This window comes from Ahrensia marina, assembly GCF_042140245.1.
Classification (GTDB): domain Bacteria; phylum Pseudomonadota; class Alphaproteobacteria; order Rhizobiales; family MH13; genus MH13.
Genome location: NZ_CP159483.1, coordinates 3,691,127 through 3,748,797, shown reverse-complemented (window position 1 = coordinate 3,748,797; position 57,671 = coordinate 3,691,127). Strand labels below are relative to the sequence as shown.

At 58.4% G+C, this 57,671-nt stretch carries 51 protein-coding genes and 1 riboswitch (2 of these 52 running past the window's edge); of the genes, 20 read left to right on the top strand and 31 right to left on the bottom strand.

Annotated elements, in window-relative coordinates:
* From ABWH92_RS18120 to ABWH92_RS18105, 4 genes are all read left to right on the top strand, one after another.
* Positions 1-561, top strand: partial view of a TRAP transporter permease gene (locus tag ABWH92_RS18120; protein WP_375570803.1) — the end only. 1,359 nt of this gene lie to the left of the window's left edge; the window shows 561 of its 1,920 coding nt (coding positions 1,360-1,920); its start codon lies off the left edge, out of view; its stop codon occupies positions 559-561.
* A 47-nt stretch (positions 562-608) separates the two neighbouring features.
* A complete protein-coding gene (gene hisD, locus ABWH92_RS18115; RefSeq protein WP_375570801.1) occupies positions 609-1,937 on the top strand; it encodes a histidinol dehydrogenase in 1,329 nt (442 codons plus the stop codon).
* Between the two features lie 93 nt (positions 1,938-2,030).
* The gene (locus tag ABWH92_RS18110; protein WP_375570799.1) at positions 2,031-2,795 is read left to right on the top strand and encodes an SDR family NAD(P)-dependent oxidoreductase; all 765 of its coding nucleotides are present in this window, start codon (positions 2,031-2,033) and stop codon (positions 2,793-2,795) included.
* A 222-nt stretch (positions 2,796-3,017) separates the two neighbouring features.
* On the top strand, positions 3,018-4,073 hold the full coding sequence (locus ABWH92_RS18105; RefSeq protein WP_375570797.1) for a LacI family DNA-binding transcriptional regulator: 1,056 nt from the start codon (positions 3,018-3,020) through the stop codon (positions 4,071-4,073).
* Between the two features lie 15 nt (positions 4,074-4,088).
* Here the strand turns inward: ABWH92_RS18105 and ABWH92_RS18100 are convergent, their stop codons facing one another.
* Positions 4,089-4,526 carry a transcriptional repressor gene (locus ABWH92_RS18100; protein WP_375570795.1) on the bottom strand — a complete coding sequence of 146 codons (438 nt, stop codon included), beginning with the start codon at positions 4,524-4,526 and terminating at the stop codon, positions 4,089-4,091.
* A gap of 145 nt (positions 4,527-4,671) precedes the next feature.
* On the opposite strand from ABWH92_RS18100, the gene aztA reads away from it, so the two are divergent.
* From aztA to ABWH92_RS18085, 3 genes are read left to right on the top strand one after another with little or no spacing between them, the layout of a single operon-like run.
* Positions 4,672-5,394, top strand: coding sequence for a zinc ABC transporter ATP-binding protein AztA (gene aztA, locus ABWH92_RS18095; RefSeq protein ID WP_375570793.1), 723 nt, complete (start codon positions 4,672-4,674; stop codon positions 5,392-5,394).
* Complete coding sequence (gene aztB, locus ABWH92_RS18090; protein WP_375574286.1) at positions 5,394-6,266, top strand: zinc ABC transporter permease AztB; 873 nt, start codon at positions 5,394-5,396, stop codon at positions 6,264-6,266. The genes aztA and aztB overlap by 1 nt, the downstream gene beginning before the upstream one ends.
* On the top strand, positions 6,266-7,402 hold the full coding sequence (locus tag ABWH92_RS18085) for a metal ABC transporter solute-binding protein, Zn/Mn family (RefSeq protein WP_375570791.1): 1,137 nt from the start codon (positions 6,266-6,268) through the stop codon (positions 7,400-7,402). Before aztB ends, ABWH92_RS18085 begins: the two co-directional genes overlap by 1 nt.
* Here ABWH92_RS18085 and ABWH92_RS18080 read toward each other — a convergent pair.
* Genes ABWH92_RS18080 through ABWH92_RS18070 form a run of 3 tightly spaced genes read right to left on the bottom strand, consistent with a single transcriptional unit; the run spans position 7,399 to position 11,045 of the window.
* A complete protein-coding gene (locus ABWH92_RS18080) occupies positions 7,399-8,184 on the bottom strand; it encodes an ABC transporter ATP-binding protein (protein WP_375570789.1) in 786 nt (261 codons plus the stop codon). The genes ABWH92_RS18085 and ABWH92_RS18080 overlap by 4 nt on opposite strands.
* Positions 8,181-9,176, bottom strand: a complete 996-nt coding sequence (locus tag ABWH92_RS18075; protein WP_375570787.1) for a FecCD family ABC transporter permease — start codon at positions 9,174-9,176, stop codon at positions 8,181-8,183. Before ABWH92_RS18075 ends, ABWH92_RS18080 begins: the two co-directional genes overlap by 4 nt.
* Positions 9,177-9,188: 12 nt before the next feature.
* Entirely contained in the window at positions 9,189-11,045 is a 1,857-nt protein-coding gene (locus ABWH92_RS18070) for a TonB-dependent receptor plug domain-containing protein (RefSeq protein WP_375570785.1), read from the bottom strand.
* A gap of 121 nt (positions 11,046-11,166) precedes the next feature.
* On the opposite strand from ABWH92_RS18070, the gene ABWH92_RS18065 reads away from it, so the two are divergent.
* Complete coding sequence (locus tag ABWH92_RS18065; RefSeq protein WP_375570783.1) at positions 11,167-12,021, top strand: ABC transporter substrate-binding protein; 855 nt, start codon at positions 11,167-11,169, stop codon at positions 12,019-12,021.
* Entirely contained in the window at positions 12,014-13,024 is a 1,011-nt protein-coding gene (gene cbiB, locus ABWH92_RS18060; RefSeq protein ID WP_375570782.1) for an adenosylcobinamide-phosphate synthase CbiB, read from the top strand. Before ABWH92_RS18065 ends, cbiB begins: the two co-directional genes overlap by 8 nt.
* On the opposite strand, the gene ABWH92_RS18055 is transcribed toward cbiB, so the two are convergent.
* Genes ABWH92_RS18055 through cobU form a run of 5 tightly spaced genes read right to left on the bottom strand, consistent with a single transcriptional unit; the run spans position 13,005 to position 20,382 of the window.
* Positions 13,005-14,459 (bottom strand): cobyric acid synthase, encoded by a 1,455-nt coding sequence (locus tag ABWH92_RS18055; RefSeq protein ID WP_375570780.1) that lies wholly within the window; start codon positions 14,457-14,459, stop codon positions 13,005-13,007. The two genes, cbiB and ABWH92_RS18055, sit on opposite strands and share 20 nt — an antisense overlap.
* Positions 14,460-15,101, bottom strand: coding sequence for a cob(I)yrinic acid a,c-diamide adenosyltransferase (cobO, locus tag ABWH92_RS18050; RefSeq protein ID WP_375570779.1), 642 nt, complete (start codon positions 15,099-15,101; stop codon positions 14,460-14,462).
* Positions 15,098-18,769, bottom strand: a complete 3,672-nt coding sequence (gene cobN / locus ABWH92_RS18045) for a cobaltochelatase subunit CobN (protein ID WP_375570777.1) — start codon at positions 18,767-18,769, stop codon at positions 15,098-15,100. The genes cobO and cobN overlap by 4 nt, the downstream gene beginning before the upstream one ends.
* Positions 18,770-19,849 carry a cobalamin biosynthesis protein CobW gene (cobW, locus tag ABWH92_RS18040; protein WP_375570775.1) on the bottom strand — a complete coding sequence of 360 codons (1,080 nt, stop codon included), beginning with the start codon at positions 19,847-19,849 and terminating at the stop codon, positions 18,770-18,772. It abuts the gene before it with no gap.
* Positions 19,846-20,382 carry a bifunctional adenosylcobinamide kinase/adenosylcobinamide-phosphate guanylyltransferase gene (cobU, locus tag ABWH92_RS18035; RefSeq protein WP_375570773.1) on the bottom strand — a complete coding sequence of 179 codons (537 nt, stop codon included), beginning with the start codon at positions 20,380-20,382 and terminating at the stop codon, positions 19,846-19,848. The genes cobW and cobU overlap by 4 nt, the downstream gene beginning before the upstream one ends.
* A 93-nt stretch (positions 20,383-20,475) precedes the next feature.
* Positions 20,476-20,683: riboswitch (cobalamin riboswitch) on the bottom strand.
* Between the two features lie 106 nt (positions 20,684-20,789).
* Here cobU and ABWH92_RS18030 point away from each other — a divergent pair.
* Positions 20,790-21,962 (top strand): aminotransferase, encoded by a 1,173-nt coding sequence (locus ABWH92_RS18030; protein ID WP_375570771.1) that lies wholly within the window; start codon positions 20,790-20,792, stop codon positions 21,960-21,962.
* Positions 21,963-21,968: 6 nt separating this feature from the next.
* Here the strand turns inward: ABWH92_RS18030 and ABWH92_RS18025 are convergent, their stop codons facing one another.
* The 4 genes from ABWH92_RS18025 to ABWH92_RS18010 form a co-directional block, all read right to left on the bottom strand.
* Positions 21,969-23,345, bottom strand: coding sequence for a TIGR03808 family TAT-translocated repetitive protein (locus tag ABWH92_RS18025; protein ID WP_375570769.1), 1,377 nt, complete (start codon positions 23,343-23,345; stop codon positions 21,969-21,971).
* A gap of 53 nt (positions 23,346-23,398) precedes the next feature.
* Positions 23,399-24,388 (bottom strand): methylmalonyl Co-A mutase-associated GTPase MeaB, encoded by a 990-nt coding sequence (gene meaB / locus ABWH92_RS18020; RefSeq protein ID WP_375570767.1) that lies wholly within the window; start codon positions 24,386-24,388, stop codon positions 23,399-23,401.
* Positions 24,385-24,969, bottom strand: coding sequence for a DUF1131 family protein (locus tag ABWH92_RS18015; protein WP_375570765.1), 585 nt, complete (start codon positions 24,967-24,969; stop codon positions 24,385-24,387). The genes meaB and ABWH92_RS18015 overlap by 4 nt, the downstream gene beginning before the upstream one ends.
* An 88-nt stretch (positions 24,970-25,057) precedes the next feature.
* Positions 25,058-25,384 (bottom strand): heavy metal-binding domain-containing protein, encoded by a 327-nt coding sequence (locus ABWH92_RS18010; protein ID WP_375570763.1) that lies wholly within the window; start codon positions 25,382-25,384, stop codon positions 25,058-25,060.
* Positions 25,385-25,533: 149 nt separating this feature from the next.
* Between ABWH92_RS18010 and ABWH92_RS18005 the strand changes: the two genes are divergently transcribed.
* The gene (locus ABWH92_RS18005) at positions 25,534-26,724 is read left to right on the top strand and encodes an Acg family FMN-binding oxidoreductase (protein WP_375570762.1); all 1,191 of its coding nucleotides are present in this window, start codon (positions 25,534-25,536) and stop codon (positions 26,722-26,724) included.
* On the top strand, positions 26,724-27,176 hold the full coding sequence (locus tag ABWH92_RS18000) for a MarR family winged helix-turn-helix transcriptional regulator (protein ID WP_375570760.1): 453 nt from the start codon (positions 26,724-26,726) through the stop codon (positions 27,174-27,176). Before ABWH92_RS18005 ends, ABWH92_RS18000 begins: the two co-directional genes overlap by 1 nt.
* A gap of 159 nt (positions 27,177-27,335) precedes the next feature.
* Here ABWH92_RS18000 and scpA read toward each other — a convergent pair whose 3' ends face one another.
* Positions 27,336-29,501 (bottom strand): methylmalonyl-CoA mutase, encoded by a 2,166-nt coding sequence (scpA, locus tag ABWH92_RS17995; protein WP_375570758.1) that lies wholly within the window; start codon positions 29,499-29,501, stop codon positions 27,336-27,338.
* Positions 29,498-30,907 (bottom strand): methylmalonyl-CoA mutase family protein, encoded by a 1,410-nt coding sequence (locus ABWH92_RS17990; protein ID WP_375570756.1) that lies wholly within the window; start codon positions 30,905-30,907, stop codon positions 29,498-29,500. The genes scpA and ABWH92_RS17990 overlap by 4 nt, the downstream gene beginning before the upstream one ends.
* Positions 30,908-31,038: 131 nt before the next feature.
* Here ABWH92_RS17990 and ABWH92_RS17985 point away from each other — a divergent pair, with 131 nt between their 5' ends.
* Together ABWH92_RS17985 and ABWH92_RS17980 are read left to right on the top strand one after the other, a co-directional pair.
* The gene (locus tag ABWH92_RS17985; RefSeq protein ID WP_375570754.1) at positions 31,039-31,803 is read left to right on the top strand and encodes an alpha/beta fold hydrolase; all 765 of its coding nucleotides are present in this window, start codon (positions 31,039-31,041) and stop codon (positions 31,801-31,803) included.
* 66 nt (positions 31,804-31,869) lie between these two features.
* Positions 31,870-33,861 (top strand): cation:proton antiporter, encoded by a 1,992-nt coding sequence (locus ABWH92_RS17980; RefSeq protein WP_375570752.1) that lies wholly within the window; start codon positions 31,870-31,872, stop codon positions 33,859-33,861.
* Here ABWH92_RS17980 and ABWH92_RS17975 read toward each other — a convergent pair.
* Genes ABWH92_RS17975 through ABWH92_RS17945 form a run of 7 tightly spaced genes read right to left on the bottom strand, consistent with a single transcriptional unit; the run spans position 33,858 to position 42,234 of the window.
* A complete protein-coding gene (locus tag ABWH92_RS17975; RefSeq protein WP_375570750.1) occupies positions 33,858-35,072 on the bottom strand; it encodes an acyl-CoA dehydrogenase in 1,215 nt (404 codons plus the stop codon). The genes ABWH92_RS17980 and ABWH92_RS17975 overlap by 4 nt on opposite strands.
* Positions 35,065-36,450 carry an FAD-dependent oxidoreductase gene (locus tag ABWH92_RS17970; protein WP_375570748.1) on the bottom strand — a complete coding sequence of 462 codons (1,386 nt, stop codon included), beginning with the start codon at positions 36,448-36,450 and terminating at the stop codon, positions 35,065-35,067. The genes ABWH92_RS17975 and ABWH92_RS17970 overlap by 8 nt, the downstream gene beginning before the upstream one ends.
* Entirely contained in the window at positions 36,447-37,313 is an 867-nt protein-coding gene (locus ABWH92_RS17965) for an oxaloacetate decarboxylase (RefSeq protein ID WP_375570746.1), read from the bottom strand. The genes ABWH92_RS17970 and ABWH92_RS17965 overlap by 4 nt, the downstream gene beginning before the upstream one ends.
* A complete protein-coding gene (locus ABWH92_RS17960; protein ID WP_375570744.1) occupies positions 37,310-37,933 on the bottom strand; it encodes a cysteine hydrolase family protein in 624 nt (207 codons plus the stop codon). The genes ABWH92_RS17965 and ABWH92_RS17960 overlap by 4 nt, the downstream gene beginning before the upstream one ends.
* A complete protein-coding gene (locus ABWH92_RS17955; protein ID WP_375570742.1) occupies positions 37,930-39,987 on the bottom strand; it encodes a hydantoinase/oxoprolinase family protein in 2,058 nt (685 codons plus the stop codon). Before ABWH92_RS17955 ends, ABWH92_RS17960 begins: the two co-directional genes overlap by 4 nt.
* Positions 39,984-41,681, bottom strand: a complete 1,698-nt coding sequence (locus ABWH92_RS17950) for a hydantoinase B/oxoprolinase family protein (protein ID WP_375570740.1) — start codon at positions 41,679-41,681, stop codon at positions 39,984-39,986. Before ABWH92_RS17950 ends, ABWH92_RS17955 begins: the two co-directional genes overlap by 4 nt.
* Entirely contained in the window at positions 41,674-42,234 is a 561-nt protein-coding gene (locus ABWH92_RS17945; RefSeq protein WP_375570738.1) for a tautomerase family protein, read from the bottom strand. Before ABWH92_RS17945 ends, ABWH92_RS17950 begins: the two co-directional genes overlap by 8 nt.
* A 146-nt stretch (positions 42,235-42,380) precedes the next feature.
* On the opposite strand from ABWH92_RS17945, the gene ABWH92_RS17940 reads away from it, so the two are divergent.
* From ABWH92_RS17940 to ABWH92_RS17915, 6 genes are all read left to right on the top strand, one after another.
* The gene (locus tag ABWH92_RS17940; RefSeq protein WP_375570736.1) at positions 42,381-43,214 is read left to right on the top strand and encodes a GntR family transcriptional regulator; all 834 of its coding nucleotides are present in this window, start codon (positions 42,381-42,383) and stop codon (positions 43,212-43,214) included.
* On the top strand, positions 43,211-44,602 hold the full coding sequence (gene leuC, locus ABWH92_RS17935; RefSeq protein ID WP_375570734.1) for a 3-isopropylmalate dehydratase large subunit: 1,392 nt from the start codon (positions 43,211-43,213) through the stop codon (positions 44,600-44,602). Before ABWH92_RS17940 ends, leuC begins: the two co-directional genes overlap by 4 nt.
* A 2-nt stretch (positions 44,603-44,604) precedes the next feature.
* The gene (gene leuD, locus ABWH92_RS17930) at positions 44,605-45,228 is read left to right on the top strand and encodes a 3-isopropylmalate dehydratase small subunit (RefSeq protein ID WP_375570732.1); all 624 of its coding nucleotides are present in this window, start codon (positions 44,605-44,607) and stop codon (positions 45,226-45,228) included.
* Positions 45,229-45,303: 75 nt separating this feature from the next.
* Positions 45,304-46,314 carry a TRAP transporter substrate-binding protein DctP gene (dctP, locus tag ABWH92_RS17925; protein ID WP_375570731.1) on the top strand — a complete coding sequence of 337 codons (1,011 nt, stop codon included), beginning with the start codon at positions 45,304-45,306 and terminating at the stop codon, positions 46,312-46,314.
* A gap of 70 nt (positions 46,315-46,384) precedes the next feature.
* Positions 46,385-46,891 (top strand): TRAP transporter small permease, encoded by a 507-nt coding sequence (locus ABWH92_RS17920; RefSeq protein ID WP_375570729.1) that lies wholly within the window; start codon positions 46,385-46,387, stop codon positions 46,889-46,891.
* Positions 46,892-46,917: 26 nt separating this feature from the next.
* Entirely contained in the window at positions 46,918-48,228 is a 1,311-nt protein-coding gene (locus ABWH92_RS17915; protein WP_375570727.1) for a TRAP transporter large permease subunit, read from the top strand.
* A gap of 6 nt (positions 48,229-48,234) precedes the next feature.
* On the opposite strand, the gene ABWH92_RS17910 is transcribed toward ABWH92_RS17915, so the two are convergent.
* The 9 genes from ABWH92_RS17910 to ABWH92_RS17870 all read right to left on the bottom strand — a co-directional run.
* Entirely contained in the window at positions 48,235-49,683 is a 1,449-nt protein-coding gene (locus tag ABWH92_RS17910) for an NAD-dependent succinate-semialdehyde dehydrogenase (RefSeq protein ID WP_375570725.1), read from the bottom strand.
* On the bottom strand, positions 49,680-51,062 hold the full coding sequence (locus ABWH92_RS17905; RefSeq protein ID WP_375570723.1) for an aminotransferase: 1,383 nt from the start codon (positions 51,060-51,062) through the stop codon (positions 49,680-49,682). The genes ABWH92_RS17910 and ABWH92_RS17905 overlap by 4 nt, the downstream gene beginning before the upstream one ends.
* The gene (locus ABWH92_RS17900) at positions 51,059-51,751 is read right to left on the bottom strand and encodes an SDR family NAD(P)-dependent oxidoreductase (RefSeq protein WP_375570721.1); all 693 of its coding nucleotides are present in this window, start codon (positions 51,749-51,751) and stop codon (positions 51,059-51,061) included. The genes ABWH92_RS17905 and ABWH92_RS17900 overlap by 4 nt, the downstream gene beginning before the upstream one ends.
* Positions 51,751-52,536 (bottom strand): SDR family oxidoreductase, encoded by a 786-nt coding sequence (locus tag ABWH92_RS17895; RefSeq protein ID WP_375570719.1) that lies wholly within the window; start codon positions 52,534-52,536, stop codon positions 51,751-51,753. The genes ABWH92_RS17900 and ABWH92_RS17895 overlap by 1 nt, the downstream gene beginning before the upstream one ends.
* 33 nt (positions 52,537-52,569) lie before the next feature.
* A complete protein-coding gene (locus ABWH92_RS17890; protein ID WP_375570718.1) occupies positions 52,570-53,487 on the bottom strand; it encodes a dihydrodipicolinate synthase family protein in 918 nt (305 codons plus the stop codon).
* The gene (locus tag ABWH92_RS17885) at positions 53,484-54,614 is read right to left on the bottom strand and encodes an ABC transporter ATP-binding protein (RefSeq protein WP_375570716.1); all 1,131 of its coding nucleotides are present in this window, start codon (positions 54,612-54,614) and stop codon (positions 53,484-53,486) included. Before ABWH92_RS17885 ends, ABWH92_RS17890 begins: the two co-directional genes overlap by 4 nt.
* Positions 54,615-54,617: 3 nt before the next feature.
* Positions 54,618-55,445, bottom strand: a complete 828-nt coding sequence (locus ABWH92_RS17880; protein ID WP_375570714.1) for a carbohydrate ABC transporter permease — start codon at positions 55,443-55,445, stop codon at positions 54,618-54,620.
* Positions 55,445-56,344, bottom strand: coding sequence for a carbohydrate ABC transporter permease (locus tag ABWH92_RS17875; RefSeq protein ID WP_375570712.1), 900 nt, complete (start codon positions 56,342-56,344; stop codon positions 55,445-55,447). Before ABWH92_RS17875 ends, ABWH92_RS17880 begins: the two co-directional genes overlap by 1 nt.
* Positions 56,345-56,427: 83 nt before the next feature.
* Positions 56,428-57,671, bottom strand: the 3' portion of a protein-coding gene (locus tag ABWH92_RS17870; protein ID WP_375570710.1) for an ABC transporter substrate-binding protein. It continues 94 nt past the right edge of the window; 1,244 of the gene's 1,338 nt are visible here — the last part of the coding sequence; the start codon falls outside the window, past its right edge; its stop codon occupies positions 56,428-56,430.

Genomic DNA, 57,671 nt, shown 5'->3' with positions numbered 1-57,671 from the left:
CTGATCGCGGTGGTAATGGCCATCGTCTGCCTGATTGCAGGCATGGGACTGCCCACCTCCGCTGCCTATGTTCTCGTGGCAGCGGTGTTCGCCCCTGCGCTCATCCAAGCTGGATTGCCGCCACTGACGGTGCATTTCTTCGTGCTCTACTACGCGACCCTGTCGGTGATCACGCCACCGGTGTGCGTGGGCGTGTTCGTCGCCTCGACCATCGCGGAGGAAAAGTGGCCGAAGGTCGCTTTTGAGGCGGTTCGCTTGGGTGCCATTGCCTACCTGCTACCGATCCTTTTCCTTGTTTACCCAGGCCTTTTGATGCAGGGCTCATGGCTTGATGTGGGTCAGGCATTGGTAACAGGGGTTACGTTCACCATGTCGCTTGCCTTCCTGCTTGGTGTTCAGCAATTGGCGGGACGCAGCAAAGCCGAAGCCTTGGTGTGGGCGGTGCCGCTTGCTCTCTCGGTCTGGCCGAGTTGGCCGGCAACCATGGCGGGGGTTGCAGTTCTGCTCTCTCTTATGCTTGTGCGATCACGGTTGGCACCGGTCGCTGAAACATCCTCATAGGCCCTTGAAGGCCTGACCAAGACACACGCACTGACGAGGAACACGTCATGATCACGTATTTGAAACGCGGCAAGCCTGAGGCGGAGCGCTCTGATGATGATGCCAAGGTGCGCGCCATTGTTGAAGGCACGTTGAAAGACATCGAAGCCCGTGGCGATGCCGCGGTGCGTGATCTGTCAGAAAAGTTCGATGGCTACACGCCAGAGCGTTTCCGCCTGACCGATGACGACGTCACGGCGCTGATGAACAAGGTTTCCTCGCGCGACATGGAGGATATCGAGTTTGCGCAGGATCAGGTGCGCACTTTCGCCCAGCATCAGCGCAACTCCATGGTCGATATCGAAGTGGAGACCATGCCCGGCGTGATCCTGGGCCATAAGAACATCCCTGTGCAGTCGGTGGGTTGCTATGTGCCAGGCGGCAAGTTTCCGATGGTGGCGTCAGCGCACATGTCGGTGGCGACCGCTGATGTTGCAGGTGTCCCACGTATCATCGCTTGTACGCCGCCATTCAAGGGCGAGCCGAACCCCGCTGTGATTGCCGCCATGAAGCTTGGCGGTGCCCATGAGATTTACGTGCTTGGCGGTATCCAGGCGGTGGGGGCCATGGCGATTGGCACAGAGACCATTGATCCGGTGCATATGTTGGTCGGTCCAGGCAATGCCTTTGTGGCCGAAGCCAAGCGCCAACTGTTTGGTCGTGTGGGTATTGATCTGTTTGCAGGCCCAACAGAGACAATGGTCATCGCCGATGAGCAAGGCGCCGACGCTGAGCTTTGTGCCACCGACCTTCTGGGTCAGGCTGAGCATGGCTACAACTCGCCAGCGGTGCTTTTGACCAACTCTGAAAAACTGGCGCGCGATACGCTTGAGGAAATCGACCGTCTGCTCGGCATGCTGCCCACCGCCGAAACCGCCCGTAAGAGCTGGGAAGACTATGGCGAAGTGATCGTCTGCGACACCTATGATGAAATGCTGGCCGTTGCCGATGACGTGGCCTCAGAGCATGTTCAGGTGATGACCGACCGCGATGATTGGTTCCTGGAGAACATGACCTGCTATGGCGCGCTGTTCTTGGGCGCCCGCACCAATGTGGCCAATGGCGACAAGGTGATCGGAACCAACCACACGCTGCCCACCAAGAAGGCTGGCCGCTACACCGGTGGACTTTGGGTCGGCAAGTATCTGAAGACCCACAGCTATCAGAAGGTGCTCACTGACGAAGCTGCGGCGCTGATGGGCGAATATTGTTCACGCCTTTGCATGCTGGAAGGCTTTGTTGGTCATGCCGAACAAGCCAATGTACGCGTGCGCCGCTATGGTGGCCGCAACGTGCCCTACGGAGAGGCCGCCGAGCCGAAGATGGCTGCCGAATAAGCGGTTGCTCCAAAGGAACAGAGCGTTTCGGCCAAAGTAGGTGCGAAAAGACAGCCTGTCCGCCGACGTGTCAGTGCCCAGGAAAAAGCAGCGATGAAACTCCCCAAAACCCCGTCTCTAAGCCTTAGCGGTAAGCGCGCTTTTGTGGCTGGCGCCTCGCGCGGTATTGGTCTGGGCTGTGCTGTGGCTCTTGCTGAGCAAGGCGCCCATGTCGTGTGTGCCGCGCGTGGAATGGATCAGTTGACCGAGGCTGTGCAGGCCATGGCCGTTGAGGGCCACAGTGCCGAAGCGGTTCAATTGGATGTTGCCGACCCACAAGCTGTGAAGTCACTGCTGGCAGATCATGGACCGTTCCACGTGGTCGTGAACTCCGCGGGCATTGCGCGCCACGCAACGGCGCTTGATACATCCATCGACGACTATCAGGCCGTCATGGATATCAATGTGCGAGGAGCTTTCGTGCTCTCGGCTGAAGCGGCACGCGGTATGATCAAGGCCGGTGTTGCGGGCTCGATCATCCATATCTCCTCGCAGATGGGGCATGTCGGTGGGCAGGAGCGGGCTGTCTATTGCGCATCCAAGCACGCGCTGGAGGGCATGGTGAAAGCGATGGCGATTGAGTGGGGTCCGCATAAAGTGCGCATCAACACGATCTGTCCAACTTTCATTCGCACACCGCTGGCCGCCGTCACGTTGGACGATCCGGAGCGGCGTGCCTGGGTGGAATCGAAGATCAAGCTGGGGCGTGTCGGCGAGATCGAAGACGTCATGGGCGCCGTCGCCTACCTTGCCAGCGACGCGTCCGTGATGGTCACCGGCACCTCTTTGTTGATTGATGGCGGTTGGACGGCGGGCTAACCGCTGGCCAGAGCAACAAGGGTGTCGGCTGGACGGCAGGCTAGCCCCGCCGGCCAATACAACAAGAGGGCCGATGGCGCCCGCCAAAATGCCAGGCTTCCATCCAGGTGTTTCTGGTGTGCGGTCGAGATGGCTGGACGAGGCGCGCAGCGCGCCTTAAACCTGTTGCTGTGAAGCATTTTGTATACTCTTGGCGAACGGCAGAGCGTGGGGCTGCGCTTGATGGCCCGGCGTAAGGTTACGTCCATTGATGTTGCGCGCGAGGCCGGCGTTTCGCAGTCGGCCGTGTCCCGCGCGTTCACGCCTGGTGCCAGCGTGGCTGCCGAAACCAAAGAACGCGTGCACAAAGCAGCGATCAGCCTTGGTTATCGCCCCAACGCCATTGCTCGCTCGCTGATCACTCGCCGCTCGCACATGATCGGCATGGCGGTTTCGTATCTCGACAACCATTTTTACCCGGAGCTGGTTCAGGGCATCTCTGACCAATGCCAGAAACGTGGCTATCATGTGCTGCTCTTCACCGCCGGTGAGGGCGATGCTGCCAACACCGAGCTGCAACGGGCCCTCGACTATCAGATTGATGGGCTGGTGCTGGCATCTGTGTCGCTATCATCTGAAATCGCCAATCGCTGCCATGCTGCAGGCATTCCGGTGGTCATGGTCAACCGCGTGTCCGATGCCCCCACGGCCTCTAAGATCACCGGCTCCAATGAGTTGGGCGGTCGCACGATCGCGCACTTTTTGGTGGAAGGCGGACACAAACGCATCGCTTATCTGGCGGGCATCGAAGAAACCTCCACCAACCGTGATCGCGAGCGTGGGTTTATGGCTGGGCTTGCAGAGAAGAACGTCACTCTGCACGCTCGCGCTGTCGGCAATTATGATGCGGACCAGGCGGCCAAAGGTGCCGTTGCTATGATGCAGACGCCAGCACCGCCTGATGCAATTTTCTGCGCCAATGACCATATGGCCATCGCGGTCATGGACGCGTTGCGCCACGATCTAGGCATGCGCGTGCCCGATGACGTGTCGATCGTTGGGTTTGACAATGTCGGCCCTGCACAGTGGCCAACCTATTCCATCACCAGCTTTTCTCAGCCGGTTGACGCCATGATCGAAGCGACCAGCGAAACCCTGTTTGAGGCCATAGAAGCTGCTGTTGAAGGCGAAGCTTTTGAAGCGGAGTCCATCGAGCTGCCCGGCGCCTTGATCGTCCGTGGCTCATCGAAAAATCCGCCTGGCTGCGGCGACACATGGGCACTATCTGAAGAGGCCTAGGGTTATGACCCTGATTTAGCTGGCCTGGCAGGCCGCGCATTGGCCATGCACTTCAATGCTTGCGGCGTGCGCCGCAAAACCAAGTGTTTGGCCGAGAGCATCCACGCCTTGGGCAAGAGCATCGCCATTCACTTCTTCGACGCCACCACAGACATCGCAGAGAAAGAAAACCGTGTGCGAACTGGCGCAGCGCGCGCCGCCACAGCAAGACGCGTGGACACAGGCAATGTACGCATTGGCACTTTCCAGCCTATGTACCAACCCGCGCTCTCCTAGCCATTTCAGTGCGCGATAGATCTGAGGCGGGGCACGCAACCCTTCCTCACGCAACGCATCCAAAAGCTCATATGCCGATTGTGGCTTGTCGGACTGGGTGAGTTGATCGAGCACAAGCTGGTTATTGCGCGAAAGCGGAATGGGGGGTGGCGCATCTGTGGAAACGGAAGCGGTCATGATGGGGACGCCAGTGTGCGGTTGACTTGTTATACTATAACATATTAGAGCCTATCCTCCCACTCCGCAACAGCAGAAGTCTTGGACCGCTCTTTTGGCGCATACCCACAGCTCCCCCACTTGTCTTCGCTTTGAAGATCTGACCTTGGGCTACGGACCGCACCCAGCCGTGCATGGGCTTTCAGGGGCGGTGGATCACGGCGACCTTTTGGCGATTGTCGGACCCAACGGATCAGGCAAGTCGACGTTGCTGAAAGGCATCGTTGGCAGTCTCACGCCCATGGCGGGCGCCTGTGAACATGTCGATGGTTGCCGTTTAGCCTACCTGCCGCAACAAGCTGATATCGATACAACATTCCCAGCAACGGTTTTTGATTTGGTCAAGCTTGGTCTTTGGCCAACGCGGGGATTGCTTGGGCGTATAACGCGGACTGATCGTCAAGCCATCGGGCGAGCACTTGAAGCCGTTGGCTTGGGCGGTTTTGAAAAACGCACCATCGACACGCTGTCCGGAGGACAACTGCAACGCGCCTTGTTCGCGCGTGTTCTGCTCCAAGATGCCGACCTCATTCTCCTCGATGAACCTTTCAATGCCATCGACACAAAAACGGTCGATGACCTTATTGGCGTGATCCAGCGCTGGCACTCCGAAAAACGCAGCGTAATCGCTGTGATGCATGATTTGGACTTGGTGCGTGATCATTTCCCAAACGCATTGCTGTTGTCGCGCGAACCCATCGCTTGGGGGCCAACCGCAGAGGTTCTTCAGGCGGAAAATCTGCTCAAAGCCCGCCGTTTTAACGCTGCTTGGGATGAAGACGCACCCTGGTGCGCAGATCATAAGCACAGCCACGGACAGGCTGCGTGATGGACCTCTACGCGCTCTTGATTGCTCCTTTTGCCGACTACGCGTTTATGCAACGCGCGCTTCTCGGTGGATTGTTAATCGCTGTCTCAGCAGGACCGATAGGCGTCTTCTTGATGCTGCGCCGTATGAGCCTAACCGGCGATGCCATGGCTCATGCCATCCTGCCGGGCGCCGCGCTTGGGTTCCTGCTCTTTGGGTTGGATCTCATCCCCATGACGCTTGGCGGCTTGATTGCTGGCGCACTGGTTGCTGCGGGTGCGGGCCTCGTTGCCCGTATGACCGTGCAGAAAGAGGACGCAGCCATGGCCGCGTTCTATCTGATCTCGCTGGCCGTTGGCGTAATGATCGTTTCGCTGCGTGGATCCTCGGTGGATTTGATGCACGTCTTGTTCGGCTCGGTGCTCGCTCTCAACACCGAAAGCCTGATGATGATTGCGACGATCACCACCATTTCGTTGGCGACTCTCGCCGTGATCTGGCGTGCTCTGGTGGCTGAATGTTTGGACCCAGGCTTCCTACGGTCTGTGTCTGGCTGGGGCCCGATTGTTCACTTTGGCTTTCTGGCATTGGTCGTTCTGAACCTGGTGGCGGGCTTTCAAGCCCTGGGCACATTGCTGTCTGTAGGTCTCATGATTTTGCCAGCCGCCGCGGCACGTTTCTGGGTCCGGCGCGTTGTTTCGCTGTGCCTGTTGGCAATCGCGATTGGCATGACATCTGTTTTTGTCGGCCTCCTGATCTCCTTCCACCTTGCCGTGGCCTCCGGCCCTGCTGTCATTCTGGCAGCCGGTACGGTCTATCTCATCTCCCTTTTGGCGGCGCCACGCGGTGTCGTCCGGCCATCCCTCCCAACTCAACGACATAAGGTAGCTTGATGCGTTCCTCGATTGTTGCACTCACTCTGTTGTCCACGACATCTCTGGCATCAGCCGATTCACTGGATGTTGTGGCATCCTTTTCAATCCTCGCGGATATGACACGTGTTGTAGGCGGTGATCATGTGTCCGTGACCAGCCTGGTTGGTCCGGGTGAGGATGCGCATGTCTACCAGCCAATCCCCACGGATGTTGTTGCTGTGACCGGCGCGGACCTTGTGATCACCAACGGTCTAGGCTTTGAAGGTTTTCTTGAGCGTTTGATCGAAGCCAGCGACTCGCAGGCCACCATCGTTACGGCGAGTACCGGCATCGATGTCATCGAAGTTGGTGAAGATGATCACCATGATCATGACGATCATGATGACCACGCGCACGCCCATGATGACGACCACAATCATGATCACGCACACGATGATCATGACGATCACGGCCATGACGATCATGCTCATGATGACCATGGCCACGATGACCACGATCATGACCATGCGCACGATGATGATCACGACCACGACCACGGTCACGACGACGAACACGCCCATGATGACCATGGCCATGAAGATCACGATCACCATGATCATGCACATCATGATCATGACCACGGCCCCAATGACCCACACGCTTGGCAATCACTTGATGCGGCCCAAATCTATGTCGCCAACATTGCAGATGGCCTCTGTGAGGCTTTGCCAGGGCACTGCGATGAGTTCACGGCCAATGCTCAAGCCTATGCGTCTGAGCTAGAGGCTTTGGAAGCCAATTGGGAAGCCGCCTTGGCAGATGTTGCTGTGGATGGACGCACGATCATCACAAGCCATGACGCCTTTGGGTATTTGGCGCGTGACTTCGATCTTACCATTCTCGCGGCGCAAGGTATGTCGACAGAAAGCGAAGCATCTGCTGCCGACGTGGCTGCGATCATCGATCAGATTCTAGAGACTGGTGCCCGCGCATTGTTTGTCGAGAACATTTCTGACCCTCGACTGATCGAACAGATAGCCGACGAAACAGGTCTGACGGTTACTGGTACTTTGTACTCCGACGCGCTTTCGGTTGAAGGAGAAGCGTCAACCTATCTCGGCATGATGGCAAGCAATCTGCGCGCTATCTCTGAGGCGCTGCAGGCCACTAACTAGGCTTTAGATTCCAGTTCAGACGGCAGCGCGACGTTGATCGGGCCATCTTCACGATGGATGTCGGTCTGCCGCGTCTGCACGTTGAAGACGGATTGAACATTCTCGCCTGACAACATCGTTACAGGTGGTCCGTCGGCGAGAATGGCCCCGTCTTTCATCAAGATGATCCGGTCAGCATAGCGGGCGGCAAGGGCCAGATCGTGCATCACCACGACAACGCCATCGCCGCCGCGCGCTTGGCCTGCCAACACGCTCATGATCTCGAACTGATAGCGCGGGTCGAGGGAAGCAAGAGGCTCATCGGCCAGAAGAAACGTCGCTTCCACAGCAAGCGCCCGTGCCAATGAGACGCGCATCTGCTCGCCGCCGGAAAGGGTGAGCACAGATTGGCCGCGCAAGTCTTTAAGGCCCATCGTGTTGAGCACGCGCTCAACTACATTGCCGTCTTGGCCGCTGTGAGTGTGCCCACCGTGAGGATGCCGGCCAAGAGTGACAACTGCCTCAACGCTAAGCGGCCAGGCGTGGCTTTGTCCCTGTGGTAGATAAGCAATCTGTTTGGCGCGCTCTCGCGGGGAGAGTGAGGATAGGGCTTTGCCATCCAGCTTGGTCTCACCGCCATGGTCAATGAGACCAAGCAAGGCTTTGAGCAGCGTGCTCTTGCCTGCGCCGTTGGGGCCAAGAATGGCAGTCAAAGTGCCAGTCTCCAGCGAAAGATCAGCCGGTTGAAGCAAGCGTGCCTTGCCAATTGAAACATTGAGATTTCTTGCTTGAAGCAAACTCATAGCGTGGCTCGTCCGGCGAGCGCCCGCCGTTCACGCAGTACTAGGCCTAAAAAGAAGGGTGCGCCGACCAACGCAGTCACAACGCCAACCTTCAGTGGCTCACCACTGGTCGGCACGATACGCACCAGAAGGTCCGCCGCCAGCAGCAAGCATGAGCCTGCAAGCGTGGCGGGCAGCAGAACCCGAGCTGGATCGTAGCCCACTAACGGGCGCACCAGATGCGGTGCGACGAGGCCGATAAAGCCGACTGTGCCAGCCACCGAGACACCAGCACCCACCGCCATGGCAACACCACCAATCAGCACCAGTCGCAAACGCCGGACGTTGACGCCAAGACTGGTGGCGGTGTCTTCGCCAAGACTCATCACCTTAAGCGCGCGCGCCTGCGTGGCGATGAACACCGAGCCGACAACGATGAACGGGCCGGCCATCCAGATGTGTTGGAACGAGCGATCTTCCAGCGATCCAAGCAACCAAAAGGCCACTTCAAGCGCTGCAAAAGGGTTGGGCGAGAGGTTGAGCGCCAGGGATGTGCCTGCCGCCGCAAAACTGGAGAGCACCAAGCCGGCCAGAAGCAACACGATGATAGGTGCGTTACGGCCTGCCAGCAGCATCAGTGCGCCCACCGATGCCAAAGCCCCCACCATGCCCGCCACAGGCAGCGCGAATGAGAGTGCTCCTGCTATCCCCGAACTGATCACAATGACCGCACCCAACGCTGCCGCAGATGGCGCGCCGAACAAAGACGGGGAGGCGAGTGGGTTGCGCACCAATCCTTGGAGGGCCGCGCCACCTAAGCCTAGTGATCCGCCGATAAGGATCGCAAGCAACGTGCGCGGCAACCGAATCTCGTAGACGATCAGCGCCAACCGTTCATCGTTGCCGGTGAGGGCGGCCAACAGCTGATCGACTGTGAAGTCGGTCGTTCCAACCGCTAAGGAGAGTGCGGCAAGCACCAGAAGCAAAGCAGCAAGGCTGGCGCTGAGCCGCATTGTTCCAAGACCTTAAAACGTCGCCCGAATGCCAGCATAGGCTGATCGCCCGGGCGTGTTGTAACCACTGATCTCTTCATACTCGACATCAAACAGGTTCTCGACGCGCCCATAAATCTCCAAGTGCTCATGCGCTTGATAGGATGCGGTGACATCAACCCGCGTGTAGGGGTCCAATGGATCGCGTTCGCGAGACCGAGAAAAGCGTTCGCCGCCCACCCAGTTGACCACACCCGACACGCGCAACCGATCTATGCCGATGTAGCTTAGTGTCACTTGCGCTTCGTGTTCAGGCCTACGCTGAAGCCGATCACCAGTCGTGGCATCTTCGGCATCGAGATAGGTGTAGTGCGCCGATGCATCCAGATGGCCTGGGATCACCCGCGCATCTGCGGTAACCTCGATACCCATCAATCTGGCTTCATCAATGTTCTCCCAAGCCTCAAGCGCAAAGGACCCGAACCCACCGGTGTAGACGTGCAAGTCTTCAATTTCTTGGTAGAAACCGGTGACGTCAACGGTCAGGCGTCCATCAAAAAGGGTTTGAGTGATACCAAGATCAGCGCCCCAACTTTCTTCTGGACGAAGGTTGGGCGTCGCAGCACGTTGGCGCAGACTTGGCGCTTTCGCACCAGTACCAACGCTTCCATGAAAACGAGTCTCGGTTTCATAAAGCTCGTAAACTGCGGTGCCACGACCCGTAACGAATGTCCCCGCATCCGCAAAATCGTCAAACCGCACGGCCGCTGAGAGATGCAACGCGGGCCCGATCGAGAATTGCTGCATTGCAAAAGCGCCCCAATACAATTCGTCCTCATCGAACTGTACGGTTCCATCTTCAACATAGTCAGCAGATTGTTGCTCACCGGTCAGTCCATAGAGGGTGGTGCCCAACGCGTCCCAACGAACCTCGCCGGTGTACTCAATGCCGATCCGGTTTCCGTTGTAGTCATCGACAGTTGTGTTTTCCACAAAGCTTCGTTCGGTCGAGGAGCCAAAAGCGGTGACTGTTTGACGCCAGCGCCCATCAAAGCTTTCGTGGGTCGCGCGGGCATGCCCTGTTATTGAAAGCCGGTCGGCTTCACCTTCAGGATCGGCGTCGCGCCGATCGTAGTTGGTTTCAAGGTCTGTGACCTGAAATGCTGCGTCCAACGATAGGTTTTCTGACAGATTGGCTTGGCCGCGCAGACCGCCGGTCCATTGTCGCGAGCCATCTGCTTCATCATTGCCAGCTCGGCGCGAGTATCCTTGGGTGGAAAAATGCTCTGCATATCCAGTGATGGAGAATTGATCGCCACCATACCCAGCTCGCAAGGCTTGACGATGCGTTCCGAAGCTGCCTCCTTCAACGCTTGCAGAGCCAGACAAGCCGCGTGTTGGTTGACGTGTTGTGATTGCGATGACCCCGCCGATGGCATCTGAGCCATAGAGCGCTGATTGCGGCCCGCGAAGAACCTCAATGCGTTCAATAGAACCAACTGGCAGCATGGTGAAGTCAAAGGCGTTGCGTGTTGACGTGGTGTCGCTCACCGGCACACCATCGATCAGCACCATTGTGTGCTGATCTGCGGCGCCACGAATGCGCACATCAGTCGAGGAACCAAAACCCCCTGAGGAGTTGAAGCTGACCCCGGGAGATGCCCGCAGAATCTCAGCCACAGACGTTTGCCCCGCCTGTTCAATCTCCTCGCGTGTGATCACGCTCACGGCGCTACCAGCCCTTGCGATGGGTGTGGCGATGCCGCGATAGGGCGCAAAAACGGTGATTTCCGATTGAGCAAATGCGGGAAGGGCGGTGGAAAGGGGCGCGGCAACAGCCGCAACAAAAAAACCGGCCAAAAAGCCGGGCGTCGATACGCGTACCATCATCAGACCTTTACTGTTTCGATCTGGTTGTTCACAACCACCCGTCACGGCGTGTGTCCCGGGCGTGTAACGTTTTGTTAAGGCCTTGAAATTGGTTCGGCAATCAATCCAAAGGGGTAGAAAGGTGCGGCTCTTTAGCCTGTTCGCGATGTTGCTTACGCTCGCTGTTTCGGTGCAGGCGCGGGCGAGCGATGAGCGCACGATGCGTCCAGAACGCGTGGTGTCGCTGAACATGTGCACTGATCAACTGCTTTTGGCGCTGGCCGATCCCAATCAGATCGTCGGTCTCAGCCGGTTTGCAGGCAACGGTCGCTTATCCTACGCAGCCGAACAAGCCGCCGCTTATCCACAGCTTCCTGCTGCGGCCGAAGCGGTGATCGCGCTGGAACCCGACATGGTTCTGACTGGTCTTTTCACCAACCGTGCCGCCAAAGATATGCTCGCGCGCTTTGACTATCGCGTTGAAGAGGTTCCGTTTTCTCGCTCACTGGAAGAGGCGTATGCAGCCATTCGCTTGGTGGCAGAGATGGTTGGCCATCCGCAGCGTGGGCAGGTTTTGATCGACCAAATCGATGCGGCACTGTCAGCAGCGCGTTCTGATGAGCAACTTACCGCTCTCATCATCCGACGTCGCGGCTATGCGACCGGCATCGAGTCGTTGATCGGTGATCTCCTTGCTCAACTTGGTATGCCATTGGCCAGTGAAAGACTGGTTGGTGCGCGCGGCGGCTTTGCCGATCTTGAAACGATCATTCGCGCCGAACCGGATGTGCTCATCACACCCACGCTCACTCGACAGGGAGAGGACCAAGGCTCGGCGCTTCTTGCTCATCGTGCCCTCAACGAACGCTATCCGCCGTCGCGCCGGATTGCTATGCCGGAGCGATTGACACTCTGCGCGGGCCCCTCCTTGATCGAAGCCATCGAGACCATCGCCAACGAGCGCGATCAAGCGCTTCAAAGGCTTGCCGGTGGCTGAGTGGTTTGCCTTCAACGCGCTTGCGTTGGCCCTCGCCATCATCGCGGACGCCGTCTTCGTTGAACCCAACTGGCTTTGGAAACGCGTGCCGCACCCTGTTGTTCTGATGGGTCATCTCATTGGATGGCTGGATCGGCGGATGAACCATCAGCAGCACACACCGTTTCGGCAGAAGCGAGCGGGCATCAACGCGTTGATCCGCGTGATCTTCGTTGTCGCCGCTCTGTCCATCGGCCTGTTGGCTTTGGCCGGCTGGGTTCACCCTGGGCTGGCCTTTCTGGTCACAGTCCTTGTCGGCGCGGTGCTTCTGGCTCAGCGCTCGCTGCATGATCATGTCGATGCCGTGCGGTCACCTCTGGAAAAGGGTGATCTGCCTGCCGCGCAGCAAGCTCTTGCCATGATTGTCGGTCGGACCACCGAAAACCTTGATGAGTCCGGGGTCGCGCGGGCTGCGCTGGAGAGCTTGGCGGAGAACCATTCCGATGGTGTTATTGCCCCTGCTTTCTGGATGCTGATCGGCGGTCTGCCGGGCATCGCGCTCTACAAGGCGATCAACACCGCCGACTCGATGGTCGGCTACAAAACGGAACGCCACCGACACTTTGGCTGGGCATCGGCGAAGCTGGACGATCTGGTGAACTTCTTGCCTGCGCGTTTATCAGTTGGACTGATTGCGCTCAGCGTCGCGATCACCAGTCTTGCCAGTCAGAAGGGCGCGTTCACCTGGCCTGATTGGGCGGTCATCCGCCGCGACGCGCCAACCCATGCCTCGCCCAATGCTGGCTGGCCAGAGGCAAGCTACGCGTCTGTGTTGGGTATCGCGCTTGGCGGCCCACGCACCTATCCAAGCGGCACCGTTGAGGCGCCCCAAATCAACGATGTTGGCCGAAAGCACTTGGACGCTGGCGATATCGGCAAGGGTCTCGCGCTGTTCCGCGCGACATGTGCGGCCACGCTTCTAGTGGTGGTTTTGGTCGCCGCCGCTATCGGCTTCTTGCAATAGCCAGCAGGCCATCCACGTCCAGATGATCAGCCAGATGATCGGCCAAACCATCCAGGGCTGCTTCAACGCGGGTTTGATAAGCAACGGATGCCCGCACACCCAGTCGCTCCAAGAAGACTTTGCGAAACGCATCACTGGCAAACAGCCCATGCAGATAAGTGCCCATCACCTGACCATCCGACGACACCGCTCCATCGGTCCTGCCATCGAGGGCAAGCAGAGGGCGCTGACGGTCAGGTCCCTGTGTATCGCCGAGGTGGATTTCGTACCCCTCGACGGCTGTTCCAGTTTCTTCGTGAACACCCTTGGTGAAGGTGGTGGTTTTGTCGTCTGAAAGAGTTGTTTCCACATCCAGCAGGCCAAGTCCGGGCTCACTGCCCGCAGCGCCTTCGACCCCTCCTGGGTCAGCAACGCTGCGCCCCAACATCTGATAGCCACCGCAAAGGCCGACCACATAGCCGCCGCGGCGGACGTGGGCGGCCAGATCAATGTCCCATCCTTCGGCTTTAAAAGCTTGGAGATCAGCAATCGTGGCTTTCGATCCTGGTAGAATGACACAGGCGGCATAGGGGGGCAGCGGTGTGCCCGGCTCAATGATCCGGAGGTCCACGCCAGGCTCCATGCGTAGAGGATCAAGGTCTTCGAAATTGGCGATTCGTCCCAGTCGTGGCACCGCAATCACCAAACCCTCGCCCGATCCATCGGCGAGCCCGAGGACATCTTCAGCCGGTAGATGGCGTGCCTGATCAAACCAGGGGATCACACCGAAGCTTGGCCAGCCGGTGTGCGTCACGATCTCTGCCAGACCATCATCGAAAAGAGACGGTTCGCCACGAAAACGGTTGATGAAAAAGCCTTTGACCAGCGCCAGATCATCGGGTGATAGCAGCGCGTGCGTGCCCACCACGCTGGCGATCACACCGCCACGGTCGATATCAGCGCAAAGCACAACGGGCACATGGGCGGCGCTGGCGAAGCCCATATTGGCGATGTCACCCGTGCGCAGATTGATTTCCGCCGGGCTACCCGCGCCTTCAACCAGGATGATGTCGGCCTTCGATTCAAGTATGTTGAAGCTTTCAAGCACGGGCGTCATGAGTTCAGTTTTGCGCGCGCCATACTCTGCTGCCTTCATCGTGCCCCAGACTTTGCCCTGCACCACAACTTGGCTGCCCACATCGGTCTGCGGCTTCAAAAGCACCGGGTTCATGTGCACGCTTGGCGCGACCTTTGCTGCCTGCGCTTGAAGCGCCTGCGCCCGCCCAATCTCGCCACCGTCGATCGTGACGGCGGCGTTGTTGGACATATTCTGTGGCTTGAACGGCAACACCTTGAGGCCCTGCCGCGTCAGCAATCGACACAACCCTGCAACGATCACCGACTTGCCAACATTCGAGCCGGTGCCCTGGATCATCAGGGCCGGTGTTTGGGCCACCTAGAACTCAATGCCTTCTTGAGCTTTCACACCGCTGCGGAACGGGTGTTTAATCTGTGTCATCTCGGTGACCAGATCGGCGATCTCAATCAGATCCTCAGGCGCGTTGCGGCCGGTCACCACCACATGCACATCGTCGGGTTTTTCATCGCGCAGGAACCGCACCACCTCCGCCGGATCGATGTAGGCATAGCGCAGCACAATGTTCAGCTCATCAAGCAGAACCAGCTTGTGCTCACCACCGATGATGAGGCCCTTAGCCTTCTCCCAAGCCGCCTCGGCAGCTGCGATATCGCGCTGCCGGTCCTGCGTTTCCCAGGTGAACCCTTCGCCCATCGTGTTGATGGTGACGAGGTCGGAGAAGCGTTCGAGAACAGCGCGCTCGCCGGTCTCCCATTTGCCTTTCACAAACTGGATGACGCCGACGCGTTGGCCGTGCCCAAGCGCGCGAAAAACCATGCCGAAGGCCGCCGTGCTTTTGCCTTTGCCTTTGCCGGTGTGGACGATCAGCAGCCCTTTTTCGATGGTCTTTGTGGCAATGATCTTGTCGCGCGCGGCCTTCTTCTTGCGCATTTTTTCCGCGTGGCGCGCATCAAGCTCTTCCTCGGTCATAACCGGTTTAACGGCGGATTTATCGGTCATTCGGCAGCTTCCTGGTTGGGGTGCATCAGCTCATGGAGCAAAGTTTGGGTGGTGTTGCGGCGCGGGGTCCAGAGGCCGCGATCCAGCGCCTCGGCAAACCGTGCCAGCATATCTGCAAGCGCAGGCGCGTTCGCCTCTTGAATAAAGTCGCGTACGTTATCATTGGCAATGTAAGCCTCAAACAGGGCGTCGAAATGATGGTCGCTCACCGCCTGCGTGGTGGCGGCGAAGGCGAAGAGATAATCCAGCGTGGCCGCCATCTCAAACGCACCTTTGTAACCGTGGCGCATCACGCCTGTGATCCATTTGGGGTTGGATGCGCGCCCGCGCACCACCCGCCCGATCTCTTCTTTCAAGGTGCGTGGCAAAGGGGCTTCGGGGCGGGCGTGATCCACATGATAGCTTGCGGGCGCCTCACCACGCAGTGTTTCGATGGTTGCCGCCAGTCCGCCCTCAAATTGGTAGTAATCGTCGCTGTCCAGCAGATCATGTTCACGATTGTCTTGGTTCTGCACCACAGCCTGCGCGCCGCGCAGGCGGTCTTTCAGAAGGCCTTTTTCAGCGTCGCCCTGACGGCCACCGCCATAAGCAAAGCCGCCCCAGGCCATGAAGGCTTCGGCGAAGTCCGAGCGGTGGGTCCAGCCGCCTTCATCAATCAACGCTTGCAAACCTGCGCCATAAGCACCGGGCATGGAACCGAACACACGATAGCCTGCCATGCGGTCAGCATCATCCTGGGTCTCGCCGGAGGCAAGCAGGGCGGCCTGGTCGGCCTGCACTCGCGCAGCGAGCGGGTTCATGTCAGCTGGTTCGTCCAGCAGAGCGACGGCGCGCACAGCACTGTCAAACAGCTCGATCTGATGGGGAAAGGCATCGCGGAAAAAGCCAGAGATGCGAAGCGTCACATCGACGCGCGGACGGCGTAGGTCTGACAGGGGCGTGATCTCAAAACCGGTAACGCGGCCTGACCCGCCATCCCATTGCGGGGCGACACCGATGAGCGCCAGTGCTTGGGCAATGTCATCGCCGCCAGTGCGCATATTGGCCGTGCCCCAGCAGGTGAGCACCAGGCTTTGCAGCCACTCACCATGATCTTGAAAGTGACGTGCAAGCAAAGCTTCTGCACTTTTCTGGCCGATGCGCCAAGCGGTGGGGGAGGGCACGGCACGCACATCGACGGCAAAGAAATTGCGCCCCGTCGGCAGCACATCCGGGCGTGCTCGGCTCGGCGCCCCAGACGGGCCGGGCGGCACGAAACGTCCTGACAGCCCGGCGAGCAAGTTGGCGGTCTCGTCGTGTGGCGACACTGTGATGCGCGGTTTGAGCATAGTGTCGATCCAGCCCATCACGGCCTGCGTTGCCGGGCCAGGAGCATCAACGTCACCTTGCGCCAATTTCAGAGCAAAGGCTTCCAACCGCTCAACGCCATCGCCGATGGTGCGCCAGATACCATCATCGCCCAGTGCTTTAGGTTTCGCCAGTGTCCAGGGTTGACCAAAATCGCGCGCCAGTGGATCAAAATCGAGATCAAAGTCAGAAGCTAGTGCGCGCGTCAGTGAGGCATCTTGCTCGCCAGATCCGCGTGGCAAGCGGGCAATCGCCACCAAGAGATCAGCAATTTGAGGGTTTTTCGGCAATTGGCCAAAGACGTGTAGCCCGTCGCGGATTTGCATCTCTTTCAGGTCGCAGAGAGCGGTGTCGAGCGTGATGAGATCGTCACCAACCTCTCCCTTCAGCCCAATGTCATCGGCAAGACCAGTCTCTTGGGCAAAGCCGATAATGTCGCGCGCCAAAGCCTTGGCGCGGCGCGGGTCGCCGGCTTCGGCGAAGGCGTAATCATCAAGCAGCGCTTCAAGTTCTTGATAGGGACCGTGGCTTTCCGCTCGGGTGAGTGGCGGTGTCAGGTGATCGAGGATCACGGCAGCCGTGCGCCGTTTGGCCTGACAACCCTCGCCAGGATCATTGACAATGAAGGGATAGAGCGTCGGCAGATCACCGAGGATCGCAGTCGGAAAACAGCTGTCTGACAGCGCCAGCGCCTTGCCGGGCAGCCACTCCAGATTGCCGTGCTTGCCAAATTGGATCAGCGCATCGCTGTGCTTGCGCAGATAGGCATAAAAGGCCAGATAGCCGTGCGGTGGCACCAGATCAGGGTCGTGATAGGTGCTTGCCGGATCGACATTGTAGCCACGGGCGGGCTGAATACCGATCAACGTGTTACCGAACCGATGCAGTGGCAGTGTGAAGGCGTCGCCGATCACGTGTGGGTCATGTTCGGGTGAGCCCCATCGATCGGTCACTTGGCGGCGTACGGTTTCAGGCAGTGCATCATAGAAGGCCCGATAGTCGGCGAGAGACAAACGTTCACGAGACCGCTTGGAGAGCAGCAGGGCCATGAGGTCGTCTGATGAACGCGGTGCATCGCCGACCTGATAGCCGGCCTCTTCCATCGCGCCCAAAAACAGGCCAACCGATGCTGGCGTGTCTAGCCCAACCCCATTGCCGATGCGACTTGTTTTGGTGGGGTAGTTGGCAAGCACGATACCCACCCGCTTCTCGCTCGCTGACGTATCACGAAGCTTTGCCCAGCGCGCTGCAAGCGAGGCGACAGCTTTCACATGCGATGGTTCAGTCGCATAGGCCACCGGTGCAAACTCGGTGAGCGGATGGCGGTCGCCCTGGCGTTTGAAGCTGATCGCGCGGCCATGGATGCGGCCATCCAGCTCCGGCATCGCCACATGCATGACCAAATCGGTACCCGGCAGCCCTCGCGAGCTTTCCGCCCATGCCTCGCGCGAAAGGCCCGACAACACAGCCTGGATGACCGGTGCGTCTGTTGCACTCAGTGGGCCGCCATCGGCACCATCGCTGGACCCGGTGGAGGCGAACGCCGTGGTGTTGAGGATAACCGGTGGGTCAACATGGCTCAGCAAATCGCCAAGAAAACCAACCGCTTCAGCGTCCTTCAAACTCGGCACAAACACCGGTTGCGGAACAAGTCCGCGAGCTGCCAGCGCGTCGCACAGCGCACGGATGGGAGCCGTTGTCCCAGCCTGCAAAAGGCTCGTGTAAAACACGATGGGCACCGCACCTGGTTTGGCAGGTGCGTCGGTCGGCAGCAGACTTGCGGGGTCGCACAGACCGAAGCGGGGTAGTGGGCTGACCTCTGGTGCGTCAGGTTCCTGACCCTGTGCCAAAGCATCGAGAAGCTGAAGCGCCTTCAACCGATTGGCCGGTCCGCCCTCCACACAAAGCTGCCAGAAGCGCCGCACCAGTGGCATCGCCACAGTGGAGAGCCCGGCAAGGTCAGAACTCCATTGCCCTTCGTGCGGCATCACCATGAGCTTAACCCCTTGGTGTGCCAAAGCGGTCAAACGTTCCATCCCGTAGGACCAATAGCTCTCCCCGCCAATGAGCCTGATAACAATCAGCTTGGCGTGGGCAAGTGTATTGTCGGTGTAGAGATCAACCGAATAGGGGTGCTTGAGCTGCAACAGGCTGGCCAGACGCAACGAGGAAACCATCGGCGCCGCGCGCGCATCCAGGGCAAAGGCTGATAGCTCTGTTTCGGCGGCTGACAAAAATACGATGTCACCGGGCGACTGGGCCAGATCAACCGGCTCTTCACCGTCATCGACCCGCCCCGCCTGGGCAGCCAGAACGTGCATCTAGGCCGCGCTCTCCAGGTTAAGAACATCGGACAGATCAGCCAGTGGGTTGAGGCCAATCACCACCAAGCCCGCTTTTTGCGGCCTGCCGGAGGTGTCGAAATGGCTGGTGACGCGCGGCCCAACGGCCTGCACGATCACAGGCGCCGCTTTGCCCTCCACCTGCGCAACACCTTTCACACGCAGCACACCGGGCTTGGCGCACACCGCGCTGACAAACGCATCCAGCGCTTGCTTGGACGCGAAGGCCAGGGGCGTAACGACACGTGAGTCAAACTCGTCATGGCTGTGATCATGGTGATGGTGGTGATCATCATGCTCGTGATCATGATGCCCGTGATCATGATGGTCGTGATGATGATGATGGCCAGCTTCTCGTCCATTCATATCCTGCTCGGCACCAGCGCCCAGACCAATCAACAGATCAGCGGGCAAACCATCCGCAGTCGAGCGCACAACACCGACACCGGCGCGTTTGCCATCCAGCGCTTCATTCACCTTATCCAACGCCTCGCCGGTGATGCGGTCGGTCTTGGAAAGCACCACAAGATCGGCGCAGCGCATCTGGTCAGCAAACAGCTCTTCCACAGGCGTCTCGTGGTCCAAACTGTCATCGGCGGCGCGTTGGGCCTCCACCTTTGCAGGGTCTGGCGCGTAGAGACCATGGGCCAGCGCCTCGGCATCGGCCACGGTCACAACCCCATCCACGGTCGTGCGCGCAGCAACGCTCGGCCACTGAAACGCTTGCACCAGCGGTTGGGGCAGAGCGAGGCCGGAGGTCTCGATAACGATATGATCAGGGGCTGGTTCGCGGGCGAGCAGCATTTCCATGGTCGGCAGAAAATCGTCAGCCACCGTGCAGCAGATGCAGCCATTGGTTAGCTCAATCACGTCTTCGTCTGCGCAGCCTTCAATGCCGCAACCGGCAATCTGCTCGCCGTCGAAACCAAGATCGCCAAACTCGTTGACGACCAGAGCGATGCGCTTGCCACCTGCGCTGCGGATCAGGTTCTGGATCAGCGTGGTTTTCCCGGCGCCAAGAAAGCCGGTGATGATGGTGGCAGGGATCGGTGCTGTCATGGAGAGGGTTCCTTAAGGGTGAGGGGCAGACCGGCGGCGATGAAATGGACATGGGTTGCAAGGGCTGCGATGCGTTGATTGAGACGGCCTTGAAGATCGCCGAACCGCCGGGCAAGGGCGTTTTCCGGCACGATGCCAAGGCCGGTTTCGTTGGAGACCAAAACAACCGGTCCGCGCCTCACAGCAAGCGTATCGATCAGCCGGTCAAACTCATCATCCATATGCGCTTCAGCGAGCAGGCGGTTGGTCAGCCACAGCGTCAGGCAGTCCACCAGCACGATGGTCTCCGGCTCCAGCTCACGCACCAAAGCGCTGGAGAGATCGTGTTGCTCTTCCACCGTTTGCCAGCCATCCTCAGCCCGCTGCGACTTATGGCCTGCAATGCGCGTGTGCATTTCCTCGTCATAGGCGGCGGCAGTGGCAATGTAGACGCGGTTCAACCCAGTCGCGCGGCACAGCGCTTCGGCGTGCCGGGACTTGCCCGAGCGTACGCCGCCAAAAACCAGTGTGCAGGGAAAAGGTGCTTCTGCCATCACGCGCGTCGTTGTTGGCGAGGATAGGGGCACCGGAGCTGTGTCAGCTCTCTTTTGCGCCCCGGAACACCCCGTCCGGTTGGTTTCAAACAGGGTGTTGACCCTGGCTTTGGCAGGTCTCCTGGCTTGCAGCGTTTACCGACCTGTGCGCCTTCCCGCCTCATAGGGCAGTGGCATACGCACACATCGCGCTGCTTACAGTTGCGGGGGCAGCTGCGGCTTGGTGAAGAACCTCCTCACGCACCGCATTCCCTTTTCACCGTCCCCGTTGAGGGATGGCACCAAAGCGGTTTGAATGTATCAGCAAAGACCGCAGCTTGGAAACAGCGTCTTTTGCCTGTGCGCAGTTTTGCCAGCATCAGATGATGGGGCTACAACGTCCCACCCATTCTTGCCTGAGAGATGTCATGCGCCCAACCCATCCACTTTACACTGGTATGCCGACCACGATTTTCGAGGTGATGAGTCGTCTGGCCATCGAGCATAACGCCGTAAATTTGGGCCAAGGCTTTCCTGATGTGGATGGACCGGAAGAGGTGCGCCGCGTGGCGGCTGATGCCCTGATGGAAGGGCCGAACCAGTATCCACCCATGATGGGATTGCCGGAGCTGCGCCAAGCCGTCGCTGGCAATGAGGCGCGCTTTTTCGGCATTGAGCGCGATCCAGCCCATGTCCTCATTACCTCCGGTGCAACGGAAGCGCTGTCGGATTGCCTGATGGCAATGGTCGAGCCTGGCGACGAAGTCGTCGTGTTTGACCCTTGCTACGATTGCTATGTGCCGCTCATTAAGCGAGCTGGTGGCGTGCCAAAAGTTGTTCCGTTGTCACCGCCAGATTGGAGCTTCTCGCAAGCTGATCTGAATGCTGCGTTTACGGACAGAACCAAAGCTGTCCTTATCAACAACCCGCACAATCCCGCCTCCAAGGTGTTCTCACGAGAGGAACTGGAGCGCGTGGCGGCCAAACTGACCGCTCATGATGCTTACGCCATTTGCGATGAGGTGTATGAGCACTTGGTCTTTGGCCAGGCGGAACATGTGCCGCTGGCGACCTTGCCCGGTATGGCGGAGCGCTGCGTGCGGATTGGTTCAGCGGGCAAGAGCTTTTCGCTCACCGGATGGAAGGTGGGGTATGTGGCTGGGCCGCCCGCGCTCATCGCTCCCATCGCCAAGGCGCATCAATTCACCACCTTCACCACACCGCCCAATCTACAAAAAGCAGTTGCGTTTGGGTTGGGTCTCTCAGACGACTACTTCCGCCGTTTAGCCGATGAGTTGGCCACAAAACGCAACCGGCTGGCCTCTGGGTTGGCAGCTCTCGGTCTTCCAACCCTACAGGCCGATGGCAGCTATTTTCTGATCGCCGATATTGGTCAGCTTGGGCTTGGATCGGACGTTGACGCTGCCCAGCGCATGACAGTCGAAGCGGGGGTCACGACCGTGCCGATGTCGGCGTTCTATTCCGGCGATGCACCAAACCATCTTCTGCGTTTTTGTTTCTGCAAGCGCGACGAGGTTCTTGATGAGGCAGTTACGCGGCTCAAAGCCTGGCAAGAACGTGGCTTCAAGGCTGCAGCTTAGCAATGTCTACGCTACCAAGCGGTTGCCTTCGATCACCAGAGATTCAGGCACGTTACGTTGCTTGGTCAGATCACCGGTTGCTCGGTCCCACCAGCGCATACCAACCACCGCACCGTCGGGCGTTTCGTCAAACATATTGTCACGAACGACGCTTGGTCCAACCCCGTCAACCACAGAGACCATCACCCCAATGGGTGTGCGGCGAACAAGATTTTGCGAGACGATCACATTGCGCAGATAAGGGCCCCAGCCAGCGCTGATGCCGTTGGTGGCCGCGTTTTCAATAGTGTTGTTAGAAACCGTCGTGTCGGCTTCGACAGCAATGCCCGTGCCGTATCTCGCTTGGTCGGTTGGTAAGCGGCTTGACCCTTGAAGGTTCCGCAAAATGTTACCTTGCACGATGGCCATACGCCCGCCATCGATAAAGTTGGCAATGGAGATGCCATTGGCAGCGCCATCAATCACATTGTTGGCCACAATCGCTCCTTGAAAGCCAAACTCGGCAAACATGGCGACTTCGCCAGATCGCGTGCAGGTGTTGCCAACCATTTGGACATTGGAAGCCGAGTTGCACCGCACAGCAGAGAAGTCGCAATCATCAATGGTGTTGCCGGAGATGATCACGTCATCGGCGCGGAAAACATTGATGCCGTTGCCGTAAGGCCCCGTGCCACCAGATACCGCACGAATGCGTTCAATCCGGTTGCCGGTGATGATCGTACCATCACGCCCCTGGCTCCACCGGAAGACCAGAATACCATTGTCGGAGCAGTCGGTGACCACATTGTCGCGAATGGCAAGGCCTCGCGCATCGTTGGACTGAAAGGCAGCACCCAGAATGCCTGATAGCGTTGAGCGCTCGATGCGTCCGGCAACACGGTCAAAGGTCACGCCATCTTTCAGCGAGCCCTGGACGGTGCAATCTTCAACCGCGATGTTCGTACCGGTGGAGATGTGCAAAAGGGCGGGCGCGTAGTCGGCCAGAGGACGGTTGTTGCCATCCAGTACCAAGCCCTCCAGCCGCACATCATGCACATCGGTGCCAAACATCAAATGACCATCGCCAGCGTAGCGGATGCGGGTGCGACCGGGCACGCCGATAATGGTGATGCCCGAGGGCAGGTCGATGTTGCTCACCAGATAGTCGCCCGCGGGCATGAAGAGCGGTTGCCCGTCGTTAGCAGCGCGGTTGATAGCGTTTTGGAAAGCGAGGCTTTGATTGTCCAGCGCGCCCGGGCGTACGTCCAGTCTCGACACATCCAATGAGCCGCGCAAATCCGCCAAGAGTGTCTGTGCACTGACCGACGCTGGTACGACGAGCCCAGCCCCAATCAGGGTGCTGGTTAGGAAGGCGCGTCGCGACAGGTTGGGTTGCTTGACCATAAAGCACACTGCGCAAGCTGCATGCCAAGACCGGCTGTTCCATTATGAACCGGTTAGAGGTTAGCTTGCTTAACCAACTGTTCAACAGCGATGGATGGCGCAAGCGTCCCAGCAGCAACGTGTGCTTCAGCCACATCAATGGCAGCACGAAGGTCTGGGTCGCGGGTCAGCCGTTCCATAGCGCGTTCGCGCAGCATGTCACGCATCCAGCCCAGGTTTTGGTCCGTGCGTCGTTTGGCAAAAAGCCCAGCAGCTTGGTGTTTGGCACGGTGATCTTTGATGGTGGCCCAAAGTGTTTCCAGTCCATCGCTTTGGAGCCCGGATTGGGTGAGAACCGGCGGCTTCCAGACTTTGGAGGTTGGCGCCAAAATATCGAGTGCAGCACGATAGTGGGCAGCGGCTTTGCGTGCTGCTGGGGCATTGTCGCCATCGGCTTTGTTGATGGTGATGATATCGGCGATCTCTAGGACACCCTTCTTGATGCCCTGCAGTTCATCGCCCGCGCCTGGCAGCATCAGCACGACGAAAACATCCACCATGTCGGCAACGGCGGTTTCCGATTGGCCAATGCCAACAGTTTCCACAACCACCACATCATGCCCTGCCGCTTCACATAGCAAGATCGTTTCGCGAGATTTGGCGGTCACGCCGCCCAAGGTGCCTGCCGATGGCGAGGGGCGAATGTAAGCGCCCTTTGAAGCGGCAAGCCGCGCCATGCGCGTTTTATCACCAAGGATCGAACCGCCTGTCCGGGTAGAGGAGGGGTCCACAGCCAGAACAGCAAGTCTGTGGCCTTGCTCAATCAGCATCGCGCCAAAGTTATCGATGGTGGTGGATTTGCCGACCCCAGGCACACCCGTCATGCCGATACGGATAGCATTCCCAGTTTTCGGCATGACCTGTTGAACCAGTGCCCGTGCTTGGTCGCGGTGGTCAGGTCGCTTGGATTCAACAAGCGTAATGCCACGTGCCAGTGCGGCGCGCTCGCCGGCTAAAATGGCTGCTGCTAGCGCATCAACGTCAGGGCGGGCCGCGTCGCTCACGGCTCCCAGATCATACGGTTGAGCACCGCATCATTGAGTTCATTGCCGCGTGGCATCCGCCCTTCACGCCAAAGCGGTACCGAATAGACATAGGTGATAGAGCTGCCAGACCGGCTGCACACCGCCATCTGCTCCCAGGAACCTGTGCCCTCATCACACTGCATCGAATTGCCGCCTGTCTGCCGATAGGTCATGCCAACACGCGCGCCACCCGGGCCAGGAACATCTTCGGAAACAATCTGCGCACCTGTGATACGCCCACCTGATCCTTGAAATCGCGCCATCTGTAGGCCTGAGGGACCAAAAGCGGCGAGCTGTGCGATCACACGACCCTCATAGGTGGCGTTGACGGTTTCCACCCTCGCGCCGCCTAGTGCCTCTGAAATGGCGCTGGATGAAAAGCGGGTGGACTGGTCCACCAAACCAACACCGGTTTCGCTCAGCGCGAGGCCCGGTACCGTGGTTGGTTGAACGGCCACGGGCGCGGCATATTCATCGCGACCCGCGCACGCTGCCATTGCAAGTGCTGTTGTGAACAGAACGGCGAAACGAAAAGAAGCTTTGGGCAATTGATCACTCAAGATGTGGTATCAGCCCAACCTTGTAACGGATTCTTCGCTGAGAAAAAGGGCGGACCGATAGGTGCTTTGGCGGACGGAAGATTGGCCTTTAACGCACCGTGACCGCTGTGCCTGAGGCTGACACCATCAGCATGCCGCCACCGCTGCCAACCGTCACTGTTTCATAGTCCAGATCAATACCGATGATGGCGTTGGCGCCAATCGCTTCAGCCCGCTCTTGCATCTCATGCATGGCGATTGACCGTGCCTTGGCGAGCTCTTTTTCGTAAGCGCCTGAGCGACCACCTACAATGTCGCGAATGCCAGCGAACAGATCTTTAAAAATGTTAGCACCCAAAATCGCCTCACCGGTCACGATGCCCCGATAGTCGGTGATCGTTTTGTCTTGCAACGTGGAAGTGGTGGTCATGATCATATCGGGTCTCCTGATTTTGGGCGTTTGGCCGCGCGCCGAACGCCATCTAGGCAGCGCGCGATCAAAGAGCAAGCACGTTCGTCTGTCACAAAGGTTGAAAGTTCTATATCAAACTATATAATTTGATATAAAACTAAATGGAGACTTTCATGACTGACACACCTTCCCCAAAGCCTTCCCAGCCCTCGCGGCGTACCTTCGTCCGTGTTCTCGGTGCAGGTGGCATTATCTTGGGAGCATCCGCACTCGGTGCCGGAACTTGGGTCACAACGCGTGACCCAGCAACTGCGCGAGAGCCATGGCAGAACGCTGGCCAGGGCGATGATGTCCGCGTCCGCGCACTGTCCTACGCCATCCTGGCGCCCAACGCGCACAACCGGCAGCCCTGGTCGGTGGACCTATCAGAGCCGGGCTCTGTGACGCTTTACTGCGATCTTGATCGACGGTTGCCGGAGACCGACCCGTTCGACCGGCAGATTACGGTGAGCTTGGGCTGTTTCATCGAACTGTTCACACTGGCTGCCGCCGAAGAGGGCTTTGGTGTGGAAGCCAACCTGTTTCCGCAAGGCGAACCTTCTCCCCGACTGGATGCCAGACCGGTCGCGCGCTTGCAGTTGGCTCCGGGCAACGGCACGCGCGATCCTTTGTTCGCGCAGATCGTCAATCGCCACACCAACAAAGAACCGTTTGACACTGCCCGGTCTGTGCCGGCTGGCGATGTGGCTGCTGTACTTGCCGCCAGCGGTGCCGCCGGATCCCTCCAAGCCGGGTCGACGCTTGAGGATGCTAAAATTCTCGAACTGCGTGAACTAACCTGGCGTGGTCATGAGATTGAGAGCTTCACGCCGCGCACCTTGCAGGAAAGCATCGACTTGATGCGGATTGGTAAAGCCGAGGTGCTCGCCAACCCTGATGGCATCGACCTGTCTGGCCCACTGTTCGAAAGCTTAAATGTGGCGGGCCTTCTGACACGTGAACAGATCGCCGACACAACATCCACCGCCTTCCAGCAAGGTTTAGACGCCTATCGCGAGATGATTTTTTCGGCGATGGGCTATGTCTGGCTCATCAGCGATGGCGACACGCGAGCTGAGCAGATCGCCGCTGGGCGCGCTTATGTCCGCATGCATCTGGAAGCGACAGCGCGCGGTATCGATGTGCATCCGCTCAGCCAAGCGCTTCAGGAGTATGAGGAGATTGCCGAGCTCTATAGCGACGCAAAAACCACATTGGGTGCGCAGCCAACACAGACCGTGCAAATGTTGGCGCGCATCGGTTATGGTCCAACCATCAAAGCCAGTCCGCGCTGGCTAGCTGAGACCCGTATCCGGAACACATAATGCCACAGAAATCTGATGATCCCGCGCTCTTTCGACTTTTCAATGAGATCGGGATCATCAGTCAGCTTTCTACGACCATGTTTGAGCGGGTGATGCCGCACGATCTGACCGTGGCGCAGTTCTCACTGCTCAACCATCTTTCAAAGCGCGACGAACCTCAGCCACCGCTGAAACTTGCCAACGCCTTTCAGGTCTCCAAGGGCACGATGACAAGCACGATTGGGCGTCTTGAAGGCAAAGGCTTCGTTGAGGTGACGCCGAACCCAAAGGATGGGCGCGGCAAGTTTGTTGGCATCACCGAGACTGGCCTTGCAGCGCGTAAGGACGCTGTGGCCGCCCTCGGCCCTGACTTGGCTTGGCTCGCTGACCACGTCACGCAAAAGAGCGCCATTGATTTGACCGAGGAACTGGCCGAGATCAGAGAGCTGCTCGACGCTCGTCGCGACGGGTAGCTTGGAGCGCAAACGCGCCACCATCGTCATCCCGGCCGCAGCGAAGCGAAGAGCCGGGACCCATGCCAGAGGATGCCCTGCAACGACGAGGCTGCTGAAAATTTGGCGGTGTGGGTCCCGGATAAGCCTGACGGCTTTCCGGGATGACGGACGGTGAAACTATTCTGCCGCTTGTTGGGCATAGCCGAGCTTGGCGTTGAGGTCTTCCAGCAATTCGCAGGCCGCATCGGCGATCACGGTGCCGGGTGGGAAGATTGCAGCGGCTCCCGCCTCTTTCAGCGCATCGAAGTCTTGTGGTGGAATGACACCACCAACCACAATCATGATGTCCTTACGGCCTTCATTGGCAAGCGCGCTTTTGAGGGCAGGAACGAGGGTCAGGTGACCAGCAGCCAGAGATGACACACCAACAATGTGCACGTCGTTCTCAACCGCTTGGCGCGCGGCTTCCTCTGGCGTGGCAAACAGCGGGCCGATATCGACGTCGAAGCCGATATCAGCGAAGGCCGACGCGATGACCTTTTGGCCGCGGTCATGCCCATCCTGGCCCATCTTCGCGACCAGTATGCGCGGGCGGCGGCCATCCGCCTCTTCAAAGGCATCGGTCATCGCAAGGGCGCGCTGAATCGAGTCGGACATTTCGCCTGCCTCCCGTTTGTAGACGCCAGAAATGGCTTTGATCTCGGCGCGGTGGCGCCCAAACACCTTCTCCATAGCATCTGACATCTCGCCGACAGTGGCCCCAGCGCGCGCCGCGACAACGCAGAGCGCCAGCAGGTTGCCATCGGCTGCTGCTCCGTTGGTCAGCGCAGTGAGGGCCGCATCCGTGGCGGTCTGATCGCGCTCGGAACGCAGCCTATTCAGTTTCTCTAGCTGCTGCTCGCGTACTGAAGCGTTATCCACTTTCAGGATATCCAGCGGCTGCTCGCGATCCGGCTTGTAGTTGTTGACCCCGATGATCGACTGCTGGCCACTGTCGATTCGCGCCTGCGTTTTGGCGGCCGCTTCCTCGATCCGCATTTTTGGGATGCCCTTTTCGATGGCCTTTGCCATACCGCCCAGCTCTTCAATCTCGGTGATATGCTCCATCGCCCGATCAGTCAGGTCGCGGGTCAGCCGCTCAACAAAGTAGGATCCACCCCAAGGGTCGATCACGCGCGTCGTGCCGCTTTCCAGCTGCAAAAAGAGCTGCGTGTTGCGGGCGATGCGGGCGGAGAAATCCGTCGGCAGCGCAAGCGCTTCATCCAGCGCGTTGGTGTGCAGGCTTTGCGTATGGCCTTGGGTGGCGGCCATGGCTTCGACGCACGTGCGGATCACATTGTTGTAGACGTCCTGCGCCGTCAGCGACCAGCCGGAAGTCTGGCTATGGGTGCGCAGTGCCGTGCTTTTTGGATTACTTGGCGAGAACTCATCCTGCATCAGTTTCGACCACAGCAGCCGCCCGGCGCGCAGCTTGGCCACTTCCATGAAGAAGTTCATGCCGATGGCCCAGAAGAAGGAGAGCCGCGGTGCAAAGCTGTCGATATCCATGCCCGCGCCGACGCCTCGGCGAGCGTACTCGATTCCATCGGCGAGCGTGTAGGCAAGCTCCAGATCCGCCGTCGCACCGGCCTCCTGCATGTGATAGCCGCTGATCGAGATGGAGTTGAACTTCGGCATCTCCTTCGATGTAAAGGCAAAGATATCGGAGATGATCCGCATCGAAGGCGAGGGCGGATAGATGTAGGTGTTGCGGACCATGAACTCCTTCAGAATGTCGTTCTGAATGGTCCCGGCGAGCTTGTCCGGCGAAACACCCTGTTCTTCCGCCGCGATGATGTAGAGCGCCATAACAGGCAGCACCGCACCGTTCATCGTCATGGAGACCGACATGGTGTCGAGCGGAATGCCATCGAACAGCTGACGCATGTCCAGGATCGAGTCGATGGCCACACCAGCCATGCCGACATCACCAGCGACGCGCGGGTGATCAGAATCGTAGCCGCGATGAGTCGCGAGGTCAAAAGCGACTGAAAGGCCTTTTTGCCCGGCGGCAAGGTTGCGGCGGTAGAAGGCGTTGGACGCTTCAGCGGTGGAGAATCCGGCATATTGGCGCACCGTCCAGGGCCGTTGAACGTACATAGTGGGGTAGGGGCCACGGACATAGGGCGCCAACCCGGGCAGGCTGGATGTATGGCTCAGCCCTTCTCTATCGCTCCGCTCGTAGCGGCGTTTGACGGCGATGCCTTCAGGCGTTTGCCAGTCATTTCCCTCGACCTTGGTCGGAGTGTCGTGACCTGAAAAGTCTGGGGTCGCCAGGGTCGCGAAGTCGGGCAAACTGCTCATGATGAAGCTCCCTTGCTTCCAAGGTTCCGAGGCCAAGGGGCAATCGGCTCGGCGTAGGTTTTCAGCCCGTTTTTCAAAGGAAAATTGATCGGCGCGACGTCCTCGACATCGACAGGGTATTCTGTCTCCAACTGGAAGATGGTTGTGCCCGTCAGGTGGCGTCTGCCGCTCTCGAAAGCCTCAATCATGTCGGCGCGCGCTGCTTTCACCTTCTGCTGAATATGTCCTGACACCAGCGCTTCGATAACACCGCCCTCGCGTTCAATTGCTTGGAAAGCTTTCCACGCCTTTTCGCAAAGCGCTTGCGTGTAGCTTTCAAAAAGACCGGAGCCTGCGGCGGGATCACCGACCTGATGCAGATGGCTTTCTTCCATCAGCACCAACTGCGTGTTGCGCGCCGTGCGACGAGCGAACGGATCAGGATAGCCTAGGGGTTGGCTGAAGGGCAGGGCGGTGATGCTATCAGCGCCACCAACAGCGGCGGCAAACACGGCCGTTGTGGCACGCAACATGTTCACATGTGGATCAAGACGAGTGAGCATGCGGGTGGATGTTTCAGCGTGAATGTGCGGTGCAAAGGGTGCAATGCCGGCTGCTTCCATCAGCTTGGCATGCAGCAAGCGTATCGCGCGCAGCTTGGCGATACCGGCAAATTGGTCGGCATCTGCGGCTACACCCAGCATGGTTTTCTGCGCTGAAAGGGCCGAGTCATCACCACTCTTCATCGCAAACACAAGCGAGGCCAGAACAAACGCCAGCTCATCGGCATCGGTGCCGCCACCATTGTGGATCACGCGACCGTCGGCGCGATAGACTGTTCCTTTGAAACCGTGCTCAGCCAGTTGGTCAAAGTGGCGGGCCTGCGCCTCACGGGTCGATGGGCCATCGCCGCGCAAGCCACCGGAGCTTGCGAGCAGACTGGCCGGGTCCAAACCAAAGTCCACCGCGATATGTGCGTTGGGCGTTGTTCGACCGTCCAGATAGGCGGCCAGGGCACGTGCATCGCGGGCACGGGCGGGCGATGGCTCCAGCTTCAGCCGGACGGCATCCACCAGCACGTCATCCAGGATGCTCGGCAATGCTTGAAGGTCGATGCCATAACCGAGCGAACCAGCTGCACCCTGGCTAACCAAAACCAGACCAGACGCTCCGCCTTCAAGTTCGGCCATGGTCTGGGCATAGGCGGCTTCAGCTTCAGGATGGTCAACGCGCTGCGCGACAATCCATGGCGTGCCACCATCGCGCATGGCGATGCCTTGGCCGTCTGCAGGCGCATAGAGCGGGTCAATCGCGATGCCTTCATCGCTCTGACTGGTCAGGCTTTCGATCGGCGCGCCTCTCAGTGCCTTATCGACAAGCGCTCTCCAGCGTTCAAATTCGGTCGCATCAAAACCTGTCGCTTGCATTGTCTCGCCTATCGCGCTTGTCTCTTCGCTGGTGCAGCATTGATTTTACCCATCTCATCCGCACAACAAAAGCCAGTCAGGCACTGATTGGCCTAAGCCTTTGGGATCAGACCCGAAAGATCAGACCTCCTATGTCGCAGCCATCTCACATCATCCTCATTCACGGTGCTTGGCAGGGCAGTTGGGTGTGGGATGATTTTGCGCCTCTTCTAGAGAAGGCTGGTTTCGCCCCTCACGCCATCGACCTGCCAGGCAACGGCGCCGATGACACGCCGCTGGCTGACGTCAGCCTTGATCTTTATCTGGCGCGCGTTGGCGCCCTGATCGAGCAGCTGGACGGTGACATTCTTATCATCGCGCATTCCGGGGGTGGGGTTGTCGGCACGGCCTTGGGTGAGCGCTATCCGCAACGCATCAAAGCCATCGCCTATATCGCTGGCATGATGCAGCCATCTGGTTGGAGTTTTGGAACAGTTTTGGCTGAGGAGAGGGCCGAGGAACGCGGACTGCTCGGTATCGGACCTTATCTGGAGTGGAATGAAGACCGCTCGGTGAGCATGGTTCCGCCGGAGGCTGGTGCCAAGATTTTCCTCAATGACATGCCCTTCGACCAGGCTTTGCAAGGCGCGAAGAACCTCACCCCACAGGCCGAACCAGGCAGGGCGCTTAAAACCGAATGGACCGCTGAGCGTTTCGGCACAGTTCCACGCATCTATGTTGAATGCGCGCAAGACCTCTCCGTTCTGCTCCCCATCCAGCAGGCTATGCAAAAAGCGGTTCCCGGTTTCAAGCACATCGCACTCGACGCAGGTCACGCGCCTCACATCTCACAGCCAAGGGCGTTGGCAGACGCACTGATCCCAGCATTGCGGGCTGCGGTTCCACACACGCTCTGATTGTCTCATCGGCTTTATACGCTATAGGGTGGCCCCTTGTTCGCGCTTGGCGATCGGGGGATGCACGTGACGGACCTTCTTCTTCTTACTTTCCTATTTTTGATCGCAGGCGTGGTTGCCGTGCCAATCGCCTCGCGTCTTGGGCTTGGCTCAGTGCTTGGCTATCTCATTGCTGGCATAGTCATTTCTCCGGTTCTGGCTTTTCTGCATGTGGATGTGATCGCCATCCAACACATCGCCGAGTTTGGCGTGGTGATGATGCTTTTCTTGGTCGGTCTGGAGCTTGAACCCAAGCTGCTTTGGTCCATGCGCGCCCGGCTGTTGGGCCTTGGCGGCGGGCAGGTTGGACTGACAACACTGGCCGTGATGGCAGTGTGCATGGTGTTTGGTCAGCCTTGGACAGTCTCGCTGGCGATCGGCCTTGTCTTCGCTCTGTCTTCCACCGCGATCGTTTTGCAAACGCTGAACGAAAAAGGGCTGATGAAGAGTGATGGCGGTCAGTCGAGCTTCCAGGTGCTCCTTTTCCAGGACATTGCCGTTATCCCGATGCTGGCCCTCATCCCGCTTCTTGCCATGCCAGAACTGATCGATGTGGCAAGCACTGTTGGTGAGCATGCGGCTGATGTCGCGCATGGTGATGCGGCGCACGGTCATGAAGGCGATCACGGCTCTGGGATGAGCCTTGTGGCTGGTTTGCCAGGCTGGCAGGCCGCCATCGTGACGCTCGCCGCCATTGGTTTCGTGATTTTGGGCGGAAGCGTGCTCACCCGTCCGATCTTCCGCTTCATCGCCATCGCCCAGCTACGTGAGCTGTTCACCGCAACCGCATTGATGATGGTGGTCGGCATTGCTTTGCTCATGTCGCTGGTCGGCTTGTCACCGGCGCTCGGCACTTTTTTGGCAGGCGTTGTGCTTGCCAACAGCGAGTATCGGCATGAGCTGGAATCCGACATTGAACCCTTCAAGGGTTTGCTGCTTGGCCTGTTCTTCATGACCGTGGGCGCGGGCGTCAATTTCGCACTGCTGTTTGACAATCTGACCATCACCATCGGGCTGACCCTCGGCGTGATGGCGTTGAAGATCGCGGTGCTTTTCGCGCTGGCTGTTGTCTTCAATATCAGAGGCTCTGACCGGTGGTTGTTTGCGCTTGGTCTTGCCCAGGCGGGCGAGTTTGGCTTCGTGCTTCTGTCCTTCACGGTTGCCAACGCTGTGATCCCAACTGCGTTGGCCGATCAATTATTGCTGGTCGTGGCGCTGTCTATGTTGCTCACACCCGCGCTCTTTATTCTCTACGACAAGCTGATCGCGCCGCGCTTTGATGAGGCTCAGGCGCGTGAACAGGACGCGATTGACGAAGCGAGCCAGGTCATCATCGCTGGGCGTGGCCGTGTTGGCGGCATCATCGATCGCATGCTGTCTGCTGCAGGCTACAATCCGACCGTCATCGACTTTTCATCCAAGCAAATCGACAATCTGAAGAAGTTTGGCGTTCGCACCTATTTCGGTGATGCCACGCGGCCGGATCTGTTGGCGGCGGCTGGCATTGCTGAGGCCAAACTTCTTGTGGTCGCTATCGACGACAAAGAGCAGATTACTGAGCTTGTGCGCTACGCGTTGCAGAACTACCCCAACCTGCACGTGCAGGCTCGGGCCATCGACCGCGACCATGTCTATCATCTCTATGCCGTCGGTTGCCGCGACATCATTCGCGAGACCTATGACAGTTCCTTGCGCATGGGCCGGTCTGCCTTTGAGGCGCTTGGTCTGTCACGCGAACAAGCCGACGCCATGACCGAGGCGTTTCAAGAGATGGATCGCGCGGCGATGATCAGCGTTGCCGATGTTTATGACGTCACCATTCCGCCGACGGAGAATGAGGCCTATCTGGCGCGTATCCGAGAGGTGCTCGGCCCATGGCAGGACGAACTTGGTGCCAAGATGAAGGCCATAGCAAAAACTGGTCCCTCCAAGGCTTCACCCGTTGCACCGTCCGAGACGGAAGACACGACGTCGACCAGTAAGACAAAGGCTAAGCCTGCTGGAAGCAAAGATCTCTAAAAGAATGCCTGCAAACCTGTTTGCGCACGTCCAAGGATCAGCGCATGGATGTCGTGCGTGCCTTCATAAGTGTTCACGGTTTCAAGGTTCTGTGCGTGCCGCATCACATGATATTCGGCCATGATGCCGTTGCCGCCGTGCATATCGCGGGCGTGGCGGGCAATATCGAGCGCTTTGCCGCAATTGTTCCGCTTCATCAGCGAAATGATCTCCGGGGCTGCTGTGCCTTCATCCAGCATCCGGCCCAGACGCAACGCGCCTTGAAGCCCCAGGGCAATCTCGGTTTGCATGTCGGCCAGTTTCTTCTGGAAGAGCTGGGTTTGCGCAATAGGACGATCAAACTGAACCCGCTCCAGCCCGTAAGAACGGGCGCGATGCCAGCAGTCTTCCGCAGCGCCCATCACACCCCAGGCGATGCCGTATCGCGCGCGGTTGAGGCAGCCAAACGGTCCCTTGAGGCCTTCAACGCCTGGCAAGACCGCGTCTTCGCCAACCTCCACTTCGTCCATGACGATTTCGCCCGTCACAGAGGCGCGCAAGGAGAGCTTGCCCTTGGTTTTGGGCGCAGCGAGACCCTTCGTGCCCTTTTCTAGAACAAAGCCGCGGATTTTGCCGTTGTGAGCCTCTGATTTCGCCCACACCACAAACACGTCGGCGATCGGACTGTTGGAAATCCACATCTTCGCGCCTGAGAGGCTGTAACCACCATCGATCTTTTTGGCGGTTGTTTTCATGCCTGCCGGGTCCGACCCGGCGTCAGGTTCGGTAAGGCCAAAGCAGCCAATCAGCTCACCGGCAGCCAGCTTGGGAAGATACTTTTCCTTCTGCGCATCTGAGCCGTACGCGTTGATTGGATACATGACGAGTGAGGACTGCACGCTCATCATCGAGCGATAGCCGGAATCCACACGTTCCACTTCACGTGCCACCAGGCCGTAGCTCACATAGCCTGCGCCGAGGCCACCATATTGCTCTGGGATCGTAACGCCCAAGAGGCCCATAGCGCCCATCTCGGCGAAAATCTCCGGCGCCACCTCTTCATTGAGGTAGGCATGTTCGACACGCGGCATCAGCTTGTCTGTCGCGTAAGCTCGCGCGCTTTCGACGATCAGCCGTTCATCTTCGTAAAGCTGTTCGGACAGATGAAAGGGATCAGCCCAATCAAACGGGGCAAGCGATGGGCCATGTCCTTGGGTTGTTCCGTCAAGCATGAGCATGCTCTCCTGTTGTCAGTGTAAAGCGACCGGCGCGGTAGCCGAGCACAGCTGCGCTCAAAAGCCCGTTGCCGGAAAGATAACCGCTATCGGCGGAGCCGGACACCCCGCCGGCGGCTCCGCCAGTTGCAAAGAGGTTGGGAAAGGGCGTGCCGTCGGCGTGCAACACGCGGGCGTTTCCATCCACTTTCAACCCGCCCTGGGTGTGAAACAAAGCGCCGGTGACTTTGACTGCACAGTAGGGCGGAGCAAGGTTGAGCGAAGGATCAAAAGTTCGCCCAAAGGCATCGGTGCCCGACGCGCTGGCAAAACTCGTCTGAAGAGCCTCCGCATCCAGTCCCAGCGTTTCTGCCAGTCCTTCGACCGTATCAGCCGTCTTCACAGCGCTTTGTGTTTCAGCGTCCTCAAAGTCTTTGAACTGGCGAGCGATATCAGCGATGCGTGCATCGAAAATAGCGTAAGCAAGGCCGTTTGGTTGTGCCAGCACATGGCGCGCGGCTTCTGAATAGCCCTGGCTTTCATCCCAGAAGCGCTCACCATTGGCGTTCACCTGGAAACCGCCTTGGGTGATCACCGCCCAAGTGATCAAAATACCATGCGGGTGGGCGACGTTGCCGTGGCCTTGATAGCTCCCAAGATCGGCCATCTGTGCGCCCAGCAACTTGCCCCAGGCAATAGCATCGCCCTGGTTGCCCTCGTGGCCGAAATAGAGGGCACCGGCGATAGCGGGTGTGAGATCTCGCACCATCTCAGTGTTTCCACCAAAGCCATTGCAGGCCAAGATCAGTCGCCCACAGGCGATATGCTCTTCGCTGCCGTCTGGCAGTGTTGCGAGTATACCCGTGACAGTATCGTTGTCGGCATAAAGGGTGCCCACGATACGCTCGACCGCGATCAGAATGCCTTTGGATTCACAGGCTTCACGCAGTGCGTTGATGAGCGCCTCACCAGATCGCGATGGCAGCCCATGCATGCGGCGGTGTCTGTGACCCGGATAGTCGAAATCATCGACCAGCGTGAACGGCAGATCGTGCGTATCGGTGAGCCAAGCGATCACCTCAGCAGAACTTTCGGTGAGCGCTTGCACCAACTCCGGGTCTGGCTCGCCATCGGCCTTTCTCATAATGTCGCTGGCGAACAGTTCCGGCGTGTCGGTGATCTCGGAGGCTTTTTGCTGCGCCGTCCCTGCGGCAGGGATCAACCCCGCACTCAGCGCCGTTGACCCAGATGGCACGGCATCGCGTTCCAGCACCAGCACATCCTGGCCGGCCTCATGGGCCGCAAGCGCCGCAACCAGCCCGGCGCAACCTGCACCGATGATCAGCGTGTCGACCTCAAGGTCAGCCTCACTAGACGGTGTCGGCAGAACGCTCATCCCTCTCTCTCATCATAGCGCTTGCCCGTGGCCAGCATTGCATCTGTGCCAAGGCGTTCGTTGAGAGCGGAAAAATCAAACATGCGCTCCTTGAACGGCGTGTTTGTGCCGTTGGATCTGAGCGAGGCGTAATAGTCCTCAGCCGTGCGAGCGATGGCCCGCACGATTCCGCCAGGAAAGATGACCAGTGAGAACCCAATGGCTTCCAGGTCAGCTGCAGTGCGCATCGGGGTCGCGCCGCCTTCCACCATATTGGCCATCAGCGGTGCGCGGCCTTTGAAGCGATCCACAATGCCGGTGAGTTGTTCCATGCTCTGCGGCGCTTCGATGAAAAGGGCATCGGCCCCCGCGTCGACATAGTTCTCAGCGCGGTCCAGAGCCGCGTCAAAACCCTCAACAGCGATGGCATCGGTGCGGGCGATGATCAGCGTCTCATCCGACGCGCGTGCATCTGCCATGGCTTTGATCTTGCCGGTCATCTCACCGGTTGAGATCAGTGACTTGTCGGCCAAGTGCCCGCAGCGCTTCGGGTAGGTTTGATCTTCGATTTGAAGCGCGCTGGCCCCGGCACGCTCATAAAGCCGCATGGTGCGCTGGGCATTCAGCGCATTGCCGAATCCGGTGTCGGCATCAATGATGACCGGAAGAGCTGTCCGATCTCGTATCAGCGCCATCGTGTCGGTCATCTCATTGACCGATGTCAGGCCAATGTCAGGGCGCCCAAGGCGTGTGTAAGCGACCGCAGCGCCAGACAGATACAGCGCTTTAAATCCTGCAGCTTCCGCCAGCGAGGCGGTCAGTGCGTCATAGACACCAGGTGCAACGAGGATAGGGTCAGCAGCCAGGCGCGCGCGCAACGTCATGTGGGCGCTCCTTGGATCAAGTCGATGGCCTCTGTGCACGACATCACCTGCGTCACCGTGCCAAGCGAGATGAGGGTCGCGTCGTGAACCTCCTGTTTGAAAGCCGCGCATCCGTCTGACAGCAATATGGTGTCTACATTGCGTAGATGGGCATCGCGTACCGTCGACGCCACGCCACCATTGGTAACGATGCCGCCGATGATCAGCGTCTCAATGCCCACCGCGCGCATAATGTATTCAAGGCGCGTCTGGTAAAAGGCCGAATAGGCGACCTTCTCCACCACATAGTCCGCCGGCGCCAACGCATTGACAAGCGTGTGCCCGAAACTGCCCGGCGCAAAATCACCCTTGGTGAGGAACGGACGAAGCTTTTTCAGATGCGGGGCAATCAGCGGTTCATCGTTTGGTCCAGGCACGAGCGTGAATTGTGCCGAAACATAATGACCACCTGCCGCACGCACCGCATCGACCACCGGCTTCACACGGTCCGGCAACGCTGCAATGGCAGGCGCAGATTGCCCCGCGCGACCGTAAGCGCCTTCCAGGTGCAGAAAATCGTTTTGCAGATCGATCGTCAGAACCGCCGCCGTGGCTGGATCGAAATCCGATAGATCGCTCATGATACTGTCCGCCGCTCAAGAATGAGATTGCCAAAACTATCCACCCGACCTTGAAAGCCTGGTTCCACCAAGATGGTCGTATCGGGCTGTGTCAAAATTGCCGGACCGTCGATCACCGTGCCCACGGGCAGCGTCAGCCGGTCGTAAAGGGCGGTGTCATGCCACGCGCCATTCATGCGCACACTGCGTGACCCATAGGGCATCGAGGTGGCGTTGGCATCATCCGGTGCCAGTGAGGAAAGGTCGAACCTTGGCCGCCTGCCAATCGTGCTGGTCCGCAAGTTTAAAATGCGTTGTACGCCGCCGTCCAACAGACGGTTGAAGGCGGCACGATAGGCGTTTTCAAACGCATCTCGGATCGTATCGATTGTCGGCGCAATCACCTGCGAACCTGTCATTTCAACGGTGATCGGCACGGCCACGGTGTGGGTCTGTCCGGCATAGGCCATATCCAGTTCAACCTGCACATCTCGTGCGCCGAACTGCACGCCAGAGGCATCAAGCAGTGCCATGCCTTCATCGACATGGGCTTGGATCATGATGCCAAGCTCGGCCTCATCAAGCGCTGCCAGGGTTGTGTTGATTGTCTGTACAAAATCTTGGCGCATATCGGCGATCACGCAGCCAAGCGCTGATGTTACGCCCGGAAAGCGTGGGACGAGTGCACGAGCAAGCTCGCACTCATCCACCAGTGCGCAGGCATGCAGCGCTCCTCCACCGCCGAAGGGCATGAAAGAAAAGTTTTGCGGGTTATGCCCGCGTTCAATGCTCACCAGACGAATGGCGCCTGCCATGTGAGCGTTGGCCACTTTCAAAATGGCTTCGGCAGCATCTTCAGTTTCCAAGCCAAGAGGCGCGCCAACATGGGTATCGATGGCCGTTCGTGCCGCCTCCACGTCCAGCCTATCGAGGCCACCTCCAATGGGTTTCTCCGCATCGATGCGGCCAAGCACGATGTTGGCATCTGTCACGGTCGGGCGGTCATTGCCACGGCCATAGGCCACCGGGCCGGGGTTGGAGCCAGCACTTTCCGGCCCGATGTTGAGCAGTCCGCCTTTGTCCACCCAGGCGATTGAGCCACCGCCTGCACCGATGGTGGTGATCTCGATCATCGGCGTGCGCACCACCATGCCGAAATCGATACTGGTCTGCGCGGCCAACGCCGACTGACCATCGGCGATCAGTGAAACGTCAAAGCTTGTGCCGCCGACATCACCAGTAATGATGTTGTCGTAACCGGCGCTGGTGGCGATGTAGGCGGCTGCGATTACACCCGCTGCCGGACCTGACAATGCGGTGCGCACAGGCAAGCGACAGGCCGTGTCCACGGCCATGACACCGCCGTTGGATTGGACCAGCAAAAACTCGCCGCCAAACACGCCGTCGCGCAAACCCGATTCCAACCGTCCCAAGTATCCAGCCACTTCGGGTTGGAGATAGGCGTTAAGCACCGTGGTCGATGTCCGCTCGAACTCTCGAATTTCTGGCAAAATTTCACTTGAAACGGACACATGCGGATTGGGCCAAACGGCGCGCAGGGCTTTCGCAGCGGCCTGTTCGTTGGCGGGGTTGGCATAGGCGTTGATGAAGATAAGCGCGACAGCTTCACAGCCCATCGCAAGCAGTTCGCGCGCGGCAGCCTCAACGGTGGCGGTGTCCACTGGCGTTTCGACGCTACCATCGGCAAGCGTGCGTTCGGGTACTTCCAAGCGCCGGTCGCGCGGCACCACGGGTTTAAAATCGCCGCGCAGGCCCCATGTCGCGCGGCGGTCGCGGCGACGCATCTCCAGCGTGTCGCGAAAGCCTTGGGTGGTAATGAGGCCGATCTTTGCACCCTTGCGCTCCAGCAATGCGTTGGTGCCAGCGGTGGTGCCGTGAACCACCGTGCGCATCGCGGAAAGATCATCACCTGCGCTTTGCACGCCAGCAAGAAAACCACCGGATTGGTCAGGTCGCGTGGTTGGCACCTTGGCAACGCTCGCTTTACCGGTTGCCTCATCAAGAATAAAAATATCGGTGAACGTTCCGCCGACATCGACGCCAACAATGCTCATGATTCGGCACCTCGCCACGCGGTACCATAAGCCTTGTCAGCGGACGTTTCGGTAAGGAAACCCAACGCGACATCGCGGGCGATGGCAGACGGTTCGCGCGCTTCAGGCGGTCCGTAACCTCCGCCGCCTGGCGTCTCCAAGCGAACACGCTGCCCGCGCTTTAAAGGGATGCCGACCATCTTAGAGGCCAGTGCAGGCTCAGCCCAACCTTTTTCGGTTTCGTAGGCAAACTCGTTCTTGGCGGCTTCCTGTCCACCCGCAACGCCCTGCGGGGCAAAACGTCCGCGTTCTCCGAACAGGAAAGCCTCGGCTTCCTCTTCCAAAAGCTCGATCTCGTAGACCGCGCCAAGCCCGCCACGATGGGTGCCATGGCCAGCGCTATCAGGCCGCAACGCCCATTGCCGAAACATCACCGGGTAGGCTGCTTCAAGAATTTCGGCAGGCGGGATCGTCGCCGTAGATATAGGCGCGTTGCCATGGTTGAGGCCATCGTTTTCGATCGAGCCGCCATGACCGCCGCCATAGAAAGAGAACATCACCCAGCGTTGGCCATTGGCCTTCTGCCCCGCGATGGAAAGCGCGTTGATGGTGCCATAGGCATTGGCGACGATGCGCTCGGGTACGGCTTTGGCTGCGGCCGAAAAGATCACGTCAATCATCCGCAGGATCGTTTCAGTGTAGCCACCGGTCGGTGCGGGGAACTCAGCGGACAGCAACGACCCCTCGGGTACATTGATGGTGATCGGTCGCATCACACCGGCATTGGCTGGCAGGGCGGGGAAGATATGTTTGATCGCCACGTAGCAGCAGGCAATCGTCGTGGGCAGAGCGATGTTCACTGGCCCGGCAGTAACGGGCGCTGTACCTTTAAAATCTATGGTGAGCTGATCGCCGCGCACTTCCAGCGTCACCTTGATCGGTAGGGCGGTGTCGGTGATCCCATCATTGTCGAGATAGTCGGTTGCTTCCCATCGCCCATCTGGCAGGTCGGCAAGCTCGGTGCGCATCAGCGCCTCGGCACGGTCGCCCAGCTTGGAAAAAGCGGCGCCTACCGTATCTGCGCCGTAGCTATCAAGGAGTGCGTCCAGGCGTTTGACGCCGAGATCGAGCGCTGAAAGCTGACCGTTCAGGTCACCACGGGCGGACTGGGGGAGCCGCGTATTGCGCAAGATGATGTCGATGATGTCGATTTGCACTTCACCGGCACGCACAAGCTTCACCGGCGGCAGAACCACCGCTTCCTGAAACACCTCGCGGGCCGACGGGTTGTAGTTGCCTGGCACTGCGCCGCCCAAATCGTGCCAATGCCCGACCGAGGCGAGATAGCAGAACAGCTCACCATCGCGAAAATAGGGGCGCACCAGTCGCATGTCGGAAAGATGCGTGCCACCGATATGCGCATCGTTGAAGATGTAGACGTCGCCATCCGCCAGATCGCCGTCGCGCGCCGCCTTCTCGATCACAGCTTTGACGGCAAACGCCATCACGCCAACGAAAATTGGCAGGCCGGACTTGCCTTGTATTAGCGTGTCGCCTGTCCGGGCATCGTAAAGCCCGTGCGAGGCATCATGCGCTTCGGCAATGATCGGGTTGAAGGCACTGCGAAACAGTGTGGCGTCCATTTCGTCAGCGATCTGTTCCATGCGCCCGGCAAGAACAGCCAGCGTGATGGGATCGATGTCTGGCTCAGCCATTCTTCGCCTCGCCCATATCGTTCCAAACATCTTGGCGGGTGAGCAGGCCATTTTCCATTTCGAAGCGGTCGATGAAGCGAATGCCCTCGAAGACTGCGCCATCCAGCCACTCACCTGAAAGCGTGCCGTAGCAATAGACGGTTGGTCCTTCATCACCTGATGCGGTGTCAAAGCGCTCATAGGTTTTGCGCACGAACCGGTAGCGTGGCTTGGCCCAGGCGATCAGCTCGTCAAGCGTGTTCATGTTCACGCCGCCAGGAAAGGCCATCGTGAACGTGTCGGCGAGCATGGCTGATGCGGCGTTTAAGTCACGCGCTTCCATGTGCCCCAAAAATTCGCGGACCAAACGGGCGGCATCGGGTAAAGCTGGGGCAGGCTGCTTGTGCTTACCACCGCGCATATAGTTGGCGGCTGGCACTTCGTTAAGAGCGATAACAATGCCTTCGGGATTGGCTGGCAGCACCTGTCGAACTGCGCCTGTTAAAGCTATGCAGAGCCGTTCTTTGGCTTCGTCATCATAGCCTTCGATCATCGTCACCGAAATTGATGGCACATTGAGCCTCCGTCACAATCTGTACTGTTTATAGGACAGGTTGACAGTTCTTCATAGGACAAAAATTTTGTATTTTTTTGAACGGAGTTTCTTGCATTTGAGAAAACAGGCGCTAGGCTTACCTTGATCAGCGCGGAGCTTTGTCAATGGCCCTCAAGCCAACGCCAGACGTGACAGACAGCATTCCTGAAGGTGGAAAGGCGCGCCGCGTTTACCTGCAATTGAAGGATGACATTGCGCGCGGTGTGCTTGAAGACGGCGCGAATTTGCCCGGTGAACATAGGCTTGCGAATACGTATGGCGTGTCACGCGTGACCATTCGCCGTGCATTGGAGGCACTGGCCGGTGATGGGCTGATTGAGAAGCGTGCCGGAAGCGGCTCTATCGTGCGTTCGGGCCGCGCAACACGCCAAACGATTAAAGCCGACATCGCCAATCTTGTTCCGCACTTAGCCGAAATGGGCGCTAAGACTGAAGCCCGTCTCTTGGAGTTTGGCTACCAGCCGGCCAGCTCTGCGATTGCTGATGCACTCGGCCTTGCCGAAGGTGTGCGGATACAACGTGCGGTCCGTGTTCGCTTGTTGGACGGTCAGCCGTTCTCGTATCTGGTAACGCACGTGCCTGAAGACGTGGCGCTCAGCTATTCTGAAGCCGACCTTGCCACGCGCCCATTGTACTCTTTGCTCGAATTGGGTGGCGTGCAGATCGACAGCGCACAGCAATCAGTATCGGCGACGCTTGCAGCTCCAGATATCGCCAGCGCACTTGATGTGCCGACCGGTTCGGCCCTTCTCTCGCTTGAGCGTGTGGTGCGCGATGAGCAAGGTCGAGGCGTTGAACATCTGGCCGCATCTTACCGGCCAGACCGGTACCAGCTCTCCATGTCGCTGGACCGAGTTGGCGATGGCGAAAACCGGCATTGGGAACCGATCGTCCAACTTGAAACTGGCTTGAACGGTTCAGGGCGTGCGGCGCAATGAGCGGCAAAACGCTCTTTGATCGGCTTTGGAGCACCCACGAGGTGTTGCGGCGTGATGATGGCGCCTCGCTTCTCTGGGTGGATCGTCACTTGGTGCACGAAGGCTCGCATCACGCCTTTGGCAAGCTCGCAGCTCGTGAGTTAAACGTTGCCCATCCTGAACTCACCATCGCCGTCAGTGACCACTACGTGCCGACACGAGAGCGTGCATCTGGTGGTGCCAGTGACTCCATCAAACGCATGATTGCAACGCTGGAAACCAACGCCCACGCGCATGGTATTCGCCACTTCGGTCTCAACGACCCACGCCAGGGGATCGTCCATGTCACGGGGCCGGAACAAGGTCTCACACTACCGGGCCTGATGGTCGTTTGTGGCGATAGCCACACCTCCACCCATGGTGCTTTTGGAGCTTATGCCTTTGGCATTGGCGCGACCGAGGTTGCCCATGTTCTGGCGACACAAACGCTCTGGCAGACCCGCCCGAAAACCATGCGTCTCACGTTCAATGGTGTGCTGGCAGATGGTGTGACCGCCAAGGACATGGCGCTGCATTGGATCGCCAGACTTGGTTCTGATGGCGCGCGGGGCCATGCCATCGAATATGCTGGAAGTGCCGTGCGTGTGCTGTCGATGGAAGCGCGGATGACGCTTTGCAATCTTTCCATTGAGGGCGGTGCCAAGTGTGGCGTGATCACGCCTGACGAGACAACGTTTGCGTATCTCAAGGGGCGTCCATTCGCACCGTCTGGTAATCAGTGGGATGAGGCGGTGGACGACTGGCAGTCCTTGGCAAGCGACGCTGATGCAGCCTTTGACCGTGAGATCGAGATAGATGCAGCAGATATCGCGCCGACGGTGACATGGGGCATCGTGCCTGAGCAGGCAGCGCCAATCACCAGCGCCGTGCCTTCCGATGCAGCGACCGATGCACTTGACTATATGGGCTTGAGGCCAGGGCAGTCTCTCGACGGTCTTGCGATTGATCAGGTGTTTATCGGCTCCTGCACAAATGCGCGCATCGAAGACTTGCGCGCAGCGGCTGTGATTTTGGCCGGTCGCAAAGCTAAAGTTCCTGGAACCGTTTCTCCCGGCTCCATGATCGTGAAACGTCTTGCCGAAGCCGAAGGCCTTGATCGCATCTTCACCGATGCCGGTCTGGACTGGGTCGCTTCGGGCTGCTCCATGTGCGTTGCCATGAATGGCGATGTCGTCGCGCCCGGCAAACGCTGCGCCTCGACCACCAATCGCAATTTCCGGGGTCGCCAAGGGCCAGGTGCACGCACGCATCTCATGTCTCCAGCTATGGTCGCAGCCGCGGCTGTGGCAGGCGAACTCACTGACGCACGTCCCTTTCTCAAAGATCGTCCATTGGCGGGAGCGGCCTGATCATGGCGGGTTGGCGAGCATATTCCGGATCGGCCGTGGCATTGCCAATAGATGGCATCGACACTGATCAGCTCATTCCAGCACGGTTCATGTCCACACCACGCACAGAAGGCTATGGCCGGTTTCTGATGCATGATCTGCGCTTTGGCTCCAATGGAGAAGCGTATGCCGAGCATCCGTTGAACCAACACCATGATGCATCCGTTCTTGTGACCGGACGCAACTTCGGTGGCGGCTCTTCGCGTGAGGCTGCCGTTTATGCACTCATCGATTTCGGCATCAAAGCCGTGGTCGCACCCAGTTTTGGTGACATCTTTGCCGGCAATGCGGTCAACAATGGGCTTCTTCCGGCGCGCGTGAGCGAGGATGATTGTGATAAGCTCACAAAAGCTTTGGACAAAGCAGCGCATCCCGCGACTATTGATCTGGACAACAGTCAAGTCACGATCGCTGACCTGACGGTTTCGTTCGCAATCGACCCTGTATGGCGAACCAAACTCATCGAAGGATGGGACGATATCGACCTGACGGCCCAGTACGGAGAAGCCATCGCAACCTTCTCCCAGAAAGATCGGGCAACGCGCGCATGGGCCTATCTGGGCACAGAACCTTCACCACCAAACTAGAACCCAACCGGCGCGCATGCGCCACTTTTCGGACGGTCAACAAGAATGCCGCCGAAACCCAAAAGGAGAGGACCTATGAGAAAAACTCTGATCGTTGGCACGCTTGCCGCATCCACCATGATGGCCAGCGCGGCATGGGCTGAGGAGACCATTACGGCCGTGCACGCGTTTCCTGAAACGCTGATCTACACGCAAAGCTTTTTGTCGTTTGTCGACATGGTCAACGAGGCTGGCGAAGGCGTCATCCAGATCGACGTGCTTGGTGGCCCGGAAGCTATCGGCATGTTCCAGCAGCCTGACGCTGTACGCGATGGCGTGGTCGATATGGTCTACACGCCTGGTTCCTTCTACGGCGGCGCGCTGCCAGAGAAAGATGCGTTGGTGGCCTCCAATCTCACGGCTATTGAAACACGCGAAAATGGTGGCATCGATCTCATCAACGAGATCCATCAGGAGAAGATGGGTCTTTACTATCTCGGTTGGTTTGACTCCGGCGTCACCTACAATCTCTGGTCAGTCAATGAGCCGAGCGTCGACGAAGACGGCAACCTTGTGATCGACGACATCCGCCTGCGCGGTAACGCGGTCTACAACGCCTTCTTCACAGACTATCTGGAAGCCCAGGTGATCGATCTTCCGACTGGGGATGTCTACTCCGCGCTCGAGCGTGGCACGGTGGATGCCACCGGCTGGACGCAAATTGGCCTGATCGATCTGCGCTGGAATGAGTTTCTGAATTGGCGCATCGAGCCGAACTTCTTCTCCACCGATCTTGGCGTGATCGTCAATCTGGAGAAGTGGAACAGTCTTTCGCAGGAAGCCCAGACCATTCTTCAGGATGTTGCCATTGAGCACGAGCGTATGAGCGTTGAAGCCCTACGGGCCAAGCGTGACGAGGACTTTGCAGCTCTTGAAGAAGGCGGCATGCAGGTGTTCTCGCTGGAAGGCGATGCCCGCGCGGCCTATCTGGAAGCGGCCCGCTCCACCACCTGGAACCGGATGCGCACACTGATGGAAGAAAGCCCTCAAGGCGCCGACAATTATGACCGTTTGATCGAGTTGTTCTACGATCCAGCGATGGACTAACGTTCAAAACAGTGGCTGCGGCGTTTGCTTAAAAATGCCGCAGCCGCGCCATCTCGACCAGGTTCCGGATATGGCTCTTCTAACCCGCCTCTATGATCGCTTTGTCGATGCAATGGCGTTGATCGCGGCGAGCATGCTGCTCTGGCTGATGGTCTCGGTGATCACCTCTGTGCTGATGCGCAATGCAGGCATCCAGCCCTTTGCCTGGCTGTTCACGTCAGCCGAATACGCCATTCTCTACATGACCATGCTCGGCGCGCCCTGGTTGGTGCGCAAAAAAGGGCATGTGCATATCGAGCTTGTCACCGCAGTTTTGCCAGCGACATTGCGCCGTCTGTTAAGCCGCGCGGTGGCTGCTGCCTGCGTGGTCGTGTGCTTGATACTCACCTGGAAGGGTATCGATCTGGTGGCAACCAATTTGGAGCGCAATGATTTTGATGTGCGTGCCTACTTCTACCCACGTTGGCTTTTGACCATCGCGTTTCCCATTTCATTTGGGCTGATGGCGATTGAGTTTTCGCGCTTCACGTTTGGTCGTGACCTTCTGCACTCCGGTGAGGCGGGCATTCATGAGTGACGCCAAAAGTCTCGAGGGGGCGCACCATGGAATGGTATGAAGCGCTTGCTCTGCTACTGGGTGCCATCGTGGCGCTTATGGCACTGGGCATGCCCATTGCGCTCGCCTTCCTGGCGGCCAACATCATTGGCGCATGGATTTTCATGGGTGGAGAGCGTGGTGTTGCGCTGCTCCTCAACAATGGTTTGGGCGCGCTAACAAAGTTCGCGCTGATGCCTATCCCGCTGTTCTTGTTGATGGGCGAGGTGTTTTTTCACACCGGCTTGGGCAAGCGCATGTTCAACGCGATTGACCAGTTGCTTGGCAAGCTCCCAGGGCGGCTCTCATATGTCACCGTGCTTGGCGGCACCGGCTTCTCCACACTATCCGGCTCGTCCATGGGGTCCACGGCCTTGCTCGGGTCGCTGATGGTGCCGGAGATGTCAGCGCGTGGCTACAAGAAGAAAATGTCCATAGGTCCGATCCTGGGTACCGGTGGGCTAGCGATCATCATTCCGCCCTCGGCTCTGGCAGTGCTGCTTGCAACCTTGGCGCAGATCGATGTCGGCGCCTTGCTCATCGCTGGCGTTGTGCCTGGCCTCATTCTCGCTGGTCTTTACATCATCGCGATCTTTGTGATGACGCGCATGGATCCGAGCGCCGCACCTGCCTACGAAGTGCCCAGACTATCGGTCGGCGCGAAGCTTGCTCTGGTGATGACCGATGTTGTTCCGATGGTCGGCTTGATGGTGGTCATCGTCACATTGATGATCATCGGTTTTGCCACGCCATCAGAAGCCGCTGCCTTTGGAGCGCTTGGTGCGATCCTGCTCTCGGTGGTTTTCCGGTGCTTCACCTGGGAGGCGATGAAGAAGTCGATCCATGGCGCACTGCGGGTCACGCTGATGGCTTATCTGATTGTCTTTGGCTCAGCGACCTTCTCACAGATTCTCGCCTTCTCAGGTGCCTCACGCGGGCTCATTGGTTGGGCAACTGGGTTCGACCTGGACCCGCTTGTGATGCTGCTCGTCATGTTCGGCGTGTTGCTGACCTTGGGCATGTTCATGGAACAGATTTCCATCATGCTCCTCACTGTACCGATCTTTTTCCCACTGGCCATCAGCCTTGGGTTTGAGCCGATCTGGTTTGCGCTCATCATGCTGCTGGCGTTGGAGATCAGTTTCACCACGCCGCCTTTTGGATTGCTGCTGTTTGTGATGAAGGGAGTTGCTCCGCCGGACACCACGATGCGCGACATCTACGTTGCTGCGATCCCATTCATCGCATGCTCGCTGCTTTTGGTTGGGTTGCTGATCGCGTTTCCCAACCTTGCCCTTTGGTTGCCCTCGCTTGGCTAAGCGCGCTTACAAGCCACCAATGCAGGTGTATTTGGTCTCCAGATAGTCATCGATGCCCTGCCAGGAGCCTTCCTTGCCAAGGCCTGATTCTTTGAGGCCACCAAAGGGAATCTCTGGTGCCACGATCAGCACCTCATTGATGCCGATCAGGCCGTACTCAAGCTTGTCTTGCAGACGGAACGCGCGGGCAAGATCCTGCGTGTAGGCATACGAGGCCAATCCGTAATCCGTGTCATTGGCGGCCTTGATGGCGTCTTCTTCACTCTCAAAGCGATAGACCGGCGCAACCGGGCCAAAAATTTCTTCTGTGGTGACGCGCATGGCTGAGGTCGCGTTACCGATGACCGTGGGTTGATAGAACAGACCACCGCGATCATGACGACCACCGCCGGTGACCAAGTCACCGCCTTTGGACAAAGCGTCCTCGACCAGCTCTTCGATTTTGGAGAGAGCCGCGTCGTCCACCAACGGACCCTGTTCTGAGCCGTCTTCAGCACCAGGCGCCACCTTCATAGCCGAGACGCGTTCAGCAAAAGCTCTGACGAACCGGTCGTAGATGCCTGCTTGCACAAACAACCGGTTGGTGCAGATGCAGGTTTGCCCAGCATTGCGGAACTTCGCGATGATCGCGCCATCCACGGCTTTGTCGAGATCAGCGTCATCGAACACAATGAAGGGCGCGTTCCCACCAAGTTCCATAGACATGCGCTTTACCGTGCTCGACGCTTCAGCAAGCAACTGTTTGCCGATTTCTGTCGAGCCAGTGAAGGTGATTTTGCGCACTTTGGGGTTAGACGTAATCTCGCCGCCGATGGCACGCGCGCTGCCAGTGAGCACGTTCACTACACCTTTTGGGAAGCCGACTTGCTCAGCCAAATGCCCCCACACCAGGCCAGAAAGCGGCGTGGCACTGGCCGGTTTCACCACCACGGTGCAGCCAGCAGCCAGCGCTGGACCGAGCTTGCGGGCAAGCATGGAAGAGGGGAAGTTCCAAGGGGTGATCGCGGCCACCACACCGACCGGATGACGGGTGGTCATCAGCTTGCGACCAGCAATGGGCGAGGGGATGATCGCGCCATTGGTGCGGCGGGCCTCTTCGGCAAACCACAGCACATAGGCGGCGGAGGAGCCCACTTCAGCGCGCGATTCAGCAAGAGGTTTGCCTTGCTCGGCTGTGAGCATCTGCGCCATGTCTTCCAGATTGTCCTGGATCGCATCGTGCAGCTTGCGCATCAACGCCACGCGTTCGCCAAGTGTAAGACCTGCATAGGCGGGAAAGGCGTCATGCGCGGCATCAATGGCGCGTTGCGTTTCAGCTTGGCCAGAGTTTGGAACCGTAGCGATCGTTTCGCCCGTGGCTGGATCGGTCACATCAATGGTTTGGCCGTTGTCGGCTCCCACCCATTGCCCGTTGATCAGGTTCGATTGGCGAACAAGGGATGCGAAATTGCTCATTGAGAAAGAACCTCGTCGGCTGCCGCACGCAGGGTTTGGGCGACAATGGTGATTTCATCAGGTGTGATGCAAAGCGGTGGAGCAAAGCCGACCGTGTTGGCTTCCGGCATGGCGCGCGCGATGACGCCGCGTTGTGTCATAGCTTCCGCGATTTTGGGGCCGACCGTCATGGGCGCGAACCAGTCACGGGTGGCTGGATCAGCAGCAAACTCCACCGCCGCCATCAAACCGACACCACGTACTTCCGCGACATTCGGGTGGCCATCCATAGCGTCCTTGAGCGCTTCTTGGAACACCGGACCCATCGCGCGCGCGTTCTCCACCAAGCCCATATCGTCGATGAGATTGAGGGTAGCGATCCCAGCGGCGGCACTGACCGGATGTGCCGAGTAGGTCCACCCATGGGCGAGCGGACCGAAATCGTCTGTCCCCTGCATCAACACGTCGAAAACGCGCTGTGAGATAATCGAACCGGAGAGCGGTGCATAGGCCGATGTCAGCCCTTTGGCGATGGTCATGAAGTCGGGCTTTAGATCGTAGGTTTCCGAGCCGAACATCTGGCCGCTACGGCCAAAACCGGTCACCACTTCGTCGGCGATCAGCAGAATGTCGTGGCGCTCCAAAACCTCTTGAACACGCCCCCAGTAGCTCTCAGGCGGGGGCATAATGCCACCGGTGCCCATGGCAGGCTCGCCAATGAAGGCACAGATCGTATCCGGTCCCTCGCGCTCGATCATGGCTTCAAGATCACCGATCAACCAATTAACGAAATCCGCCTCGCTCATATCGGCGTCGGGGCGGCGCAGATACTGTGGGCTGTGCGTGTGCAGGAACCCATCGAGCGGTAAGTGAAAACGTGCATGGTAAGACTGTAGGCCTGTCATAGATCCTGACACGATCCCAGACCCATGATAGGCGCGCCAACGGCTGATGATCTTCCGCTTTTCAGGTTTGCCGCGCAGAACATTGTACTGCCAGGCAAGCTTCACATTGGTCTCATTGGCGTCTGACCCTGACAGGCCAAAATAGACCCGCGCCATGTGATCGGGGGCGCGGTCCATGATCATCTTGGCCAGTCGGATGGCCGGTTCATTGCCTTGGCCAGCAAAGGAATGGAAGAAGGCCAGTTTGTGCGCCTGTTCCGAGATTGCATCGGCGATCTCGGTGCGGCCATAGCCAGCGTTGACACAGTAGAGCGCGGCGAAGGCATCAAGGTACCGTTTGCCATCGCGATCTTCGATGTAAACGCCTTCGCCGCCGGTGACGATCCGCCCGGGCACGTCGCCGCGTGCATGGTTGGCGGTGTGCGTCGTCGGGTGGAGAAGGTGGTCTCGATCCCAGGCCGCCAACTCATCATTGATGCGCGGATCAAGGCTCATATCAGGCTCTCCAGGCGGGTGTTGGCCACCAGTTCAGGTACGCTCGCCTGGTTTGGCAGTGCGAGCAGCATAGCGACCAGTCCGGCGACGGTTTCTGGGGTCATGCGGTCAGCTTTCGGTGTTACACTAGGCAGATCGGCAATAAGATCGGTGTCAATAGCGCCGGGGCAGAGTGCTGTGGCGCGCACGCCATCATCCCATGCGGCTTGGCGCACCGCTTGCGTCATCGCCAGCAGCGCATGTTTGGTCATGGCGTAGCCAACCGATGTTCCCGCGCGATACCGTTTGGCATCTGTGGAGGCAATGTTGACCACCCGACCATGACCGCCCGCTTTGAGATGTGGCAGCGTAGCCTTGATCAGGCGGAACGGTGCTTTGACATTGATTGACCAAAGGTCATCCAGATCGTCTTCGTCGCCTTGCTCAAAGTCCACCATACGCAAGATGCCAGCATTATTGACCAGCGCATCAATTTGTCCGTGCTGGGCATGCGTCGCGTCGGCCCAGTTGGTGGCAGACACTGGGTCGGTTGCATCAAAGGGATGCGCTGACACCAGGCCGGAGAAAGCATCAGCTTGGGAAAGGTCCCGCAGTCCCAACGAGACTGTCCAACCGTCATCAAGCAACTTGTGCGTGATAGCAGCCCCAAGGCCGCGCCCGCCGCCAGAGACCATCACCACTTTTTTCATCAGAAGAGCCCCTGATAAACGCCGCCATCATTGACGATGTTTTGGCCAGACATGAAGCCTGCTTGCGCCGAGCAGAGATAGGCAATGAGGTCGCCGCACTCGGATGGGTCGGCAAATCGGCCGGCCGGACAATTGTCCTTACGATCTTGCACAATGGCCTCGTAGGTCGTGTTGCCGCGCTTGGCATGGCCGTGAAGATTGGTGTGCAACGCGTCGGTATCAAACAGACCGGGGCAAACGGTATTGATCGTTACATTGTGTCCGATCAGCTCGCGCACCATGGCCGCCGATGCGCCTGAGAGCGCTAAGCGCGCTGCATGGCTGTGGGCGAACCCGACTTGCGGAAACTTGATGAAGCTCACCGACATGTTGACGATGCGCCCGAAGCCCTGCGCTTTCATGCCAGGCGCAACAGCTTGCATCATTTCAACCGACGACAGGAAATGCACTTCAAGCCAGTAGCGCCAGTCCTCCGCTGAGATTTCATCGTAAGGCGTTGGCACCTGACGCACGCCAGGATTGTTCACCAAAATGTCGGTGGATCTACCGGCGGCGTCTAAGATCGCTGCGCGTCCTTGCTTGTCGTTGAAATCTGCAGCGACGGGAATGGCGTCAACACCGAACTCATCACGGATCGCTTGGGCCGCTTCGCCAAGAGGGCCTTCGCTGCGCGCATTCATCACCACCGACACACCCTCGCGTGCCAGAGAACGCGCCGTCGCCAGGCCAAGCCCGCGGCTTGCAGCGGTCACAATTGCCCGTCGACCTTTCAATCCAAGATCCATCGTCGGTTACTCCTAGCTATGTCTAAGAAGCGGTCAGGCGACCTGCTTGTTGTTTCCAATTAGATCTTCCATGCCAGCCTGAAGCCCTTTGAGGGCGTCTCCAGCAAGCGGGCGCAGTGGCGGACGTGGTACGCCCCCACCAGGGAACCCGAGAAAATTCATCGCAGCTTTGGTCGCTGGATACAGCGTTCTGCCGTCGCTGATGAAAAGCTCAGTCATCGTTTGACCGGTCGCTTGTAAGGCCCAGGCTTCATCCATCGCGCCTGCCTTGGTTTTATGCCAAAGCTGCATGCACTCTTCCCATACATTGGGGAAGCAATCGATATGTCCGTCAGCACCAGCAAGAGCAGCTGCCACTCCAATGGTGGAGGACGGTCCACAGAACACGCGAATACGATCTTTCACCGCGTTCAGTGTCTGATGGAAATTCTGCCAGGCGCCGCTGCTTTCTTTGATGGCAACCACATTGTCGAGATCGGCAAGCTTGTCGGCAATGGCCGGTGTTATGGCGTTTCCGGCATTTCCAGGAATGTTGTAGAGCACAATCGGCAGCGTTGATTTCGCGTCGATGGCGGTAAAATGCTCAATGGTTTCGCTGTCGGAGAGATGGGCAAAGTAGGCCGGCATCACGAGCACAGCATCTGCCCCTGCAGATCGAGCGGCGTCGATCTGCTCGATCACTTCGCCTTCGCGGATGGAGCCGGTGCCAACGATCGCTGGTCCGCGCCCTTTGCACGCCTCAACCGTCAGCTCAGCCAGGCGCTCACGCTCGGCAAACGACAGTGCCCAAAATTCACCGGTGCAACCGGCCGCAACGATACCCGTTGCTCCTGCGTCCAGAAGCCTATTGATATTGCCGACGAAGCCTTCCTCATCCATCGAAAGATCAGCATGAAAAGGCGTGGTGACCGCTGGCATCGGTCCGGTCCAGTCGATGCTGTCTCTGTTCATGGCAGTGCTTTCTGAAGGGCGGGTGAGGGCAGGTCATTGCTGTTGGCAGATGGTGTACGATTAAGGCGTGGACCCTTCGGACCGGGCCCAAACAGGTGCGCATTGCCTGCATCAAAGGACAGAGAGACCGTCTCACCTGGGTTCCATGACTGGGGAGCAGGCACTCGACCCGTTAGGCGTTGGCCGCCTGAAAGTTCCAGAACCACAATGTTTTCGTGGCCTGTTTTCTCCACAACCTGGATGACACCTTTGATAGGCCCGTCACCAATCTGAACATGCTCTGGGCGAACACCAAGACAGGCAGGCCCCGCTGAGGCCTCCTCTCCCAACTGCCCAACGTTCAATGAAACGCCATCGGTCTTGAATAGCCACTTATCGCCTTCGTTGGACAATTCGCCATCCATCAGGGTCATGCCAGGCGTGCCAATAAAGCTCGCAACAAAGCGGTTCGCTGGGGCGGCATAGACTTCGGTCGGCGCAGCGAATTGTTGAAGCTCACCACCCTCCATCACCGCGATGCGATCTGACATGGTCATCGCTTCAAGCTGATCATGGGTCACGTAGACCATTGTTCGACCGAGGCGTCGGTGCAGTTCGACCAGCTCCACGCGCATGTAGCCGCGCAGTTTGGCATCAAGGTTTGAGAGAGGTTCATCAAGGAGGAAGACTTTGGGGTCGCGTACCAAAGCCCGGCCAAGAGCCACGCGCTGTTGCTGGCCACCGGAAAGCTGACGCGGCTTGCGGCCCAGAAGCTCAGTAAGCTGTAGCAATTCGGCAGTGGCCGCAACCTGCGTCTTCTGCTCTGCAGCTGCCACGCCCCGCTTCTTCAACGGGTAAGCAATGTTCTGTGCCACCGTCATGTGCGGGTAGAGCGCATAGGATTGAAACACCATCGCGATGTCCCGCTGGCCTGGCGCGACGTCATTGACCACGCGTTCACCGATGTGAATTTCTCCCGAGGTTGGGAATTCAAGACCAGCCAACATGCGCAGCGTCGTTGTCTTGCCGCACCCTGATGGGCCAAGAAGCGAGACAAATTCACCCTCTTCGATCGACAAGTCGAGACCGTGTACAGCGGTGAACGAGCCGAACTCTTTTCGCACGTTGGAGAAGACCACAGCGGCCATAAACTAACCTTTCACTCCGCCGGCACCAAAGCCGCGCGTTAGATAACTTTGCAGGAAGGCGAAAACGATAATGAGCGGCACGCTCATCATCACTGAAGCCGCCATGAGCAGTGACCACTCAATGTTGAACGACGACACCAGCATGTTCATCACGCCGGTCGTCAGAGGGCGCGCACTGTCCGAGTTCACCAGCACAAGCGCGTAGAGATATTCGTTCCAGCTGAGGATGAAGGTGAACAGAGCCGTTGAAATGATCCCTGGCAGAAGTTGCGGCAGGATCACATCCCAGAAGGCGCCAAGCCGCGAAGCTCCATCCACCAATGCCGCGCTTTCAAGGTCTTCTGGGATGCCCGCCATGAAGGAGCGCAGCAACCAAAGAGCATAGGGCAACGCAAACGTGGTGTAGGCGATGACCAGGCTAAAGATGGTGTTGGCCAGGCCAAGGTTCACCAGAAGCAAGTAGAGCGGGATGATCAGCACCACGGAAGGAAGCAGATAGGTAAAAAGCACCAAAAACGCGAGCGTTTCCCGGCCACGGAACTTGAAGCGAACAAGGCTGTAGGCACCCAGTGTGCCAATCGCGACCACCACAAAGGTTGTGACGGTTGAGAGGATGACCGAGTTGCGGAAATAGGTGAGGAAATTCGTGCGCTCCAGCAGGTGCCAATAGTGCTCAAAGGTCCACGTTTCAGGCAACATGGTTGGCGGGCGGCGGAACAACTCAAACCCAGGTTTAACCGACGTTACCAGCATCCAAAACAATGGGAATGCGACGGCCAGAACGATGGCCCAGGCGAAGATGTTGAACGCAAACTTTCTGACAAAAGACATCAAGCATCCTCCTCAGTGCGCGTACGGCGGATGTAGACGATCATGAACACCAGCATGATCAGCATCATCACAACCGCAAAGGCTGACGCCATGCCCATATCATTGAGCGCAAAGGCTTCTTGATAGACCAGAAGCGGCAGGGTCTGAGTGTCGCTAAGAGGCCCTCCACCTGTGAGCAGGAAGATCAGATCGAACTCTTTAAAGTCCCAGATCGCCCGCAAGAGGATGATGACAACCAGGACGTCGCGCAACTGTGGCAGCGTCACATCAAAGAAGCGGGCAATCGGCCCGGCGCCGTCAATCTTTGCGGCCTCGTAAAGCGCATCAGGGATCGTTTGGAGACGAGCCAGCACCGCGATCACCACGAAAGGAAAGTATTTCCATGCGCCAACAAGGATCACTGAGATCATCGCATTGGGCATAGTACCCAGATAATCCATCGGGAACTCGATCAGCCCAATGGTGATCAGGAAGTGATTCATGATCCCGTAAAGATCATTGAACAGCCACTTCCAAACCAAGACGGCAACCACGGTGGAGATGAAATAGGGAAACAGGATCAGCGAGCGCGCCAAGCTGCGAAACCAAATGTTTTGGTGGAGCACTAGGGCCATACCGACGCCAAACACAATTTGCAGCGTTAGCGTGCCGATGGTCCAGATAAGCGTGTTACCCAGGGCGTTCCAAAACGCACCCGTTTGCAGCAGCTCCACATAGTTGGCAAAGCCAACGAATCCGCCTTCGAGCGTGGGTGTGAAGATGTTGAAAAAGGACAGGTAAATCGCTGAGAGCAGCGGATAGACGATCACCGAGCCGAACACGATAACCGTTGGTGCGATCAGCATCACGCCGAGCATCGCATAGCGCTTTTCAAGCAGTGTTTTTGGAGCGGTGGACATTGAGTTCTTTCAAAGGGCCATCAACCGCCCCTCAGCGTCAGCTGAGGGGCGGTTAAGCCTTGCGACAAGGTGATATGATGCGGCTAGCCGTTAACGATTGCTTCAATAGCCATGGACGCATCGCTCAACGCGGTATCGACATTGTCGCCGTTGAGCACAACCTTCTGCACCAGATCAGAGATGACATTGGAACCAATGATCTCGCCGGCTTTCTCATTGGAAGCGTGTTCTGCGCTTTCATAACCAAGGTTGAAGCCACCAGCGGCTGACTCGGCCATGAGCTCGACTTCTGGTGCGTACTTCTGAATGATGTCGTTGTCCTGGTACATCGGATCATTGTTGATCGACTGCAACACCGGCAACACGTGTCCTGGTGCGGCATGCAGCTGTTTGATGTAGCCTTCCGGATCGAACAAGAACGCTGCAAACTGTTTGGCGGCATCAATGTTTTGAGACTGTGCGGGGATAAACACCGATGGGAAGTCGTTGAAGGTCCATGGCGCGACATCGGTGGAGATGCGCGGATAGCGTACACAGGTCACGCTGTCGGCGATGCCTGGATTCTGGTTGTTGACGTTGGCCAGAACCCGACCGGTGTAGATACCTGTGGCAGTTGCACCCGATACAAAGGCTGTCAGGCTCTCGCCCCACGAATAGTTGGTTGCTCCTGGAGGGCAGAATTCACGCATTTCGCGGTAGAATTCCAACGCGTTGCGCGTGCCTTCATTGTCGATGGCAACCTCCAGGTCAGGTGAGAACACCTGGCCGCCAGCCTGATGGATGAAGCCGATGAAGATCAGCGAGGTCATGGAGTTGCGACCGTAGGGCAGCGGTGCACCAAACAGACCACCGGTTTGCATCGCAGAAACAGCGGCACGAAGCTCGTCCCAAGTCTCAGGCGCGCTATCGATGCCAGCTTCTTCCATCAAATCCTTACGAAGCCACAGCATGTTCGCGGCCGAGTTACCGATGCCGGTACCGCAGTAGTTGCCATCCGCCGCGCGATACACATTGTTGGCGCCGGGGAAGTAGTCGTTGGTGCCGATGGCTTCGATCACATCATTGAACGGCACCAAAAGATCATTGGCGTAATAGGACTGGACCGCAAACGATGGCAGGTGGGTGACGATATCGGGCACTTCACCGGATGAGAACGCAGCGGCGAGCTGTGGGGCATAGCCTTCATCTGACGTTGTCTCGAACTCAACGCGGATACCCGTGGCCGCTTCGAAGTTGGCAATTTGCAGCTCATAGGCTTCAACCTGAGCTGGCGCCGCCTGAGGGGACCACCAACGCAGTGTAACATCGCTCTGCGCCCGTGCGATGC

Coding starts and splice junctions, on each gene's coding strand:
- ABWH92_RS17890 (WP_375570718.1), bottom strand. CDS start 53,487: ATGAACAGAGACAGCATCGACTGGACCGGACCGATGCCAGCGGTCACC.
- ABWH92_RS17900 (WP_375570721.1), bottom strand. CDS start 51,751: ATGAAAAAAGTGGTGATGGTCTCTGGCGGCGGGCGCGGCCTTGGGGCT.
- cobO (WP_375570779.1), bottom strand. CDS start 15,101: ATGACCGATAAATCCGCCGTTAAACCGGTTATGACCGAGGAAGAGCTT.
- ABWH92_RS17920 (WP_375570729.1), top strand. CDS start 46,385: ATGGCTCTTCTAACCCGCCTCTATGATCGCTTTGTCGATGCAATGGCG.
- cobU (WP_375570773.1), bottom strand. CDS start 20,382: ATGGCAGAAGCACCTTTTCCCTGCACACTGGTTTTTGGCGGCGTACGC.
- ABWH92_RS17885 (WP_375570716.1), bottom strand. CDS start 54,614: ATGGCCGCTGTGGTCTTCTCCAACGTGCGAAAAGAGTTCGGCTCGTTC.
- ABWH92_RS17895 (WP_375570719.1), bottom strand. CDS start 52,536: ATGGATCTTGGATTGAAAGGTCGACGGGCAATTGTGACCGCTGCAAGC.
- scpA (WP_375570758.1), bottom strand. CDS start 29,501: ATGAGCAGTTTGCCCGACTTCGCGACCCTGGCGACCCCAGACTTTTCA.
- ABWH92_RS18105 (WP_375570797.1), top strand. CDS start 3,018: ATGGCCCGGCGTAAGGTTACGTCCATTGATGTTGCGCGCGAGGCCGGC.
- ABWH92_RS18070 (WP_375570785.1), bottom strand. CDS start 11,045: ATGATGGTACGCGTATCGACGCCCGGCTTTTTGGCCGGTTTTTTTGTT.
- ABWH92_RS18030 (WP_375570771.1), top strand. CDS start 20,790: ATGCGCCCAACCCATCCACTTTACACTGGTATGCCGACCACGATTTTC.
- ABWH92_RS17950 (WP_375570740.1), bottom strand. CDS start 41,681: ATGGCTGAGCCAGACATCGATCCCATCACGCTGGCTGTTCTTGCCGGG.
- ABWH92_RS18110 (WP_375570799.1), top strand. CDS start 2,031: ATGAAACTCCCCAAAACCCCGTCTCTAAGCCTTAGCGGTAAGCGCGCT.
- cobW (WP_375570775.1), bottom strand. CDS start 19,849: ATGACAGCACCGATCCCTGCCACCATCATCACCGGCTTTCTTGGCGCC.
- ABWH92_RS17940 (WP_375570736.1), top strand. CDS start 42,381: ATGGCCCTCAAGCCAACGCCAGACGTGACAGACAGCATTCCTGAAGGT.
- leuC (WP_375570734.1), top strand. CDS start 43,211: ATGAGCGGCAAAACGCTCTTTGATCGGCTTTGGAGCACCCACGAGGTG.
- ABWH92_RS17965 (WP_375570746.1), bottom strand. CDS start 37,313: ATGACGTTGCGCGCGCGCCTGGCTGCTGACCCTATCCTCGTTGCACCT.
- ABWH92_RS18005 (WP_375570762.1), top strand. CDS start 25,534: ATGACTGACACACCTTCCCCAAAGCCTTCCCAGCCCTCGCGGCGTACC.
- leuD (WP_375570732.1), top strand. CDS start 44,605: ATGGCGGGTTGGCGAGCATATTCCGGATCGGCCGTGGCATTGCCAATA.
- ABWH92_RS17970 (WP_375570748.1), bottom strand. CDS start 36,450: ATGAGCGTTCTGCCGACACCGTCTAGTGAGGCTGACCTTGAGGTCGAC.
- ABWH92_RS18100 (WP_375570795.1), bottom strand. CDS start 4,526: ATGACCGCTTCCGTTTCCACAGATGCGCCACCCCCCATTCCGCTTTCG.
- ABWH92_RS17875 (WP_375570712.1), bottom strand. CDS start 56,344: ATGTCCACCGCTCCAAAAACACTGCTTGAAAAGCGCTATGCGATGCTC.
- ABWH92_RS17990 (WP_375570756.1), bottom strand. CDS start 30,907: ATGCAAGCGACAGGTTTTGATGCGACCGAATTTGAACGCTGGAGAGCG.
- ABWH92_RS17975 (WP_375570750.1), bottom strand. CDS start 35,072: ATGCTTGACGGAACAACCCAAGGACATGGCCCATCGCTTGCCCCGTTT.
- ABWH92_RS17905 (WP_375570723.1), bottom strand. CDS start 51,062: ATGAGCCTTGATCCGCGCATCAATGATGAGTTGGCGGCCTGGGATCGA.
- ABWH92_RS18000 (WP_375570760.1), top strand. CDS start 26,724: ATGCCACAGAAATCTGATGATCCCGCGCTCTTTCGACTTTTCAATGAG.
- ABWH92_RS18075 (WP_375570787.1), bottom strand. CDS start 9,176: ATGCGGCTCAGCGCCAGCCTTGCTGCTTTGCTTCTGGTGCTTGCCGCA.
- hisD (WP_375570801.1), top strand. CDS start 609: ATGATCACGTATTTGAAACGCGGCAAGCCTGAGGCGGAGCGCTCTGAT.
- ABWH92_RS17985 (WP_375570754.1), top strand. CDS start 31,039: ATGTCGCAGCCATCTCACATCATCCTCATTCACGGTGCTTGGCAGGGC.
- ABWH92_RS17880 (WP_375570714.1), bottom strand. CDS start 55,445: ATGTCTTTTGTCAGAAAGTTTGCGTTCAACATCTTCGCCTGGGCCATC.
- ABWH92_RS17955 (WP_375570742.1), bottom strand. CDS start 39,987: ATGAGCATTGTTGGCGTCGATGTCGGCGGAACGTTCACCGATATTTTT.
- ABWH92_RS18080 (WP_375570789.1), bottom strand. CDS start 8,184: ATGAGTTTGCTTCAAGCAAGAAATCTCAATGTTTCAATTGGCAAGGCA.
- ABWH92_RS17910 (WP_375570725.1), bottom strand. CDS start 49,683: ATGAGCAATTTCGCATCCCTTGTTCGCCAATCGAACCTGATCAACGGG.
- aztB (WP_375574286.1), top strand. CDS start 5,394: ATGGACCTCTACGCGCTCTTGATTGCTCCTTTTGCCGACTACGCGTTT.
- ABWH92_RS17915 (WP_375570727.1), top strand. CDS start 46,918: ATGGAATGGTATGAAGCGCTTGCTCTGCTACTGGGTGCCATCGTGGCG.
- cobN (WP_375570777.1), bottom strand. CDS start 18,769: ATGCACGTTCTGGCTGCCCAGGCGGGGCGGGTCGATGACGGTGAAGAG.
- ABWH92_RS18025 (WP_375570769.1), bottom strand. CDS start 23,345: ATGGTCAAGCAACCCAACCTGTCGCGACGCGCCTTCCTAACCAGCACC.
- dctP (WP_375570731.1), top strand. CDS start 45,304: ATGAGAAAAACTCTGATCGTTGGCACGCTTGCCGCATCCACCATGATG.
- ABWH92_RS18085 (WP_375570791.1), top strand. CDS start 6,266: ATGCGTTCCTCGATTGTTGCACTCACTCTGTTGTCCACGACATCTCTG.
- ABWH92_RS18010 (WP_375570763.1), bottom strand. CDS start 25,384: ATGATCATGACCACCACTTCCACGTTGCAAGACAAAACGATCACCGAC.
- ABWH92_RS17960 (WP_375570744.1), bottom strand. CDS start 37,933: ATGAGCGATCTATCGGATTTCGATCCAGCCACGGCGGCGGTTCTGACG.